Raw genomic sequence first — 47,565 nt, 5'->3', positions numbered from 1 at the left:
CCCCAAGGACGTGACCGGAGTCCGGTGGGTGGGGGAGGCGCGGGGCGGGGGCGGGTCAGCCGGCGGCGTCGGCCGGCTTGTGGGTATGGGGCGTGTGCGCGGTGCGCGCGGCCGGGGCCGGTGTCGTGGCGCCGATGGTGCCGGTGGAGTACGCGTACGTCCCCGCCAGCGTCGCGATGGCGTCCGAGTTCACGTCCAGCGCCCGGTCGTTGACGTTCCTGATCGTGTCACAGACGCTGTGGTAGCACGGGTCGAGCGGGATGCCGGCCGTCCCGCCGAAGATCGCCGCCTCCTCCTCGGTCTTGAGCACCTCGGCCCCGGTGAACAGCCCGCCCGACGGGATGCCCACCTCGATGAACGGCCCGTAGTCGGATCGGCCGGTGAAGGCCGTCGCCGTGAACGGCAGCCCGCGCCCGGCGAAGAACTTCTCGAAGTCCTCCTCGATCACGTCGGATCCGGCGGGCCCGGCGGTGCCGAACGCGTCGCCGTCACCGTCGTAGATCCCGAACGTGTAGTTGGGCGAGGCGATCATGTCGAAGTTGAGGTAGAGGGCGATCCTGGCCCGCTCCTCCTCCGTCAACGAGGTCACGTAGTGGTCGGAACCGAGCAGCCCGAACTCCTCGGCGCCCCAGAAGGCGAAGCGCATCTGGTTCTTCGGCCTGGTCTTGGCCATCTGCAGCGCGACCTCCAGGACCCCGGCGCTGCCCGAGCCGTTGTCGTTGATGCCGGGCCCCTCCTGGACGCTGTCCAGGTGGGCGCCGAGCATGACGACGTTGTCCGGGTCGCCCTTCCTGCTCTGCGCGATCACGTTGTACGTGGTCCTGGTCTCCACGATCGGGTCCCAGTTCATCTGCACCGTGGTGCCCGCCGTGGCGGCCAGCTCGTTGCCGACCTCGAAGCTGGTGAAGAAGGAGGGGATCGTCACGCCCGGCCCGTTGAGCACCGGGTTGAAGTCGATCTCGGTGCGGCCCTCCTGCCCCTCGTTGAACACGACGGCCCCGGATGCCCCGGCGGCGATGGCGTTGTCCACCTTGATGCGGAAGCTGCACGTGCCGCGCTGCATCAGCGCGACGTTGCCGGCGACGAATCCGGCGAAGTCGCTCGCCTCGCAGCCCGAGGACGAGGAGTTGGCGGCCGGCCCCGGCGGCAGCACCAGGTCCACCGGCTGTAGCGTGCCGCTGACGGCGCCCGCGGGGGAGTCCTGCATGGCGACGTAGTCGCTGAAGAATCCGTACGTGTACGTCTTCTGCTCCCCGCTGGTGCGCTTGAGTACGGGCGGGGTGACGTAGCCGTCGAAGGTGAACTCGAAGGGCTGGATCGTCACGTCGTACCCGGCGCCGCGCAGCTTGCGGGCCACGTAGTCGCGGGAGGCGTCGAAGCCGGGGGTCCCGGAGACGCGGGTGCCGCCGTTGGCGTTGGCGATGGCCTGCAAGGCGTACAGGTGCTTCTTGACGTTCTTGCCTGAGACGGCCTGCACCAGCTTGCGGACGGAATGGGCGCCCGAGTGCGCCTCGGCCGGGCCGGCGAGGGTGAGGGGGGCCAGGGCCACGGCCATGGCGGTGACGGTGCCGAGCACGCCTTTGCGTAAACGGGAACGCATGCTGCTCCTCGAAACGTGGAGGGTGAACCGGGTCAAAATTCGCACGTGCCCCGAAAGGTATTCATCGGTGGGGTGATAGGGAAGATTGACCACGTATCCGTTGCATCACGGACTTGGAACGTCACACACGAGGTGAGAGACCGCATGCCCATATCGCTCCCGTCCACCGGCACGATCGCCATCGGCGGCAAGACCGTGCACCGCCTCGGATACGGGGCCATGAGCCTCACGGGGCCCGGCGTCTGGGGGCCGCCCGGCGACCGCGACGGGGCCGTCCGGGTCCTGCGCAGGGTGGTCGAGCTGGGTGTGAACCTGATCGACACCGCCGATTCCTACGGCCCGTACGTCAACGAGGAGCTGATCCGCGAGGCCCTGCACCCGTACCCGGAGGGGTTGCTGGTCGCGACCAAGGCCGGGTTCGTGCGCACGGGGCCCGGCCAGTGGCATGCCGTGGGACGGCCCGAGTATCTGCGGCAGGAGGTCGAGATGAGCCTGCGCCGGCTCGGGGTGGACCGGCTGGACCTGCTGCAGCTGCACCGCGTCGATCCGCAGGTGCCGCTGGAGGACCAGGTCGGCGAGCTCAAGGCGCTGCGGGACGAGGGCAAGATCGACGCCATCGGTCTGTCAGAGGTGACCGTCGAGCAGTTGGAGCAGGCGCGGCGCGTCGTCGAGATCGCCAGCGTCCAGAACCGCTACAACCTCACCCTCAGGAACTCCGAGGACGTGCTGGACCACTGCGCGGCGCAGGGCATCGCGTTCATCCCCTACAGCCCCGTCGCCAAGGGCGCCCTGGCCGCGCCCGGCAGCCCGGTGGAGCACGTCGCCAAGGCCGTCGGGGCCACGCCTTCGCAGGTCAGCCTGGCCTGGCTGCTGGCCCGCTCCCCGGTCGTGGCGCCGATCCCCGGCACCTCCTCGATCGCCCACCTGGAGGAGAACCTGGCCGCCTCGACGGTGTCGCTGACGGCCGGGCAACTGAGCGAGCTGGGCTGAGGGGTGGGCCGGCCCCCAGGCGCGGAGGGCCGGCCCCGTCCGGGTCAGCCCAGGCCGGTCTTCATGGCCGTGAGCAGCTCGGCGTTGGTGGTGTCACCGCTGAGCTCCCAGAAGAACGCGCCGCCGAGGCCCTGGCTCTTCGAGTAGCTCATCTTGCCGCCGATCGTGGCCGGCGTGTCGTAGCTCCACCACTGGTTGCCGCAGTGAGCGTACGCGGTGCCCGCGACCGTGCCGGTGGCCGGGCAGCGCGTCTTGAGGACCTTGTAGTCCTCGATGCCCTGCTCGTACGTCCCCGGCGCTGCCCCCGTGGCCGTGCCGCCCGGCGCGGCCTGCGTGACCCCGGTCCAGCCGCGCCCGTAGAAGCCGATGCCGAGCAGCAGCTTGCTCGCCGGCACACCCTTGCTCTTGAGCTTCTGGATCGCGTTGTCGGAGTAGAAGCCGGCGATCGGGATGCCGCTGTAGTTGTTGAGCGGCGAGTGCGGGGCCGTCGGGCCCTGGGCCGCCCAGGCGCCGAAGTAGTCGTAGGTCATGACGTTGTACCAGTCCACGTACTGCGCCGCGCCGCCGTAGTCGGCCGCGTCGATCTTGCCGCCGTTGTTGCCGTCGGCGGTGATGGCGGCGGTCACCAGGTAGTTGGAGCCGAAGCGGGTGCGCAGGGCCGACATGACGTTCCTGAACGCGGCCGGCCCGCTGGTGTCGCAGGTCAGGCCGCAGGCGTTCGGGTATTCCCAGTCGATGTCGATGCCGTCGAAGACGTCCGCCCAGCGCGGGTCCTCGACCAGGTTGTAGCAGGAGTTGGCGAAGGCTGCCGGGTTCTGCGCGGCCTGGCCGAAGCCGCCGGACCAGGTCCAGCCGCCGAAGGAGAACAGCACCTTCAGGTGCGGGTGCTTCTTCTTGAGCTTGCGCAGCTGGTTGAAGCTGCCGCGCAGCGCGCCGGCGTCCCAGGTGTCGGCGACGCCGTCCACGCTCTCGCCCGCCTGGTAGAAGCGGTCGTAGTCGGCGTAGCTGTCGCCGATCGTGCACTGGCCGTTCTGGACGTTGCCGAAGGCGTAGTTGATGTGGGTCAGCTTGGCCGCGGAGCCGCTGGTGTCGATGTTCTTGACGTGGTATCCGCGCTGGTAGACGCCCCACTGCACGAAGTAGCCGAGCACCTTGTTCCCCCCGCCGCCGGTGCCGCCCGTGGTCGTGGCGCTGACGGAGTTGCTGTTGGCGGAGCGGTTGCCGGCGGCGTCGCGGGCGCGGACGGTGTAGGTGTAGCCGGTGTTGGCGGTCAGGCCGGTGTCGGTGTGGGTGGTGCCGGTGACGGTGGTGACGAGGGTGCCGCCGCGGTAGATCTCGTAGCCGGTGACGGCGACGTTGTCGGTGGAGGCGTTCCAGGCGAGCGTGACGCTGCTGTTGGTGACGCCGGTGGAGCGCAGGTTGCCGGGCACGCTCGGCGCGGCCGTGTCCGTGCCGCCGCCGCCCGTCGTGGTGGCGCTGACGGTGTTGCTGTTGGCGGAGCGGTTGCCGGCGGCGTCGCGGGCGCGGACGGTGTAGGTGTAGCCGGTGTTGGCGGTCAGGCCGGTGTCGGTGTGGGTGGTGCCGGTGACGGTGGTGACGAGGGTGCCGCCGCGGTAGATCTCGTAGCCGGTGACGGCGACGTTGTCGGTGGAGGCGTTCCAGGCGAGCGTGACGCTGCTGTTGGTGACGCCGGTGGAGCGCAGGTTGCCGGGCACGCTCGGCGCGGCCGTGTCCGTGCCGCCGCCGCCCGTGGTCTTCCACAGGGCCGGGACGTTCGAGGGCTCCCAGCCGGGCTGGGAGGTGTGGCTCTGGACGCATTCGTACTCGACGCCGTTGTACGTGACGCGCGTGCCCGCCGTGTACGCCGTCCACGGCGCCCAGTCGGCGAACGCGACCTGCGCCGCGGACACGGCCGAAGCCCCGGCCGGGGCGGCGACGACCGCGGTGAGGGGCAGCACTAAGGCCGCCAGTCCGGCGAGGACCTTGCTCAGGATGGTGTGTCTCATGATGCTCCGACATCCGGTTGGGGGGTGTACGGGGGGTGGGATGCCAGGAAACTATTAGGAAAGTTTCCTTTTAATTATGAGACGACGTTAACTCCGGGCTGCGGAAGGCGTCAATACGTAGCGGTCAGATCGTGAAATCGCGGCGCGGCGTACTCTCCCTCGCGGGCGAGGGCGTGGATAACGGTTGCGGAACGGACGCTGACGCGGGGTGCGGCCGTGGCGCAGCATTGAGGTGTGGCAGGAATTACCGCCCGGTGGCGGGCGGCTGAACGCCGGGGGCCGTACGTGGTCCGTGCGGTCGCGGAGTTGCGGTCCTGGCCGGCGCTGGTGGTGAGCGACACCCGGCGCGGCCCCGTCTTCGCCGTGCGCGGCACCGAGATCCTGCGGCTGACCGGCTCGGCCGAGGTGCAGGTGCGCCTGACCGCCCCCGCGATCGACCGGCTCGGGCCCTACCTGCGCGAATGCGACCAGGTGCAGGCCTGCCCCGACCGCGCCTGGGTGGCCGTGCAGGTGGACGCGGAGCCGGACCTGGAGCTGCTGTTCGCCCTCACGAGCGTGGCGATCAAGGCCCACGTGCCCGTGGAGGCGTGACCGTCCCCGCCTCGGGGGAGGCTGCAGGGTGGCGCTGTGGCGCTGTGGCAGCGAACCGGGGCTCGAAGGAGGGTCGGCGCATGGCCGTGTTGTTGCTGGGGACCTTCGACACCAAGGGCGGCGAGTACGCCTACGTCCGTGACCTGGTCACGGCGGCGGGCCAGGAGGTGGTGCTGCTCGACGCGGGCGTCATGGGCACCCCGTCCCTGACCCCCGACGTGACGGCGGCGGCCGTCGCCGAGGCGGGCGGGAGCGGTCTGGAGCAGCTGAGGAGCGCGGGCGACCGTGGCGCCGCGCTGCGGGTGATGGCGGGCGGGGCGGTGGCCGTCGCGCGGGACCTGTACGCGCGGGGGCGGCTGAGCGGCGTGCTGGCGCTGGGCGGCAGCGGCGGCTCCTCCATCGCGGCGGCCGTCATGGCGGCACTGCCCGTGGGGCTGCCCAAGCTGCTCGTCTCCACCATGGCCGGCGGTGACGTGTCGGCGTACGTCGGCCAGAGCGACGTGACGCTCATGTACAGCGTCGTCGACGTGGCCGGGATCAACTCGATCTCCCGCCAGATCCTCGGCAACGCGGCGGCCGCGATCGCCGCGATGTCGGCCGCGTACGACGCCCGTGCGGCCGCCGGCCACCCAGGCGGCGCGCGGCAGGACGACCGCCGCCCGGGCGAGGCGCGGCAGGACGACCGGCCGCTGGTGGCGGCCACGATGTTCGGCGTCACCACGCCCGCCGTGGACGCCGCCCGGGCCCGGCTCGAGGAATTGGGCTACGAGGTGCTCGTGTTCCACGCCACCGGGTCCGGCGGGCGGGCCATGGAGGCGCTCGTCGCGAGCGGCTACTTCGCCGGGGTGCTCGACCTCACCACCACCGAGTTGGCCGACGAGCTGGTCGGCGGCGTCCTGTCGGCCGGGCCGGACCGCCTGACCGCCGCCGGGGCCGCCGGCGTGCCGCAGGTCGTCAGCCTGGGCGCGGTGGACATGGTCAACTTCGGCCCGATGGACACCGTGCCCGAGCGGTTCAGGGACCGCCTGCTGCTGGTGCACAACCCCACCGTGACGCTGATGCGGACCACGCCGGCCGAGAACGCGGAGCTCGGCCGGACGATCGGCGCCAAGCTGGCCGCCGCCACCGGGCCGGTCGCGTTGTTCGTGCCGCGCGGCGGCGTCTCCGCCGTGGACGTCGAGGGCGGCCCCTTCCACGACCCGGCCGCCGACGCCGCCTGCTTCGAGGCCGTGCTGCGGGCCGTGGCGGGCAGCGACGTGCAGGTGGTGGAGAGCGAGGACGACATCAACCGGTCCCGGTTCGCGGTCGCGGCCGCCGACCGGCTGCACGAGCTGATCCAGAAGGGAAGAGCATGAACCGGGACGAGGCGCTCGGCAGGCTGCACGGCGAGCGGAAGGCCGGCCGGCTGATCATCGGGGCCGGCGCGGGCACGGGACTGTCCGCCAAGGCGGCCGAGGCCGGCGGCGTGGATCTGATCATCATCTACAACTCCGGCCGGTTCAGGATGGCCGGGCGCGGCTCGCTGGCGGGGCTGCTGCCGTACGGGGACGCCAACGCCATCGTGGTCGAGATGGCCGGCGAGGTGCTGCCGGTGGTCAAGGACACCCCCGTGCTGGCCGGGGTGTGCGGCACCGACCCGTTCCGGCTCATGCCGCAGTTCCTCGACCAGCTGAACGCGATGGGCTTCACCGGCGTCCAGAACTTCCCCACCGTCGGCCTCATCGACGGCGTCTTCCGGGCCAACCTGGAGGAGACCGGCATGGGTTTCGACCTGGAGGTCGAGATGATCAGGCTGGCGGCCGAGCGCGGCCTGCTCACCGCCCCCTACGTGTTCAACGCCGAGCAGGCCACGGCCATGGCGGAGGCGGGCGCCGACATCCTCGTGCCGCACATGGGCCTGACCACCAAGGGCAGCATCGGCGCCAAGACCGCGCTCACCCTCGACGAGTCGGCCGTACGCGTCCAGGAGATGCACGACGCCGCCGTGGCGGTGAACCCCGACGTCATCGTCCTGTGCCACGGCGGCCCCATCGCCGAGCCGGACGACGTCCGCCACATCCAGGAGCGCACCTCCGGCGTCGCGGGCTTCTTCGGCGCCTCCTCGATGGAACGCCTGCCCGCCGAGCGCGCCATCGCCGACCAGCTCCGCGCCTTCAAGAACCTGCCCGCGTAGGAGGGACCACGCCATGCACCGCGAACCGGACTCCGTACCCACGATGCTCTTCGACTGGGGCTCCATCAAATGGCACGTGACGCCCGGCAGCGTGCCCGGCGCCTCGTCCACGCTGGGCGAGGTCGTGATCAACCCGAACAAGGGGCACGACCGCCACCAGCATCCCTTCTCCGACGAGGTCCTCTACATCATCGAGGGAGAGGGACGCCAGACGGTCGGCGACGGGCCCGAGTTCGCGGTCAGGGCCGGTGACGCCGTGTGGATCCCCATGGGGACCATGCACTCGACGTTCAACACGGGGTGGCGGCCGATGCGGATCATCGCGACGTACACGCCGGGCGGGGCCGAGGAGGCGCTGCGCGACCTGCCGGACTTCGTCGAGCTGGCGCCCGGCGAGCACCCCACCTGGGAGGCCGTCAAGCAGGGCTGACCGGCGGCGCCCTTCGAGGTGCCGCCCCGCATCAGCATGCAGGGCACACCGTCATCGGGCACGGTCGTACTCCTCCGCCGTCATGTACGTGATGCCGAGCTCCGGCAGGCGCTCGCGCAACCCGTACCGGTCGAGGCCGAGCTCGCCCTTCTCGAACGCCTCGCGCGTGGCGGCCTCCTTGGCGGCCCGCGCGGCGGCCGCCTCGATACCGCGCTCCAGGTCCGCGCGCGGGCACACCAGCACCCCGTCGTCGTCGGCGATGACCGTGTCGCCCGGCCGGACCAGCTGGCCGCCGATCGTGACGGGTACGTTGACCGCGCCCGGGGTCGCCTTCACGGTGCCCTGCGCGCTGACGGCCGCGCTCCAGGCCGGGAAGCCCATCGCCCGCAGCTCCGCCACGTCGCGCACGCCCGCGTCGATCACCACCCCGCGCACCCCGCGGTGCCTCAGCGCGGTCGCGAACAGCTCCCCGAACATGCCGTCCGTGGACGGCGAGGTCGTGGCGACGACCAGGAGATCGCCCTCGCGGCACTGCTCGACCGCGACGTGGATCATCAGGTTGTCGCCCGGCCAGCACAGCACGGTGACCGCGTTCCCGCCCGTCCTCGCTCCCGGCCAGGCGGGACGCAGCCCGGGGCCCAGGTAGCCGGTGCGGCCGAGGGCCTCGTGCACGGTCGCCACGCCGTACGCGGCCAGGGCGTCGACCCGGCCGGGAGCCGAGCGCGGGATGTCGGTGACAACCACGTTCCTCATGCGAGCACGTCCGTCACCTGCGGGTACAGCCGCATGTACGCCTCGCCCATGGTGTCGTGCGCCAGCCCCAGGTTGGGGCCCGCGTTGCGTTTGAGCTGCACGCCGCGGCGCTTGGCCAGGTCGGTGTAGTAGTCCCACATGTGCTGCTGGGCCGGCAGGCACTCCATCGCCTTGCGCTTCCGGTCGAAGACCGGGGTGATGTCGAGCAGCAGGTCCGGCTTGAAGTCGCACTGCTCGGGCTGGTGCGGCTCGAAGAAGAACACGGGCGGGGCGCCGAGCGGCTCGCCGGGCGCGTCGTAGCCCGCGGCCTGCGCCAGCACGCGCGCCTGCAGCGCCATGCGGGCCGCCGCCGGGTGGTCGCCGTTGTACGGGTCGGCCAGCGGGTGGGTGAGCACCACGTCGGGCTCGGTGTCGCGGTAGACGCGTACCAGGCGATCCACCAGTTCCTGGCTCTCCACCAGGGGGTAGTCGCCGGCGTCGAAGAACTCGATCTCGGCGCCCAGGGCCGCGGCGGCGTTCTGCGCCTCCTCGCGGCGGATCGCCTTGATCTCTTCCAGCGTGCGGCCGGCGCGCCACGCCTTTGCGGACTCGCCGCGCTCGCCGAAGCTGAGGCAGACCACCTTGGCGTGCTCGCCGCGGGCGGCGGCGAGGGCTATCGCGCCGCCGGCGCGCCAGACGAAGTCGCCCGCGTGGGCACTGATCACCAGGAGGGTGCGGGGGAAGGTCTTTTCCGAAGTCACTTGCCGACGCTAAGAGCCGAACGGACGGATTGTCAACACTTTCATCGCCAATGTGGTGTTGTGGGCAAGTATCTGGCTGGCTGGCGGGAAGCTCCGACAATATTGTCAACCATGCGGCTTCTCTGAGGCGGGGAGCCCTGGTCGTGGAGGATGCTCATGGACGGACCCCAGGTGGCGTTGCTCGGTTACGGCGAGGTCGGCCACGTCCTCGCGGACGGCCTCGCACCATGCGTACGCCTACGCGTGTACGACCCGGCCTACCCATCGGGGAGCACGCCCTCCTGCGAGCTGGTTGCCCGCAACGCCGATGCGGTGCACGGGGCCGACGTCGTGATCGCCGTGACCACGGGGGCCGACAGCTTCGCCGCCTGCGCCGAGTCCCGGCCCCATCTCAAGCCCGGCGTCCTCTACGCCGACCTGTCCACGGGGGCGCCCGGCGACAAGCGGCGGATCGCGGAGCTGCTGGAGCCGGACGGGGTGGCGGTCGTGGACGGCGCGATCATGGCCCCGATCCCGCTGCGCGGCCTGGCCACGCCGGTGCTGGCCAGCGGGAAGCACGCGGACCGGTTCGCCGCCTTCGCCGGCGGCCACGGCATGGACGTCACCCCGATCGGCGGCTCGCCCGGGGACGCCGCCGCCCGGAAGTTGCTGCGCAGCGTGCTGGTGAAGGGCCTGAGCGCGCTGGTCATCGAGGCGCAGCGGGCGGCGCGGGCGGCGGGGCTGGGGGAGTGGTTCTGGGAGCACGCGCTGGAGACGGTGACGGAGGCCGACGAGGAGTTCGTGGTCCGGCTGCTGCGGGGGGCGGGGCAGCACGGGGTACGGCGGGTGCACGAGATGGAGGCGGCCACGCGGATGCTGGAGGAGCTGGGCGTACCCCGCACGATGACGGAGGCCACCACTGTCACCCTCGACCACGTGACCCGCACCGGCACCCCACCCATCCCCGGCCCGGCCACCCGCCCCACCACGTAACCGCCCCACCACGTAACCGCCCACCACGTAACCGCTCCGCCGCCCGCCGCACCCGCCGCGCTGCACCCGCCGCCCGCCGCACCCCCGCCGGCCTGCTTTCCGGACCGTCACCCTCCCGGGACCCTCGGCGTCCCGAGCCGACGGCGCGTGGGGCGGGTGTCGAGCAGGTGTGGCCGGGGGGTCGGACGGGGCGTCGGGCAGGCGTCGGACGAGGCGTGGGTCGGGGTGCCGGACGGGCGCCGGACGGGTGTGTCGGGCGGGTGCGTCCAGTGGGGCGGGGGTGCCGGGGCGATGGGGGCGTCAGTCGGGGCTGGCCTCCAGGGCCTTGGCGACGCTGCGGAGGTGCTGCTGCATGGCCGTCTGTGCCGCCTCCGGGTCGCGGGCCACGATGGCCGCCACGATCAGCTCGTGCTGCGGCAGCGACACCCCGGCCCGCCCCGGCTGCCGGGCCAGCCGGAACTTGTGCCGCACCACCTGCGCCCCCAGCCGCTCGATGATCGCCGCCGACGTACGGTGCCCGGCGATCGCGCGGATCCTGGCGTGCAGGGCGGCGTTCAGTTCCGAGTAGCGGTCCAGGTCCCCCGCCTCCACGGCCGTGCGCATGTCGGTGACGATCCCCCTCAGCTCCCCGGTCTGCTCGGGCGTGACCCGTTCCGCGGCCTTGGCGGCCGACAGGCCCTCGAGGACCATCCGCACCTCCGTGATCTCGACGGCTTCCGCCTTCGAGATCGCCCGGACCCGGGCCCCCTTGTTCCGGAGGATCTCGACGAGCCCCTCCCCGGCGAGCTCCTTGAACGTCTCGCGCACGGCGGCCCGCGGGGCGCCGAACTGCTCGCAGACGTCGGCCTCGACGAGCCGCTGGCTGGGCACGAAATCGCCGTCGAGTATGGCCGACCTGACCCGGTCGGTCAGCGTTTCCTCCCGCGGGGACCCTGGGGTCACGCGATCCTCCCGGCGCCGTGCATACATGTCTCGGTTGACAATATTATGGACAATCTCCGGAGCGCAGGCGCGCGCCCGAAAGCCGGGAGCCCGGCCCGCCGCAGGGTTTGATCATTTAGGCCCGATCTGTCGGTGCCCTCCGGTAAGTTCCCGGATCATTCGATCAGCCGGTCGTGCAGGCCCGGGCACCCCCGCCCGCGCCCGCGAACCGGCCGGGGCGGGAGGTTCTGAGGCCGTGGACGCGGACACAACCGCGTGGGAAGAGCGCAGCGTGCTCCGGGTGGTGTCACCTGTGGAGCCGCGCAAGCTGGCGAAGGTGCCCTTCGTCGAGCTGGCCGACGGCCGGCTGCAGGGCGTCGTGTCGAGCGGGTCCGACATCGAGCGGGTCTACGTCTCGTCGATCACCGCCGGCACTCATGCGCTGAGCTGCAGCACCAACAACAACCGGCCGTGCGGCGCGTTGCACGGCTACGCGTGCAAGCACATCAACCAGCTGGCCGACGAGGCGGTCGTGCAGTACGGGCTCGACCGGGTGGCCCGCTACCTGCGGGTCGAGGTCCCCGAGGGCGGCCAGTTGATGCAGCACGTCAACGGGCACGTCGAGCGCACCCCGGCGGCCGTCGTGTTCAGCCGGTTCCTGCGCCACCTGGCCTACCTGGAGGTGCCCGACAGCACCGCGCCGCTGGCCGAACTGCACTGGTTCCCGGCGATGGGGGCGGTGCGCTGATGCCCGACCGATCTGCTGGCAAGGTGGTCTGCTGATGCTCGACGTACAGCTGAGCGAGTTGCTCGGCGCGGCTCCCTCCGGGGCCGGCGAGGCGCTCGACCTGGTGGCGGGGTTCGACGGCGCGCTCACCCACGGGTTCGCCCGGATCGGGGAGGAGCCGGCCGCGGCGCTGGCCGCCCTGGCGGGCGCGCTGGCGGGCACCCCCGTCGGCGAGCGCGTGAGCGAGGCCGTGGAGAAGGTGAGCGCGGGGTCGGTCGGCGACGAGCATCTGGCGGCGCTGGCCGGGGCGCGGGCGGCGCTGTTCGGCGCGGTCCACGACGCGCTGCTCGGCCGCCTGGACGCGGCGCTGGGCCGCACGCGAGCGGCCTGGGAGCCCGCCGGCGACCCCGCCGGCGACAGGGCCGGCGACAGGGCCGGCGACAGGGCGGAGGTGGCGGACAACCTGCTCGCCGGGTGCCGGGTCTGGCTGCGCGAGCTGGCCATCGTCGGCTGGCGCGGCGTCGACCACGACCTGGTCTCCTCCGCCGACCAGACGATCGAGGCGCTGCTGGCCGTGCCCGAGCTGCGCGGGCTGGCGGTGCTGCTCGACGGGCTGGCGACCGAGCTGCGGGCCTCGTGCCCGGTCGCGACGATGGAGCGCGTGCCCGTCCGCAGGTGGGCCGACCTGTGGACGCGCGCCATGCTGCTGTCCCAGCGGGGTCCCTGGAGCGCCGGGGGCGAGCGGGTCTCGGGGCGGCTGCTGATCCTGGGCGCCGACGTCCACGAGCACGCCACCGCCGTACGCGTCCAGGTCCACGGCATCCTGGAGGCCGCCGGAGGCGCGCCCGCCCGGCTCGTACGCACGAGCGTGGCCGCCGCCAAGGTCGACACCATCGTCGGCCCGACCGTGTGGCGGCTGCTGGGCGGCCACCCCGTGCTGCTGGCCGCGCTGGCCGAGCACCGGGCCGTGGAGATCACGGACATGCCGCTGCTGTCCGGCGGCGACCTGGTGTGGCACGACGACCGGGCCCGCGCGGGCGAGGAGGCCGACCCGTTCGCCATCGCGCGCGTGCAGCTCGCCGAGGTGACGGCGCCGCCGGTGACGCCGCTCGACCGGCATCCCGTGCGCATCGCCGAGCCCGTCCTCGTCGAGGGCTACAAGACCGACGGCCGGGCGTTCGACCTGGGCGGTCACACGATCAGGCTCGACCTCGACCGGCTGCCGTCCGCGGGCCCGCTCACCCCCGAGCTGGTCAAGGCCTCCACGGCCTGCGTCGGGCTGGTGCGCTGGGACGCCGGGCAGTGGTCGCTCCAGCCGCTCGCTGTGCAGGCGACGGTCAAGAAGAAGCCGGTCACCGCGCACAACGGCGACTGGGCGATGGGCCCCACCGACCCCAAGGTGGTCAAGGCCGAGGCCAAGGCCGGCGACGTGGTCGCCGTGCTGCGCGAACGGGCGGGACGGCTGCTGCGGAAATGACCGAGACGACCGAAGTGTCACAGACCGCCGACCAGACCCGGCGTCAGGTGCTCTACTGGCGCCTGCTGTCCCGGCTGTTCGGTTCCGACGAGCAGCCCGCGCTGGAGACCTCCAGCCTCGGCATCGTCGGTGACCTCGGCCTGCCGCTCGCGCTGCTCGACCCGGGGGTGTCGGTGGACAACCTGGTGCAGCGCTTCCCCGAGCTGGCCGCCGAGTTCCAAGGCCTGATGGCCGAGACGGAGCACGAGGCGGGCGACGAGGTGCGTCGCGCCGCACTCGTCTCCAAGCTGCTGCTGAACGTGTTCTCGACGGGCTCGGGCAACGTCACCGCCGCCCAGCTGGAGAGCTGGAAGCAGGACGCGGCCTGGTTCGAGCGCGGCATGGGCTGCGAGGCCGGTGGGCTGCGCCACAGCCCAGGCGGTGAAGAGCTGGCCAAGGTGCTCGCCGGCCTGGAGGGCGACCTGGTCAAGCGCATGCGCCTGCGCGAGGTGCTCGCCGACCCGGCCCTGGCCAAGCAGCTCACGCCCAGCATGTCGCTCATCGAGCAGCTGCTGCGCGACAAGTCCAACCTGTCGGGCGTCGCGCTGGCCAACGCCAAGGCGCTGATCCGCCGATACGTGGACGAGGTCGCCGAGGTGCTGCGCACGCAGGTGGAGAAGACCAGCGCGGGCGTCATCGACCGGTCGGTGCCGCCGAAGCGGGTCTTCCGCAACCTCGACGTCGAGCGCACGATCTGGAAGAACCTCACCAACTGGAGCCCCGAGGACCAGCGGCTCTACGTCGACCGGCTCTACTACAAGCAGACGGCCCACCGCACCACCCCGGCCCGCCTGATCGTGGTCGTCGACCAGTCGGGCTCGATGGTGGACTCGATGGTCAACTGCACCATCCTGGCCTCGATCTTCGCCGGGCTGCCGAAGGTCGACGTGCACCTGATCGCCTACGACACCCGGGCCATCGACCTGACCCCGTGGGTGCAGGACCCGTTCGAGGTGCTGCTGCGTACCAAGCTCGGCGGCGGCAACGACGGGCCGGTGGCGATGGCCATGGCGCGCCCGAAGATCAGCGATCCGCGCAACACCGTGATGGTGTGGATCTCCGACTTCTACGAGTTCGACCGCTCCCAGCCGTTGTACGACGGCATCGAGGCCGTGCACCGCTCGGGCGTGAAGTTCATCCCCGTCGGCTCGGTCAACAGCTCGGGCGTCCAGAGCGTCGAGCCGTGGTTCCGCAAGAAATTCAAGGACCTGGGCACTCCGGTGATCTCGGGCCACATCCACAAGCTCGTGTTCGAGCTCAAGAACTTTCTCACCTAGGAGACCCGCGAATGAGTGACGATATGCTGCGCGCCCCCGCAGAGGTGAAGTACGCGGAGGAGCTCGACTGGCTGGAGTCGGTCGACGACGGCCCCAAGCCGTTCTCGTGGCGGCTCAGCCCCCGCATGATCAGGCTGTTCATCCTCGGCTCCGAGCGCTCCGACGGGCTCGACCGGGACATCCCGCAGAAGTGGTTCGGCGACCGCAGCTTCGTCGAGCGCGCCATCGTGACGCTGGCCTCCGACCGGGGCCTGCTGCTGATCGGCGACCCGGGCACCGGCAAGAGCTGGCTGGCCGAGCTGCTGGCGGCGGCCATCTGCCGCAACTCCACGCTCGTGGTCCAGGGCACCGCCGGCACCACCGAGGACCACATCAAATACTCGTGGAACGTCTCCATGGTCATCGCCAAGGGCCAGTCCCGCCAGTCGATGATCCCCTCGCCGATCATGACGGCGATGGAGCAGGGCGTGATCGGCCGCTTCGAGGAGCTGACCCGCTCGACGAGCGACGTGCAGGACGCGCTCATCTCGATCCTGTCGGAGAAGTACGTCTCCATCCCCGAGCTCGACGACGACAACATCGTCTTCGCCCAGCCCGGCTTCTCCATCATCGCCACCGCCAACAGCCGCGACCGGGGCGTCAACGACCTGTCGTCCGCGCTCAAGCGCCGCTTCAACTTCGTCCGCATCCCGGTCGTGACGAACAAGAAGAGCGAGGCGGAGATCGTCCGCTTCCGTACGGAGGAGCTGCTGCGCAGGCACCGGATCGAGCTGGACCTGCCGCCCACGCTGCTGGACATCCTGCTGCAGAGCTTCGCCGACCTGCGCTCGGCGGCGGCCTCGGCCACCAGCGACGACGAGAAGCTGGAGTCGGCGCTGTCCACCGCCGAGCAGATCGGCGTGCTGGAGGACGCCATCCTGCACAGCCACTTCTTCGGCGACCGGGTGCTGCGCGCGCAGACGCTGGCCGGGTCGCTGGTCGGCTCGCTGGCCCGGCGCAGCCCCGAGGACCTGGCGATCCTCAACAAGTACTGGCACGGCGTCGTCGAGCCGCGCAGCAAGAAGGACGGCGGGGAGTGGCCGGAGTTCCTCGAGGGCGGCCGCGAGGCCATCTCCACGCTCTCATGACCGGTCGGACGAGCCCCTTCGGCGAGCTCCGGGGGCAGCTCCTCGACGCCGCCGAGAAGTTCGCCGGCGGTCCCGTCGCCGTGTCCGAGATCCTGGCGGGCCTGGTCGACGACGTGGACCGGGCGCTGCGCGAGGAGCTGGAGATCTTCCCGGTCTGCCACCACTCGCCGGCCTCGGGGCTGGCGATGGTGCGCAGGCTGCGCGAGAAGCAGCCGAAGGTCATCTACCTGGAGCTGTGCGAGGACCTGCAGCCGCTGCTGACGGAGCTGCGCAACTGCCGGCTGCCGGTGGCGGTGCAGGCGTTCGCGACCGACATCGACGGCTTCCCGAAGGAGTGGGCGCCGCTCAGCGTGGTGGCGCCCATCACCGAGGCGTCGGCCGAATACCAGGCCATCTCCTACGCGCTGGAGACCCCGGGCGTCGAGCTGGTGCTGGTGGACCGCTCGACCGACCACGTCTTCCAGTGGGCGCCCAGGGAGGATCCGCAGGCCGCCCCCAAGGAGCAGGAGGAGACGGGCCTGCACGGTGACGCGGTCGGCGTCGAGATCGGCGACCTGCGTCCCCGCTTCGCCGAGTTGGAGGAGCACCTGCTGCACCACGGCAAGGTGCGCCACTGGTCGGAGTGGTGGGACCAGTACGTCGAGCAGCCCCTGTCCGGGGCCGACTACGACACCTACCGCCAGGTCATGGTGCTGATCGGCAGCCTGTTCCGCCGGCTCGGCCCCGGCGGCGACCGGCTGGCCGTGGACGAGGACCGCGAGCGTTACATGTGGACCAGGATGCGCGAGCACCTGGCCGCGTCCGGCGCCGACCCGGCCGACTGCCTCTACGTCTGCGGCGCCTTCCACGCCGCCAGCCGCGTCGAGCAGTTCGGCGTGCGGTCCACGACCACCTTCGAGATCAGCCCGCGCACCGGGACGAAATGGCTGTACGGCCTCATCCCGTCCAGCCACTCGGCCATCGAGGCGCAGTTCGGGCTGGCCTCCGGCTCGGTGTCCATCGCGGCGGCGACCTGGGCCAAGGCGCTGACGCGGAGCAGGCTGACCCCGTTCCAGCTGGCCGGGCAGAAGGGCGCCCGCAAGCGCGCGGCCAAGCTGCCCGCGCCGGTGGCGCCGGGCGAGGTGGCCGACAAGCTGACCGGGTTCCTGTCCAGGCCGCCCGCTCTCGACGCCCTCGACGAGGCCGAGCTGCTCGGCTGGTCCGTGGACATCGTGCGGCTGGCCCGCCGCAACGGCTACCTGGCCAGCACCGCCGACGCGATCGCGGTCTACGAGACCTCGATCCTGCTCGCCGGCATGCGCAACCGGGCCAGGCCCACCCCGTACGACTTCCAGGACGCGGCCGTCACCTGCATCGAGAAGGACGTCGTGCCGGGCCGGCGCGACGTGCGGCGGCTGTGCGAGATCCTGCTCGGCGGCGACCGCGCCGGCGAGGTGGGCTACGACGCGCTGCCGCCGCTGGCCAGGGACGTCTACGACCGGCTCGCGCCGCTCGGGCTCGACCTGGAGAAGCGGACGATCCAGCGGGCGCTGCTCGACCTCAACGCCGAGCCGGACCTGGTGCCCTGCTCAGACGTGCTGTGGATGCTGCGTTACCTGCTGCCCTCCGACGCGGTGCGGCCCATCATGGGCGAGCGCAGGCTGGGGGAGCGTTCGATCCAGGAGAGCTGGGACCTGTCGTTCGGCAAGCACCAGCGCTCCATCATCGAGCTCGGCTACGAGGGCGTCACCATCGAGCAGGTGCTGGAGCAGCGGCTGCGGCGCTCGGTGCGCGACCCCAAGGCCACCGCCGCCGTGGCGCTGGCGGCGGTGGAGGACGCCGTGCTGTTCCTGGGCAGCCGGCGCTTCACCGACGAGCTCGGGGCGCGGGCGGTGGAGCTGCTCGCCGCCGAGCGCACCGTGGACGACGCGCCGGAGGTGCTGCGCCGGATCCGGCGGCTGCTGGCGTACTACCGGGCCAACGAGCCCGAGCTGCCGGCCTGGTGCGAGGCGTTCGTGACGGCCGGTTACGCGCACTACTGCACGCTGCTGCCGACGTCCTTCGTGGACGACGACACCGGCGTGCGGCAGGTGGCGGCCATGCTGGGGTTCCTGTTCTCGATGGAGAGCCTGGCCCTGGCGCTGGGCTGCGACCGGGCCCAGCTCGAGATCGCGGTGCAGCAGTCGCATCCGGAGGCGCCGGCCAAGGTGGCGCTGCTGTGGGCGGCCCGCCACCAGCTCGGGCTGCTGCCGCTGGAGGAGCTGCGGGCGCGCTGCGACGAGCTGCTGGCCAACCCGCTGGTCATCCCGTCGTTCCCGCAGTACATCACCGGGTTCGTGCAGGCGATGGAGCCGGCTCCGGCGCTGTCCGGGTTCGTGGTGGAGGTGATCTCCAAGGCGTTCGGGCGGCTGCCGGACAACGTGCTGCTGCCGTGGCTGCCCAAGCTGATCACGACGCTGAAGGACGGGGCGGCAGAGCTGGTGCCGGTGCTCGTACGCGAGGCCGGGCGCACGTTCCCCGGCTCGCTGACGGCCGTGGACGCCTGGGTGCCGCCGTGGACCGCCCGCCCCAGGCCCGCTCCCGCCGCGTCCGCCCCGGTGGCGTCGGGGCCGGTGGCGGAGCTGCTCATGGGGCATCCGGCGGCCTGCGACGCGGTGGCGGAGCTGCTCGGCTGCGCGGGCGAGTGGCGCGCGCCCGGCAGCGGCGGCGGCCACCCTGAGGTGAGCGCCCTGCTCGCCGCCCACCCCGAACCGGCGCTGGCGGTGGCGGGCCTGCTGGCCTGAGCCCGCCTGCCGTCCCGCCTCCATGACTCTAGGCGGGGCGGCAGGTGGTTCCGGCCGGGGGCAGGCGAAGATCGCTCAGGTACGCGTTCGCGTGCTCGATCACGCAGGCGTTGCCCGTGAGATACAGGCCATGGCCGTGCCCGTCGAACCGGACCGTCCCCGACCCCGGCACCCTCCGCACGATGTCCGCCGTGTCCTCGTAGTCGGTCCACGTGCCCGCACCGAGGAACGGCGGCAGGCCGGAGGGCAGCGGGGCGGGCGGGTTCGTCACCGGGGTCGGCCAGCCGGTGCAGCCGAGCCGGTGCCACAGGCCCATCCCGGCCAGGTTCGGCGAGACCCGCTCGCCCATCGCCCGTACGGCCCGATAGTCGCGATAGTCACGGAAGCGCAGCCCGTCGGCGCACTGGGTGGCGTTCATGCCCACGAACGACGGCGGCTTCAGGCTCCCGATGCCCGCCTGCACGTACTTCGCGAACCCGGCCGCGTCCCCGCCCTCGGCCTGCCGGATGGCCTGCGCGAGCTGCCGCCAGCGCGGATACTCGGGCGCCGGCCCCGGCCCGACCACGTTGGGCATCGCGGCCACCTGCAGGTCGAACCCGCTGTACGTCACCGGCTCGCCCTTCACCGGAATCGGCGCCCGGTCGGCGGCTGCCACCAGCTTCCGCCAGCGCGCCTCCATGCCGGCCCCGCACGCGTCCCCGCCGGACCGGCACCAGTCCAGGAACCGCCCGAACTGCGCCTCGTACGTCCGGTACCGCACCCGGGCGTCCGTCATCGCGTCCCGGAGCTGGTTGACCGCCCCGTCCAGGTACATGGCCCTGATCCGCTCCGGGAACAGCCGGGCGTAGGCGACGGCCGGCACCCCGCCGTACGAGGTGGCCACGAAGCTCAGCCGCTCCTCCCCGAGTGCGGCCCGGATCGCGTCGATGTCGCGCGCCACGGAGGCCGAGTCGAGGCGGTCGAAGAAGCCCGGGTCGATTTTCCTGCACTCCTGCGCGCTCCGGCGCACCTGCGCTCCGAGCCGGGCGTACTCGCCCTGCGTGTCGGGCCGGCTGAGCCACGGGCCGGTGGCGAAGCACTTCTGCGGCAGCCGCCCGTACGTGGTGGCGTTGCGCGGTTCGAGGCTGACCACGTCGAACCGCTCGCGCAGCTTCGAGAAGCTGCCCCGGTAGTACGTGAGATCGTCGATCCCCGACCCGCCGGGGCCGCCGGGGATGCTGAACACGGTGCCCAGGCGCTGCCCGGTGGCAGGCAGCCGGGCGATGCGCAGCGTGATGGTGTGGCCGCCGGGCTCGGCCCAGTCCACGGGCACCTCGACGGACGAGCACTCCAGGTCCTTGGGCCGCTCGGCGCCCTGACACGCGTCCCAGTCCTCGCCGGTGGTCGGGGGAACGGTTGCGAGCGCGCCGAGCAGCGCGCCGATCGCCATGAGTTTCATGTCCCCCACGCTCGCCGCTCCGCGCGCCGATCTCGATCGCGGTACGGCCCGTCCTGGAGGTAGTGCCAGGACTACTTTCCACACGCGGAAAATGAAGGGCCAGGAAATAATCAGTGACATTTCTCTGACTATTTCCCGGAAATTCGGCCTCGACCGTCTATATCGCCTTCTGGGGTAATCCGGTGGGGTGCGGTGAATCGTAGTATCCAGTGCTGAGGCTTCCGCAGATGGTTCCGCAGATGGTTCCGCAGACGGTTCCGCAGATGGTGAAGAGGTGGGCATTGTCACGTCCGCGACCGGGACAGGACCTCGGGCGGATCGCCGGATACCGGCTCACCGGGTTTCTCGGGGAGGGCGGGCAGGGAGCGGTCTACCTGGGGCTCGACCCGTCCGGCGACCAGGTCGCGATCAAGGTGCTGCACGGCCGGATGTCGGAGGACGCCGAGGAGCGCCGCCGGTTCTTCCGGCAGGTGGAGCTGGCGCGCCGGGTCGCCCCCTTCTGCACGGCCCGGGTGCTCGACATGGGAATGTACGACGAGCGGCCGTACATCGTGAGCGAATACGTACGCGGCGATTCCCTCGAACGGGCCGTCAGGCAGGACGGGCCCCGCACCGGCGGCGGCCTGGAGCGGCTGGCGGTGGCGACCGCGACCGCACTGGCAGCCATCCACCGCGCCGGAGTCGTGCACCGCGACTTCAAACCGGGCAACGTCATCCTCGGGCCCGAGGGGCCGGTGGTGATCGACTTCGGCATCTCCCGCGCGCTCGACCACGCCGTCACCCAGACCGGAGCGGTCGGCACGCCCGGCTACATGGCGCCGGAGCAGGTCAGCATGGATTCGGTCGGCCCGGCGGCGGACGTGTTCAGCTGGGCCGCGACCATGGTGTTCGCGGCCACGGGGCGCCGCGCGTTCGCCGGCGACTCGGTGCCCGCCGTGCTGCGGGCCCTCCTGTACGAGGAGCCGGACGTGGCGGGGGTGCCGGAGTCGCTGCGGGGACTGGTGGTGGCCTGCCTGGACAAGAACCCGGCACACCGCCTCACGGCCGAAGACCTCGTCCGCACCCTGACCGGCCACCCCGCCCCCACCTCCCGCCTCCCCACCCCCGCGCCCTCGGCCCCCGCGCCCTCGGCCCCCGCGCCCTCGGCCCCCGCGCCCTCAGCCACCGCGACTCCAGCCACCGCGACTCCAGCCACCGCGACTCCAGCCACCGCGACTCCAGCCACCCCGACTCCAGCCACCGCGCCCGCTCCAGCCGCCGCGCCTGGAGCGGGCGCGGCGTCAGGGGCAGGGGCAGCTGTACCTGGAGCCACCGCTTCAGGCGTCGGCGCAACTGCGCTGGGAACCCCAGCCGGACCACCGGCGCCGCCGGAAGCCACAGCCACCGAGCCGGGGACGGTCGCGGTGGCGGCGGCAGACGCAGATGTGCCGGGTGCCTCAGGCCAAGCGCCGGGAGGAGGTGCGACTGCGCCCACGGTTCCAGGCCCAGCAGCGCCGGGCGCCTCGACCTCGGCGCCTACGGCGGATGCGGCGGTGGCGGGTGCCTCGGCCTCCGTGCCCACGGCGGGTGTGGCGGTGTCGGGCGCGTCAGCCTCCGTGCCTACGGCGGGTGTGGCGGTGTCGGGCGCGTCGGCCTCCGTTCCTAGGGCGGGAGCGGCGGTGGCGGGCGCGTCGGCCTCCGTGCCTACGGCGGGTGTGGTGGCGCCGGGTGCCTCGGCCGCTGTGCCGGGGTCGGTGGCGGCGGAGAGTGCGGTCTCCGCCGTGAGCCCGGCCGTGACCTCGCCCCTACCTCAGTCGCCCCCGCCGCCCCCGCCGTTCTGGCGTCGGGTGCCGCCTCAAGCGGTGCTGGCAGCTGGGGTCGCTGTTCTTGCCGTGATCGCCGTTCTCGTGGTGTCGATGTGGCCACGGACGACCGGTCCGAGCCCCGTTCTCGTCACCGGGCCGGCCACCGTGGCCGCCACCCCACCAGGTACGGAGATCGGCGACCCCCTGGCGGGGCACACCAACGACGTGCGGGCGGTGGCGGTGGGGACGGTCGACGGGGTGCCCGTCGCCCTGACCGGCTCGGACGACGAGAGCGCCCGCCTGTGGAACCTGCGTACCTCCCGGCAGCTCGCCTCCCCGCTGACCGGCCACACGGAGTGGGTGCGGTCGGTCGTGCTCGACCAGCTCGACGGCGCGCCGATCGCCGTCACCGCGAGCGACGACGACACCGCCCGCGTCTGGGACCTGCGAACCGGCCGGTCGCGCACCCTGGCCGGCCACACCGGTGACGTCAAGTCGGTGGCCACCGCTCGGATGGGCGGGCGGCACGTCGCCGTCACCGCCTCCGCCGACGGTACGGCCCGGGTATGGGATCTGCGTACGGGCAAGCAGTACGGCAAGCCGCTCACCGGCCACGACGGTGCCGTCTGGGCGGTGGCCGCCGGGCAGGTCGGGGGTGCGGCCATCGCCGTGACCGCCGGCGACGACAAGACCGTGCGGGTCTGGGACCTGGCCACCGGCAAGCAGCTCGGCGCGCCGATGACCGGGCACGCCGGATGGGTGCGGTCGGTCGCCATCGGGAACCTCGACGGGGTTCCCGTGGCGATCACCGGCAGCGAGGACATGACCGTGCGGGTCTGGGACCTGACCACCCGGAAGCCCCTCGGCGCACCGCTCACCGGGCACACGGCCCCGGTCTGGTCGGTGGCGATCAGCAACCTGGGGGAGGTGCCGGTGGCGGTGACGGGCAGCGAGGACAAGACGGCCCGGGTCTGGGACCTGCGCACCAGGAAGCAGCTCGGCACGCCGTTCACCGGGCACGACGATGCCGTCTGGTCGGTGGCGATCGGCCTGCTCGATGGCCGGCCGATCGCCGCCAGCGCCAGCCGCGACCAGACGGCCCGCACCTGGACCCTCGCCCGCTGAGCACCCCAGCCCTGGACCCGCCGAACACCCCGGCCCTGGACCCGCCGAACACCCCGGCCCTGGACCCGCCGAACACCCCCGGCCCTGGACCCGCTGAGCACGCCTGCCTTGGGCCAGCTCCGCCCGCTCCTGTCGCCGATCCGGTCCCCGCCCGTCCGGCGTCCCGCGCCCGGCGTCCCGCGTCACCAGGGTGCTGAGGTGCCGGAGTGCTGAGGTGCCGCGTCACCGCGTCACTGGGGCACCCGGGGCATCGGGGTGCTGGGGCGCGGAAGCACGGGTGCGGGGGTGCGGGGTGCCGGAAAACATCGTCAGCCGAGTACGCGGGTGGCCGCCGGGATGCGGCGCAGCAGGAACCGGTCCAGCAGCAGGACCACCACCATCGTGGCGCCCGCCAGCGGGAACAGCAGGCCGAGCAGCGCCATGATGGCGATCACCCCGTACGCCGTCCGCCGGTCCGTCGCACGGGCCGGAGCGCCGACGCGGCCGCGGGGGCGGCGCTTCCACCACATCCACGCCCCCGTGACCACCAGCGTGATCAGCGTCAGGCAGGCGCCGAGCATCACGATCAGGTTGGCCGTGCCGTAGCGGCGGCCCTCGTGCAGCGCGACGCCCTGCTCGACGGCCTTGGCCAGGACGCCGTACTCGGCCCAGCCGTAGGAGACCAGCACCCGGCCGCTGTACTGGTCGACGTGCAGGGTCTGCGCGGCCGACGGGTCGCGGCGCGGTTCGGCCACGATCGTGTAGACGCCCCGGGGACCGTCGGGCAGCAGCACCTTGAGGTCGCACTCGCCGGCCGGGCACGCCCTGATCGCGGGCCTGGCGGTGGCGAGGGCGGCCTCGACGGGCAGGGCGCCGGGCTGCAGCACGCCGTGGGTCCCGCCGTGCCCGGCGTGCCCGTCCTGCGAGGCGGGTACGGGCAGTCGCTCCGCCGCCCACGGCACCTTGGCGTCCGGGTTGGCGGACAGGTCGCCGGACAGGGGCGGGGTGGAGGTGTGCGGATAGTCGTCGGCGTTCGGGTAGGTCGACCCGGTACGGTCCTGGATGCGCTGCAGCCCGTCACCCCACACGCCCGACCACGGCAGACCGGACACGACCAGGAACACGACCACCGCGCCCCCGCCGACCCCGGCCAGGATGTGCAGCCGCCGCAGCCGCCCCCGCGCCGAGCGGGTCGCCCTCTTCCGGGTACGCCGGCCGCTCCACCACAGGTACGTGCCCGTGGCGACGAGGATCAGCGCCCAGCACGCGGCGATCTCCACCACCCGGTCGCCGACCGTGCCGGACATGAGCTCGCCGTGGATGGTCCGCACGACCCGCATGAACGTGGCACCGTCGTCGATCTGGCCGACCACGGCCGCCGTGCCCGGGTCCACGTACACGGAGATGCCCTGCGCCCAGGGGCCTGAGTCGGCGCCCTGGAGGATGACACGGGTGGTGCGGTCGGCGGACGTGGGCGGGATGACGGACATGACGGGCGAGCCGGGGAGCGTGCGCTGGGCGGCGGCGATCTGCTCCGACAGGGGGAGCGCCGTGGTGACGGGGCCGGCGAGGGTGCGGACGTCCTGGTAGCGCCACTCCTCGAAGGGCTCCTTGAAGAGGTAGATGGAGCCGGTGACGGCCAGGACGAGGAGAACGGGGGCGACGAACAGCCCGGCGTAGAAGTGCCAGCGCCAGACGGCCCGGTAACGCTGGGAGGCGGAAGAGGCGGTGGCAGCAGAGGGTGGCGGGATGGTTTCCGGCCGGGTCTCGACAGAGGTCATGGGGGCTCCGTTCCGAATGCGCGCACGCGTACGTGGACAGCGCGCGCCGCGATGCGAGCTGGGGGCGATGGCGTGGCGGTGCGGCGAAGGTCACGCGTTACGCCACGCGGATGCGCGAGGAGGATGAGGGAGCACGCGGACGCCCGGCGTCAGACGGCCGCACGTCACGTGATGAGGGCACGCGGACGCTTGGCATCAGACGGCCGTACGTCACGCGAGGTCGAGGTGTCGAGCCCCTAGCGCGGTGGTCCCCGGCGGCACAGAGCCCAGGCCAGCACCTGGGAGGTGAGGATGCCCGCGACCGGGCCGGCCGCCACCGGTCGTGGCCGGCGGGCGGGCACCGGGGGCAGGCTGTCGCGGGCGGCGGTCAGGAACACCCAAAGGTCGTGCAGCGAGCAGGCCAGCAGCCGCAGCAGCGCGGCCAGCGCGGTCTCGCCGCGGTCCAGCCACCAGGCCGACAGTGTCGCCACCAGCACGTGGGCCAGCAGCATCCCGGCCCCGGCAGACAACCCGCCGCCGCCATGGTGATCGGGCAGGGCGGCGGTGCCCATGCTCAGGCCTGTGCCGAGTCCCGTGCTGGGGCCCGTGGTGAAGAGCTGGTGCATGCCGTACTGGGCGGCGAAGGAGGCGGCGAGCAGCGTACCGGTGGATCTGCGGCGGCGGGCCAGGACGAACGCGCCCGCTCCCGTCACCACGGTCGCCGCGACCACCGTGCCCAGGTCGGCGATCGGCCCCCCGGCCAGCACGTGCATGCCCAGAGCGGCGAGCACGCAGACGACGGCGAACACCGCCGCACGCAGCCCGCGCAGGCCGGGCCGCCCGGCCTGCGCGGTGTCCCTGCTGCCGGTGCCGCTTCCTTTCTCGTCGGGGTTCATGCGCGATCACCGCTCACACCGACAGATACGGCGGGCGGGCGGCCGGAGTTCAAGGGATGTGACAGGGATTCAGGTATGGCCCGGGTTCCACGGTGTGCGGCTGGAGCTGAGCTGTAGGAGGTCCTTTACACGGGTTTGCGGTGGGCGGGCGTAATGTCCGGAGGGTGAGGTCCGGCCTGGCGCTGCTCGCGTCCGTATGCCTCCTGACGGGATGCGGCGGCGGAGCCGCACCCGTGCGCCCGACCTCACCGCCCCCACCCGCCAAACCGACCGCCGCGCCAAGCGCCGTGCCGACCGCCGTGCCGACCGCTACGGCGAGCGCTGCGCCGACCTCCACGGGGTCCGCGTCGGCGATCGCGGGGTCCGGGCTGGTGCGGTTGTTGCGCGGGGGCGGGCACGTGCTCTACCTGCGCCACACCGCGACCGAGAGCACCCAGGACGACCCCACCCCCGACCTGTCCGACCCCGCCACCCAGCGCCGACTTTCCGCCGAGGGCAGGGAGCAGGCGCGGGAGATCGGGCGGGCCGTGCGCCGCCTGGGCATCCCGATCGGGCAGGTGCTGGCCAGCCCCTACCGCCGTACCAGGGAGACCGCCGAGCTGGCGTTCGGGCGGGTGCGGGAGACGCGCGAGCTGATCAACGAGATCTACCCCGGCGCCGACGACGAGGAGCTGGCCCGCGCCCTGCGCGGTCTCCTGCGCCGGCCGCCGGACCCGGGCACCAACACCGTGCTGGTCTCGCACGGTTTCAACCTGAACCGCGCCACGGGCCTGACCTCGGCCGAAGGAGAGACGTTCGTCTTCTCGCCCGGCCGCGGGGAACCGGTGGCCACGATCGGGGTGGACGATTGGCGATCACTGAAGGAGTAGCCGTGACCCGCCTGGCAGCCGTACTCGCGATGCTGATCACGCTCGCCGCCTGCGCCGGTGAGCAGCCGTCAACGACCCGGCCCAGCCCGCAGCAGTCGGCGACGGCGCGGCCACAGCCGGCCGGGCCGGCCGTCGAGCGGTTCGACGTGCCGCAGGGCGCGGGACCGCACGACGTCGCCCCCGCGCAGGACGGCGGCGTCTGGTTCACCGCCCAGAACGCCGGCTACCTCGGCCTCCTCGACCCCGAAACCCGCGAGGTCACCAAGGTCCCGCTCGGCGACGGCTCCCGGCCGCACGGCGTCATCACGGGCCCCGGCGGGCACGCGTGGGTGACCGACAGCGGGCTCAACGCCATCGTCCGCGTGGACGCGGCCACCCTCCGGCCGCGCAACTACCCACTGCCCGGGGACCGCGCCGGCGCCGACCTGAACACGGCGGCGTTCGACCGGGCGGGCGTGCTCTGGTTCACCGGGCAGAGCGGCGTGTACGGGCGGCTGGCCCCCGACTCCGGCCGCATCGACGTGTACGACGCCCCCGGAGGACCGGGCCCGTACGGCATCACGGTCACGCCGGCCGGCGACGTCTACTACGCGTCCCTGGCGGGCGGCCACATCGCCAGGATCGACCGGGACACCGGCCGCGCCACGGTCCTGGAACCGCCGACCTCCGGGCAGGGCGCGCGCCGCGTCTGGTCCGACGACGAGGGCCGGATCTGGGTCAGCGAGTGGACCGGCGGCCGGCTGGCCCGCTACGACCCGGCCACCGACCGGTGGAAGGAGTGGCCGCTGCCGGGCGACGCCCCGCAGCCGTACGCCGTGTACGTGGACACCGGCGGCACCGTCTGGGTCAGCGACTTCGGCAGCGACCGGCTGCTCAGCTTCGACCCCGCCACGGAGCGGTTCACCCCCGCGAGCGGTGAGGCCGCGGGCGTGCGCCAGATCCACGGCAGGCCGGGCGAGGTGTGGGGCGCCGCCTCGGGACAGGACGCGCTCCTCCTCGTCCGGACGACCTGAGCCGGCGGGTCAGGTCAGGCCGAGCGGGCCGCCGCTGTAGACGATCCTCGGCGGCCTGCCCCCGAAGAGCCGGCTGACGGTGACGAACTTGTAGCCGCGCTTGGACAGGCTCTTCAGCACCTTCGGCATCGCCGTCACCGTCGTGGGGTGGATGTCGTGGAACAGGATGACGCTGCCCGGCCGCACTGACTTGATCGCCTTGCTGGCCACCTTGGCGCTGTCCCGGTGACGCCAGTCCAGGGTGTCCACGCTCCACAGCACCATCGGCCGCGTGGTCTGCAGGCGGACGGTCGCGTTGAGCGCGCCGTACGGCGGGCGGACGAGCTTCGGCCGGACGCCGGTGGCCGCCTTGATGGCCTGGTCGGTACGGGCGAACTGGGCGCGCACCCCGGCGACCGACAGCTTCGTCAGGTCGGGGTGGGACCAGGTGTGGCTGCCGATCTCGTGCCCGGCCGCGTACGTCCTGCGGACGACGGACGGGTTCGCGGCGACGTTCTGGCCGACGACGAAGAACGTGGCCCGGGCCCGGTGGGACGACAGGTGACGCAGGAGCGCGTCGGTGTACCGGCCGGGGCCGTCGTCGAAGGTGAGCGCCACGCACTTGGCGCGGCGGCAGTCGACCGGCTTGGCGGAGGCCGCGTGGATCGTGGTGATCAGCGGTTCGAGCGAGGCTGCCCGGGTCGCCTCGGTCCACATGTCGCGGGCGGCCGCGTGTGACGAGCTGAGCCACTGGGCCCGCGCGGCCGAGGATAAGATCCCCGGGGTCCCGCCGGTGCCGGCCTGGGCCGGGCCCGCGGTGGTGGTCCGTGCGGCTCCCGTGGTGCCGGCCTGGGCCGGGTCCGCGGTGGTGGCGAGGTGGCCCGCGCCACAGGTCGCCGTCAGCAGGACGGCCGTGGCGATCGCCCTCGCCGTCCCCCGTCTCGCCCCGGCCCGGGCAGGCCGCGGCGACATCGCGCCGATGTTCATCGATCCCCCTTGCGCACCGCCCCCGGTGCGTCACCCCTGAGCGACGACCCTGGCGACCGCCAGGACCGTTCCAACGGATTGGACTACCGTCGTTCGCCCCTGGTTCGCGGGAGACCGCTTTCCGGATGACGCGGCCGGCGGATCAGGAGCCGGCCGGGGGCAGCAGGGGCGGCCGACAAGGGGCTGGGGCAGCACGCGGGCGGCGACCGGGGACCGGTCAGGTGTGGCCGACCTCGCGTAGCCCCGCCAGGGCGGCCTCGGCGAACGCCGTGACCACCTCGCCGCCCTGCACCGGCGGCCACACCGCCGAGGTGGACCAGGTCAGCCGGGGCTCGTCGATCGGCCGCCAGACCAGCCCGGCCGGCAGCTCGTCGTAGGGCTCCTCGTTCAGGTGCGCGCCCAGACCGGACATGACCAGGCCGTGCACGAAGTGGGGGTTGCGGGCGTGCCGGATGGCGCTGGGCAGGAAGCCGTTGTCGCGGCACGCCTCCAGCATGTGGTCGTACAGGTGCGGTGCCATCTCGCGCGGGAAGATCACCAGGGGTGAGCCGTCGAGGGTGCGCAGGCGTACGACGTCCTGGCAGGCGGCCCGGTGGCCGACCGGCAGCACCACGCCCAGCCTGCGGTGCACGACCTGGCTCGACTCCAGCCCCACCGTGTCGCAGGGGTGCCTGACCAGGCCCGCGTCCAGCTCCTCCGCGCGCAGCTTGGCGAGCTGGCCGGCGGTGGTCAGCTCGTGCAGCTCCAGCAGCACGTCGGGGACGCGCTCGGTGAACCCGGTCACCAGCGTCCTGAGCGCCATCGGCGTGGTGTCCGGCGGCACGCCCGCGCGCAGCACCCCCGACGCGCCCGGCCGGATGCGGCGCATGGCCTCGCGGGCGGCGTCGGCGCGGTCGAGGACGCCCCGGGCGTGCTCCAGCAGCAGCGCACCGGCCTCGGTCAGCGTGACGCGGTGCGGGTTGCGGTCGAACAGCCGCACCCCCAGCTCCCGCTCCAGGTCGCGGATGCGCTGGGACAGCGGCGGCTGCGCCATGTGCAGCCGCTCCGCCGCCCGCCCGAAGTGCAGCTCCTCGGCCACGGCGACGAAATAGCGCAGGTGGCGTAGCTCCATCGGCCTCACCATATCGCTCTGGTATGGCCAGAGGTCGACATTGGTGTTGGCCACCGCCCGGTCCCACCTGGTTGTATCCCGGCAAGCCCGTTGACCTGCGAAGGGACGCTTGTGACTGTGCTGCTGGACCGCGATGGACCCGTCGCGGTGATCACCCTGAACCGGCCGGAGAAGCTGAACGCCTGGACCGCCGACATGCGGGAACGGCTGATCGAGCTGCTGCGCGAGGTGGGGGCCGACCCCCAGGTGGGCGCGGTCGTCCTCACGGGCGCCGGGCGGGCGTTCTGCGCCGGCCAGGACCTCGGCGAGACGGCCACGATCGACCCCGACGACCACGCGGCCTCCGACGCCTGGATCGACGGCTTCGACCGGCTCTACCGGGCGGTGCTCGACCTCGACAAGCCCGTCGTGGCCGCGGTGAACGGGGTGGCGGCCGGGTCCGGGTTCCAGTTCGCGCTGCTGGCGGACCTGCGCATCGGCCACGCCGGCGTCCGGATGGGCCAGCCGGAGGTGCTGTCCGGTATCCCGAGCATCACCGGCATCTGGGCCATGTGGCACGTCCTCGGCCGGGCTGGTCGCGGCGACGGGCAGCGCGATCGCGCCGGCTGGCTACATGGTGGTGATCGCCGTGGTGTCGCTGATCGTGGTGCTGACGTCGTTCAAGGAGACGCGCGGGCTGCGCCTGGACCGCGGGGTGGACGCGACGGCGCCGGCCGCGCGGGCTTGACAGCCGGCCGGGGCTGGTCTTCTCTCGACCCATCGGGGTCGGGAGGGGAGCCCTGGCATGCGTGTGATCCGTCGATCCGTCCTTGCCCTGATCACCGCCCTGATCGCCGCGGGCGCGCCGGTCGTCGTACCGGCCGGTCCGGCGCTCGCCGGGGCGCCCGCGGCGGGCGCGCCCGGCGCGGCGTCGCACTTCGGGATGGCCCGCAAGGACTGCGTGGGCACGGCCGCCGGCCGCGCCTCCAAGGTCTGGTACACCGTCGCCGGCGGCGTCCTGTCCGACGTGTACGAGCCCACGATCGACAACACCAACGTCGAGACCATGCAGTTCGTCGTGACCGACGGGAAGACGTTCACCGAGCTGCAGGCCCGTGACACCACCTACCAGGTGAGCACCGACCGCTCCGGCATGACCTGCACGATCACCTCGGCCAGCCGGACCGGCCGCTACCGCCTGACCACCACCTACGTCACCGACCCGGGCAGCGACGCCGTCGTCGTGCGCACCCGCCTCCAGCCCGCCGGCCTGCGGCTGTACGTGCGGCTCGACGCGAGCGTGAACGGCAACGGCGGCGGCGGGCAGCCCAACGGCGGCGCCGACAGCGGCGTGGTGGACGGCCCCACCGGCGCCCCCGTCGTCTGGGACGCCAACACCGAGACCTCCGCCCCGGCCCGCGACTACGCCGTCCCCACGTATCTGGCGCTGCGGGCCGAGCGGCGCCTGCCGCGGGCGAGCGTCGGGTACGCCGGCACGCCCGGCGACGGCATCGCCCAGCTCGACACCGCCCGCGAGCTCACCCCCTACACCGAGGCCCCGTCCGGCAACGTGGCCGCCACCGCCCGGCTGCCGATCGACGGCAGGGGAGAGGTGACGTTCGCGCTCGGCTTCGGGCGGAGCCGGGCCGCCGCGCTGCGCACCGCCGGCGAGGCCGCCGCCCGCCCGTTCGAGGGCACCCGGGCCCGGTACGAGGCCGGCTGGGCCGCCTACGACGCCGGGCTCCGCAGGCCGCCGAACGGGCTGGGCGACCTCTACCGGCTGTCGGCGAACGTGCTGAAGGCCAGCGAGGACAAGACGTTCCCCGGGGCGGTCGTGGCGTCCCTGGCCAGCCCGTGGGGGCAGGCGGTCGGGGCCGGGGAGCTGGCCGGCGGCAAGGCGGTCTTCTTCGGCTCCTACCGCGAGGTGTTCTCCCGCGACCTGTACGAGGCGTTCACCGGCTTCCTCGCCGCCGGCGACGTGGCCACCGCCCGCGCCACGGCCCGCTTTCTGCTGGAACGCCAGCAGCTGCCCGACGGCCGGCTGCCGCGCAACTCCCTGCTGAACGGGAAACTGGCCCCCGACTCGGGCGGCGACCAGCTCGACGAGACCGCGTACCCGCTGCTCATGGCCTACCAGGCGGGGCTGGCGGGCGACGCCGGGCTGTGGCCGCACGTGCGGGCGGCGGCCGACTTCGTGGTCTCGCACGGGCCCGCGTTCGGGGTGGAGCGGTGGGAGGAGCAGTCCGGATTCTCGCCGTCCACGATCGCGGCCCAGATCGCCGGGCTGGTCGCGGCCGGGGAGATCGCCGCCCGGCAGGGCGACCAGGACCGGGCCAGGATCTACCGGGCCACGGCCGACCACTTCGCCCGCTCGGTCAAGGCGTGGACGGTCACCACGACCGGCCCGTACGCGCCCCGCTACTTCCTGCGCCTGTCGCGCACCGGCGACCCGGACGCGGCGGTGTCGTACAACCTGGGCAACGGAGGTCCCACCGAGGACCAGCGGCGCGTGGTGGACGCGGGCTTCCTGGAGCTGACCCGGCTGGGCATCCTGCCGCCCGGCGACCCCGACGTGCTGGCCAGCCTGCCGGTCGTGGACCGCGTGCTCCGGCGCACCACCGCCCGCGGCCCCGGCTGGTACCGCTACGGCTCCGACACCCCCGGCACCGAGGACGGCTACGGCGACTGCCACGAGCCCGACCCCACCTCCTGCGCGCCGTCCGGCCGGCCGTGGCCCACCGGCAACACGGGCTCGGGCCACGTGTGGCCGGTCCTCGCCGGCGAGCGGGCCGAGCAGGCGCTGCAGAGCCGCGACCCCGGCACGGCCGCCGCGCTGCTGTCGGCCATGCGCGGGATGGCGTCGGGCACCGGCCTGATCCCCGAGCAGGCGTGGGAGAACCCGGACCTGGCCGCCTCCCCGTACGGCACCGACCCGGCCACCGCCTCCATCGGCTTCCGCGACGGCGGGCCCGCCGGCTCGGCGTCCCCGCTGACGTGGGCGCAGGCCCAGGTCGTCCGGCTCGTCCTGTCCCTCGGCTCCACCAGGCCCGTCGAGCAGCCCGACGTCGTACGGCGCCGCTACGCGACCATGCCGCAGGCCGCCCCGCTCACCGTCACCGGCCCGGCCGACGGCACCGCGGTCGCCGGCTCGTCGGTGGCCGTCGCGGGCACCACGGCCCCGGGAGCGCGGGTGGACCTCGCCGCCACGCCCATCGACACCGGTGCCCCCACCAAGGTCGTCTCGGTGCGCGCGGGCTCCGACGGCGCCTTCTCGGCCGTGGCCCCGGTCTCGTTCGGGGAGGTCGTGCTCACCGTCACGGCGACCGCCCCCGACGGCCGCACCGCGTACGCGCGGCGCACGGTCATCGGCGACATCGTGGGCGCCGCGACCGTGCTCGACGTCGCCGACCCGGACGGCGACGACGACGGCCCCGGCACCTACGCCTACCCGACGGCCGCCGACTTCCACGACGGGGCGTTCGACCTGCGCAGGTTCCAGGTCATCACGGACGCGAGCACCGTCTACCTGCGGGCCGAGCTGCGCGACCTCAGCCCCACCTTCGGCAACCAGATGGGCGCCCAGCTCCTCGACGTCTACGTGCGGGACCCGGCCGTGGCCACGACCTCGACGGAGGCGGCGTTCCCGCAGCGCAACCACCGGATCGCCGAGCAGGACGCCTGGTCGCAGCGGGTGGAGGCGCAGGGGTTCGCCGCGCCGGTGTGGGTGACCGCCGCGGGCACGGCCGTGGCGGGCGCGGCGGTCCGGGCGTCCGGGACCACGCGGACGATCACGATCGCCCTGCCCAGGACGGCCTTCGGCACGCCGGGGCCGGGGTGGCGCTTCGCCGTGGTGCTCACCGGCCAGGACGGGTTCAGCGCCGACCAGGCCAGGGGGTTCGCCGCGACGCCGCAGCCGTACCAGTTCGGGGTGTGCGCGCCCGGCGGCACCGGCCCGCTCTGCGCGGTGGACCCGGGCACGGTGCCGAAGGCGCTCGACGTGATCGTCCCGGCGGGGCAGTCGCAGGCGGACGTGCTGAACCCGCTCCTGGGCCCGGTGACCGTCCCCGCGGTCCCGGTCCCCTGACCCGGGACCGCGGGGACGGCGATCAGTCGCGGCTCCAGGAGCGCTGGAGCGCGTCGCGGATCCGGCGGCCGGCCGGGGGCGGGACGTCCCCGTTGGCCGCCGGCGTCAGCGCGGGCGGGGCAGGGGAGGCGGGCGGCACGAGCACGACCTGCTCCTCCTCGGTCACCGGCCGTTCGACCTCGGTGAACCCGCCTTCGGGCCCGCGGACGATCACGCCGGTCTCCACGCCGTGCTCGACCGTGTGCCGATCACGCTCCTGCAGCCCCAGGCAGATCCGCCGGGTGACCTCGTACGCCAGCACCGGCCCCACGACGAACGCCACGCGGAAGATCCACGTCGTCGCGTTCAGCGAGATGTCGAAGGTGGAGGCGATCACGTCGTTGCCCCCGGCCGCCCACAGCACCCCGTAGTACACGACGCCCGCGACCCCGAGCCCCGTCCGCTTCGGCGCGTTGCGCGGCCGGTCCAGCAGGTTGTGCACGGTGTTGTCACGGGTGACCCACCGCTCCACGAACGGGTAGAGCGCCAGGCCGGTGAACAGCAGCCCCGGCGCCGCCAGCGCGGGGATCAGCACGCTCATGGTCACGGTGTAGTCGAACACGGTGAACTCCCACGGCGGCATGAGCCGCAGCGCGCCCTCCAGGAACCCCATGTACCAGTCGGGCTGGGAACCGGCGCTGACCGTGCTGGGCACGTACGGCCCGTACAGCCAGATGGGGTTGATCTGGAACACCGTGGCCAGCAGCGCGACCACCCCGGTCACCCACAGCAGGAACGCCGTCGTCTTCGCCAGGAACGCGGGGTAGAAGGGGATCCCGCTCACCTGGCGGTTGCCGACCCCCTTCTCCCGGAACTGCGTGTGCGTCTGGTGCCACGTCAGCACCACCGCGTGCAGCGGGATCAGCAGGAGCAGCAGGCCGGGGATCAGCAGCACGTGGAGGCTGTAGAGCCGGGGGATGATGTCGCCGCCGGGGAACTCCCCGCCGAACAGGAACATCGCCACGTACGTCCCCACCAGCGGTATCGAGATCAGCACGCCGTGCAGGATGCGCAGCCCAGCCCCGGACAGCAGGTCGTCGGGCAGCGAGTAGCCGAACAGCCCGTTGAGCATCACCAGCCCGAACAGGGCCACGCCGATCAGCCAGTTCAGCTCGCGCGGCTTGCGGAAGGCGGCGGTGAAGAAGTTGCGCAGCAGGTGCACCACGATCCCGCCGAGGAAGATCAGGGTGCCCCAGTGGTGCATCTGCCGGATCAGCAGGCCGCCGCGCACCTCGAAGCTGATCTCGAGGGAGGACGCGTACGCCTCGCTCATCGTGACGCCGCGCAGCGGCACGTACGCGCCGTTGTAGACGACCTCCTGCATGCTCGGTTTGAAGAAGAACGTGAGGAAGACGCCCGTGATCAGGACGACCACGAACGCGTAGAGGGCGATCTCCCCCAACAGGAACGTCCAGTGGTTGGCGAACGCCTTGCGCATCGCCCTGTTCAGGAATCGGGCGCCGCCGACGCGATCGTCCAGCGCCCTGGCCAATGAGCCGACTTTCATCGTCACCCCGCACCCGGCTCGGTTGCATCGTCATGAGTACGACCGATTAGGGCGGCGAAATGTGACAGTTCCCGGGGTTATGTCGCTGCTTTCCTAGGCGAAGCGCTCCACGGTGACGGGGATGAGGCCCTGCTCGCGGACCGCCTGCCGGTGATGGTGCAGCAGGGCGCCGAGCGTGGTGACCGGGCCCGCGCCCAGCCGCGCGGTCACGTCCACGCACCAGGCGATGCCCGCGCCGATCCGGCGCAGCTCCCAGGTGAAGCCGTGGCCGCCGGAGCTGGCCGAGGCCTTGCCGACCACGCGCGGGTCGCCGGTGGGCTCCAGCCGCAGGGCCGTACGCGCGTTCGCCAGCCCGTCGGCGCCGAGCTCCCCGGCGAACAGGATGCGGTAGCGGCGCGCACCGGAGCCGTTGCCCAGGTTGAGCGGGGCCGTCGTGGGCAGGTGGCGGCGCTCCTGGAACAGGGTGCGCAGCCCGGCCTCCTCCGGCAGCTCGCCGCCTCCGAGGCGGGCGAAGGCGGCGCACGCCTCCTGCCTGCTCACCGGCGTCACCCGCCCGCGCAACGCGGTGTCGGCGCGGATGGCCCGGCTCAGCTCGGCCGAGGCGGACCAGGCTCCGGTGTCCGGTCTCCACTCGGCGCCGTCGATGCCGGCCGCCGTGTAGTCGTCGCACAGGACGAACTCCTCCACCAGGAGGCCTGCGGGCGATCGGTCGCCCGCTGTCGCGGAGATCAGGTAGTAGTCCACCGGGCCATGATTGTGGTCGGCCGAGCGCCGGATCAAGATCATTGACCCGCGCGGCGGCGGGTGTCGCGCGCGCCCGGCGCGCGATCCGGACGGCGGCTGGCGCGGGATCCAGACGGTCGGCACCTCCGCGGCGTCCGCGGGCCGGCAGACCAGGCGGAACGCCGCAGTTCGCCCGGGCCGAGGCGGACCTGGCCGAGGCCGGCCGCATCTGCGTCGAGCACGACCTGGGGTTCAGGCTGGCGTTCGTGCTGCAGAACCACGGCTGGATCAAGGCGGTGCGGGGGCACGCGCTGCCCGCGCTCCGGCTCTTCGAGGAGGCCGAGCAGCGGCTGCGCGACCGGCCGGCCGGTCGCGGGGGCGTCGTCGTGGTCGCCGGCCCCGACCGGGGCGGCACCGACCTGCCGGGGGCGTACGAGGAGGCAAAGGGCGTGGCCGCCCTCCACGGCGTCCCGCCGATGCTGGGACCCGGCGCCGGCGTGCGGGACGTCATGGCGGCGCTGGACGGTGCCGCGCTCGCGCACCTGGCGGCCCACGGGCGCGTCCATTCCACCAACCCGCTGTTCTCCTCGATCCTGCTGTCGGACGGCCCGCTGACGGCCTACGACCTGGAGACCCTGCCCCGCGCCCCCGAGCTGGTGGTCCTCGCGGCCTGTGACGTCGGCCGGTCCGCCGTGCTGGCCGGCGACGAGATCCTCGGGTTGTGCGCCACCCTGCTCGCCCAGGGGACCCGCCAGATCATCGTCCCGGTGATCTCCATTCCCGACATCGAGACGGCGCCCGTCATGATCGCCTTCCACCGCTTGCTGGCCGCCGGCAGGACGGCGGCGCAGGCACTGGCCGGCGCCCAGATGTCGGCCTCCGGCGGCCCGGCCGCGCAGGTCTCGGCCAGGTCCTTCGTCAGCCTGGGCGCCGACGGGGGCTCACGCCCGCGTGAGCGCCGTCCTTCGGTACCCCGCATGCGCATGGGCGAGGCCGATGCGGGCAGGAGTCCCGCCGAATCTCTGAAAACGGTCTAATGTGAATGATTGCCTACAAGTCAGGCGCGGGAGGCATCGGCGATGCGGAACGGCCGGACCAGCAAGATACTCGTGAGCACCCTCACGGCGGCGCTGCTCGTGACCGCCGGCTGCACCTCCTCGGGCGGCGGCGTCGGGGAGCCGGGCACGTCCCCGCAGGCCCAGGGCCCGGTGGCCAGGCTGTCGATCACGCCCGCCGACGGGACGAAGAAGGTGGCCCCGGACACCGGGATCAGCGTCAAGGCCACCGGCGGGCAGGTCACGAAGATGACCGTGGCCGACGCCAAGGGCCGTACGGTGAAGGGCTCCGTGGGCGCGGACGGGATGTGGCGGCCCCAGTGGCCGCTGCGGCCCTCGACCGCGTACACGGTCAGCGCGCAGGCCACCGGCACGGACGGCAAGCAGGTGACGGGGGAGTCCACGTTCACCACGCTCAAGCCGAAACGGGTGCTGGACAGCGGCATGTCGCCCCTGGACGGCGAGAAGGTCGGCGTGGGGATGCCCGTGCAACTGCTGCTCTCGCAGCCGGTGACGGCCAGGAAGGACCGGGCCGCGGTCGAGCGGTCGCTGGTGGTGCGGATGTCGCAGCCGGTCGAGGGCGCGTGGAGCTGGGTGAGCGACCGGGAGGTCCAGTTCAGGCCGCGTGAGTACTGGCCGGTCGGCCAGAAGGTGACGGTCGTGGCGCACCTGGCCGGCCTGCGGGCCGGGCCCGGCCTGTGGGGGACCAAGGACCGCAGCCTGACCTTCACCGTCGGGCCCGAGCACATCACCAAGGTCAGCGCCGAGACCCACCGGGCGGTCGTCCGGAAGGACGGCGAGGTCGTCAAGACCATCCCGGTCAGCCTGGGCAAGCCGGGCGACGACAGCTACTCCGGCGTCATGATCGCCCAGGAGAAGGCCGCGGACATCGTCATGGACTCGGCCACGATCGGCGAGCCCGGCGAATACCGCATCCGGACGAAGTGGAACGTCCGCATGACCTACAGCGGCACATTCTTCCACGCCGCCCCCTGGTCCACCGGCGCGCAGGGCAGCTCCAACGTCAGCCACGGCTGCGTGAACGCCAGCCCCGCCAACGCCCGCTGGTTCTACGAGTTCACCCAGCGCGGCGACATCATCGAGGTCACCGGCACCTCCAGGAAGCTGGAGTTCGGCAACGGGCCGACGCCGTGGGCGAAGTCATGGGAGGAGTGGCTGGCCGGCAGCGCACTGGGCGAACCGGTCAATGGATGACACCGGTCGGGCGCTTCGCGGGTACGGAGTGCGGGGCGCAGACTGGGAGGATGACACCGGCGTCGAAGGAAGGCGTTGTGATTGCGGGTGCCTGCTGACGGAACCGGCCGAGGGCTGTTCCGGCTCCCGGCCATGGCCCTGTGGCTGCTGGTCTGGCTGCTGAACGCGTACGAGTTCCTGGTGGCCTTCTAGGCGCTCGTCCCGGGCACGACCAGGCCCGATTCGTACGCGAAGACCACCAGCTGGGCTCTGTCGCGCGCCCCGAGCTTGATCATCGATCTGCTCACGTGGGTCTTGGCGGTGGCGCCGCTGATCACCAGGTGCGCGGCGATCTCGTCGTTCGACATGCCCTTGGCGACCAGGGCGACGATCTCCTGCTCGCGGGCGGTCAGCAGGTCCAGCCCGGGGGAGGCGACGGGGCGGGGCGGGGTGCTGACGTACTCCTCGATGAGGCGGCGCGTCACCGAGGGGGACAGCAGCGCGTCGCCGCGGGCGGCCACCCGCACCGACTGCAGCAGGTCGCCCGGCTCGATGTCCTTGAGCAGGAAGCCGCTGGCGCCGGCCCTGAGGGCGGCGAAGACGTACTCGTCGAGGGCGTAGTTGGTGAGGATCACCACGCGTACGGCGTCCAGGTCGCGGGAGGCGCCGATCCTGCGGGTGGCCTGGATGCCGTCCATCAGCGGCATGCGCACGTCGAGCAGCGCCACGTCCGGCAGCAGCCGCCGGGCCAGCTCGACGGCCTGCGCGCCGTCGCCCGCCTCGCCGACCACCGTGATGTCGTCGGTGAGCTCCAGCAGGGCCTTGAAGCCGGCCCGGATCAGCGGCTGGTCGTCGGCCAGCAGTACCCTGATCATGCGGCGACCCGGACGGGGAGCTCGGCGCGGACCGCGAAGCCGCCGCCCTCGCCGGGGCCCGCGGTGAGCGAGCCGCCGATGGCGACCGCGCGCTCGCGCATCCCGATCAGCCCCATCCCGGGGCTCATCCCGGGGCCGGAGACGGGGCCCGGCTCGCCGTCGTTCTCCACCCGCAGCACGACCATCGAGGGATCGTACTCGACGGCCACCGTGACGGCCGCCGCGCCCGCGTGCCGCAGCACGTTGGTCAGGGCCTCCTGCGCGATCCGGTAGGCCGCCCGGTCCACGGCCGGCGGCAGCGCGTACGGGTCGCCGGAGACCGTGTGCGCCACCCGCAGCCCCGCCCCCTCGGCCCTGGAGACCAGCCGGGGCAGCTCCGACAGCCCGGTCTCGACCTCCTCCGGGTGCCGCAGCACGCCCAGCGTGGAGCGTAGCTCGCGCATCGCCTCGTGCCCCGACTCCTTGATCGCCGCCAGCGCCTCCCTGACCCGTTCCGGATGCCGCTCCAGCAGCTCCATGGCCAGCGCGGCCTGCACGTTGACGACCGAGATGCTGTGGGTGAGCGAGTCGTGCAGCTCCTGCGCGATCCACAGCCGCTCCTCGCCCGCCCGGCGCAGCGCGGCCTCCTCCCGGGTGCGCTCGGCCTCCTCCGCCCGCTGCTCCACCGCCCGCAGGTACGCCCGGCGGGCCCTGATCACCTCGCCGGCCACCACCATTGCCACCAGCCAGCCGCTCAGCAGCGTCATCGAGTTTCCGGCGGCGGGATCCGCGGGCGACAGCGCCATCAGCCCGTACACCGCCCCGGCCAGCGCCACCGCCAGCCAGACCGCCGCCCTGCGGCGGCCGAGCACGGCGAGGGTGTAGATCGAGGCCAGCGCGGGCGCGGCGGCGAACACGCCCGGGTAGTGGGCCGCGTAGTAGACGACCCCGCAGGCGGCCGCGACGATGCCCGCGGCCAGCGGGGCGGTGCGCCGGAAGGCGAGCGACAGGGCCGCGACCGTGATCAGCGTCAGGCCCAGCGGGTCGAGCGGCCGCTCGAAGGGTCCGGTCCACGACAGGTTCGCGTACGTGCCCGGCACGATCGCCGTCAGGGCGCCCAGCGCGACGAGCGCGTCCATCCTCCGGGTGTTCATGCAGAACAAGGTAGGCGACGGCGTTCAGGCCGGGCGTCATCCCCCGGTCGTACGTTCCCGGCTCAGGACGTCCTGCGTACGACCCCGGGAGTACGCGGGGAGGCCCTCCCGCGTGGGATGTGACCAGGGGCTCCTCCTTGGAGCATGTCGGGCATGACCTCCTTGAACACCGCACCGCCGCCCGGCTGGATCGTCTGGTCGTTGCGGGTCCTGGCCACCGCGCACCTGACCGGGGTGCTGGCGCAGGCCGTGCTCGCCGGGCTGTTCGTCACCGGCGACGTGGACCTGCTGACCTGGCACCGGGACAACGCCGGCGTCACCCACAGCCTGCTCTACCTGCAGCTCGTGGCCGCCGTGCTGCTGTGGCGGCCGGGCCGGGGGCCGCTGTGGCCGGCGCTGGCCAGCCTGGGCATCGTGGCGGCGGAGACGGTGCAGGTGGTGCTGGGGCAGTCCCGGCTCGTCGCGCCGCACTTCCCGCTCGGCATGGCCGTCTTCGGCCTGTCCGCCGCCTTCACCGCCTGGGCCTGGCGCGCCTTCCGCACCCCCGCCGCCGCGGGCGCGGCATGAGCGCGGGCGTTTCCCGGCGGGCGTTTCTCGGGGTGCTGGGCGCGGCGGGGGTCGCCGCGGTCGCCGGTTGCGGTGGGCCGCACGAGAAGGCGGGGCAGCTTCTGGTGAGCCGGGCTCCCCTGCCCGAGCCCTTCACGGTCCCGCTGCCGATCCCCGAGGCCGCCCGGCCGGTACGTCCCGGGCACTACGAGGTGACGCAGCGGGTGGCCGCGGCGGAGATCCTGCCCGGCCTGCGCACGGAGGTGTGGGGTTACGGCGGCACCTTCCCCGGCCCCACGTTCGAGCTGCGGCGCGGCGTCCCCGTCACGGTCAGCGTGCGCAACGAGCTGCCCGTGCCCACCTCCACGCATCTGCACGGCGGCGTCACCCCGCCCGCCTCCGACGGCTACCCGACCGACCTGGTCGTGCCGGCCGGCCACGCCGCGCACCGCGGTCACCCGGGGGAGGTGCTGCACCAGGTGGTGAAGGACTACCGCTACCCGGTGGAGCAGCGGGCCGCCACGCTCTGGTACCACGATCACCGCATGGACTTCACCGCGCCGCAGGTGTGGCGGGGGCTGGCGGGGTTCGCGCTGGTCCGCGACGCGGAGGAGGACGCGCTGCCGCTGCCCGGGGGCGAGCGGGAGCTGCCGCTGCTGATCTGCGACCGGGCGTTCGAGGAGGACGGCTCCTTCCGCTACCCCCAGGCGTACGGCGGCGACCCGGCCGCCCACGGCGGCGGGACGGCCGCGCACGGGGCTGCCCACGGCGGCGGGACGACCGGGCCCAGCGGTGGGCCCAGCGGTGAGCACGGAGGTGGGCACGGAGGTGGGCACGGCGGTGGGCACGGCGGTGGGCCCAGCGATGGGCACGGCGGTGACTGGCAGGCGCTCGACGGCGGCTACATGGAGGGCGTCGAGGGGGACGTGATCCTGGTCAACGGCGCGCCCTGGCCGGTGGCCGAGGTGAGCGCCACCCGCTACCGGCTGCGGCTGCTGAACGCCTCCAACGCCCGCAGGTACCGCCTCCGGCTCACCCCCGGCGGCCGGTTCACCCAGATCGGCAGCGACGCCGGCCTGCTGGCCGCGCCCGTGGTCCACGACACGATCCCGATCTCCCCGGGCGAGCGCTACGACGTCGTCGTGGACTTCTCCGCGTACCCGGTGGGCACGGCGGTCACCCTGGTCAACACCCTGGCCGGCGGCCCGGCGGGAAACGTCATGCGCTTCGTCGTCACCCGCCGGGCCCCCGACGACAGCGCCGTCCCGGCCCGGCTGTCCCGCCCGCCGGACCGGCCGCGCGCCGTCACGACCCGCGCGTTCGACTTCCGCAGGACGGACGACGTCTGGACGGTCAACGGCCACCCCTACCGCCCCGGCGTCCCGCTGGCCCGCGCGCGCCTGGGCACCGCCGAGGTCTGGCGGCTGACCAGCGACTTCCACCACCCCGTGCACGTGCACCTGGCCCACTTCCAGGTGCTGGCCAGGAACGGCCGGCCACCCGCGGCGACGGACGCGGGCTGGAAGGACACGGTGGACGTGCGCCCGTACGAGGTCGTGGACGTGCTCCTGCGCTTCGACGGCTACCGTGGCCGGTACATGCTCCACTGCCACAACCTGGAACACGAGGACATGGCGATGATGGCGGACTTCGAGGTGATCTGATCGGCTCAGGACCCTCCCGATCAACCCCGGCAAACTACTAAGTTGATCCCGTAGGGGACAATTCATCGGATGACATTGTGCCCCTCGTCTGACGGAGCTTAGGAGCAGGCATGCAGATCGTACGGTTCACCAGCCCCCTGACCGGCGCCGACGCAGTGGGAGTCGACGACGGTGAGCAGGTGGTGGAGCTGTCCGGGGTCACCACCGTGGGCGAGCTGCTCCGGCTGTCCTCCGATGGGCTGCGCGAGCGATGCGCGGCGGCGGACGGCCCGCGGCACCCGTCCCGGTCCGTGAGCCGGCTCGCCCCGGTGGACGGGCGCATGGAGGTGTGGGCGGCCGGCGTCACCTACCGGCGCTCGCGCGAGGCCCGGGTGCTGGAGAGCGAGCGGGCCGCCGACGTGTACGAGCTGGTCTACGACGCCGAGCGGCCGGAGCTGTTCTTCAAGTCGGTCGCGTGGAAGGTCTCCGGTGACGGCGGCCGCATCGCGGTGCGCGAGGACTCGGAGATCGACGTGCCGGAGCCCGAGCTCGGCCTGGTGCTGAACGCGCACGGCGAGATCGTCGGCTACACCGTGGTGAACGACGTCAGCTCGCGCACCATCGAGGGCGTCAACCCGCTCTACCTGCCGCAGGCCAAGATCTACCTGGGCGGCTGCGCGGTGGGGCCGGCGATCAGGCCCGCGTGGGAGGTCGCCGACCCGTACGCGCTGGACATCTCGCTGAGCATCGCCAGGGCCGGGGAGACCGTGTGGGCGGGCAAGGCCAGCACCTCCCAGCTCAACCGGCGTCTGGACGACCTGGCCGGCTACCTGTTCCGGGCCGACGCCTTCCCGGACGGCGCGATCCTGGCCACCGGCACGTGCCTGGTCCCCGACCTGCCCTTCACGCTCCAGGACGGCGACACGGTGACCATCGGCATCGCCGAGATCGGCACGCTGGCCACCACCGTGGTCAGGGGCCTGGCGGCCATGCGGTGACCATGCGGTGATGGCGTGAACCTGCAGCAGCTCCGCTACGCCGTGGCGCTCGCCGAGGAGCTCAACTTCGGCCGCGCGGCGCTGCGCGAGGGTGTCCGGCAGCCGCCGTTCAGCCAGCAGATCGGCAAGCTGGAGGAGGAGCTGGGCGTGCAGCTGTTCGAGCGGACGACCAGGCACGTGCGGCTCACGCCGGCGGGGGAGGCGTTCGTCGCGGAGGCGCGTACGAGCCTGGCGCACGCCGAGCTGGCCGCCGAGGCGGCCAGGCGGGCGGGCCGGGGCGAGGCGGGGCGGCTGGCCATCGGGTTCGTCGGGTCGGCGACCAACCTGACGCTGCCGAGGGTGCTGCGGCGCTTCCGCGCCCGCTACCCCGCCGTACAGGTGGAGCTGCGCGAGCTGACCACCGCGCAGCAGGCCGAGGAGCTGCGGCAGGGCCTGCTCGACGTCGGCCTCCTGCACGCGCCGCTGGCCGGGGCCGCCGCCGAAGTGCTGTCCACCCGGACGGTGGCCCGCGAGCTGCTGCTCGCCGCCCTGCCCAGCGGCCATCCGCTGGCCGCCCGCACGCCGCTGCCGGCCTCGGCGCTGGCGGGGGAGCCGTTCGTGATGTTCCCCCGCCGGTACGGGCCCGGCCTGTACGACCAGATCACCGCCGTGGCCAGGGCGGCCGGGTTCGAGCCCCGGATCGTCCAGGAGGCCGTGCAGATGCAGACCATCGTGGGCCTGGTCGCGGCGGGGATCGGCGTGTCGATCGTGCCCGAGTCGGTGGCCCGGTTGCGGCGCGGTGACGTGGTGTTCCGGCCGCTGTCGCCGGAGACCAGGGTCGTCACGCTGGACGTGACCTGGCGCACCGGCGACCCGAACCCGCTCGTGCGGAACTTCTGCTCGCTGTTCCCCGCCTCACCAGGGTGACGGGGGCGGGGGCGCCACGACCGGCGGGCGGTCGTCGCAGGTGATGGTGTTCGGCAGCAGCCACGGCGCCAGCCAGCCCCCGTCGTTGCCGCCGCGATCGGCCAGCGAGAACTCCGAGCCGGTGGCGGGGAAGCCGAACGACCCGCAGTTGTTGACCCCGACCGCGCCGACGTTGCGCGCGTCGACGTTCTCGAACGTGGCCGACCCCTTCACCCGCGCGCTGACCACCGAGGTGCCGGTGCCGTCCACCCGGATGTCCTTGAAGTGCACGTTGTCGATCGAGTGGAGGTCCTTCACCGACCACTCGCTCACCAGCATGATCGCGTTGTAGGTGTTGTCCAGGAAGTGGTTGCCGGTCACCCTGATGTCGGCGGAGATGTCCCGCTCCAGCGCGTAGAACCAGATGGCGCCCAGGCCGATGTTCCAGTTCAGCTCGTAGGTGCCGGACCTGACCGTCGTGTTGCCGGTGATGTCCAGCCGCCCGGTGAACGGCTCGGCGCCGAAGCGGGAGCCCACCTGGAGCGCGCTGCCCTCCCTGATCGGGTCGGCGATCAGGTTGGCGGAGATCGTGTTGTCCCCGCCGCCGTAGACGGCGATGCCGTTGGCCAGCGTGGGCGTCTGCACGGTGTTGTGGTCGAACGTGTTGCCGGTGTTGGCGCTCTTCTCCGACCACATGGCCAGGGCGTCGTCGCCGGTGTTGCGGATGAAGTTGTTCGACACGACCGAGTTCGTGACACCGGTGTGGAAGTTGAGGGCGTCGGCGACCTGGTCGACGATGACGTTGTTCGTGATCCGCACGTTCGTCATCGGGCCGTCGAGCCAGATGCCGACCTTGGTGTGGCGGATGTGCAGGCCGTCGATGGTCGAGTCGCTCATCGCGCCGCCGATGCCGTTGACCTGGTCGGTGTCGATGCGCTCGCGCACGTCGCCCTCGATCGCGAAGTCCGACAGGTGCACGTCGCGGCTGCCGCCCTCGGCGGCGGGCCTGCCGTAGAAGCCGACGCCCGTGTGCACCGATCCGTCGGGAGCCGGGCTCGGGAGAGCGACCTCGCGGCCCTTGACGATCGTGTACCAGCTCCCGGCGCCGGTGATGGTCACGTCGTCCACGATGATGTGCCGGTTCACCTGGTACGTCCCCGGCGGGAGGTACACCTTCAGCCCCTTGCGCTTGGCGAACGCGACGGCCCTGTCGATCGCGTTCGCCGAGTCGCGCCGCCCGGTGGGGTCGGCGCCGAACGCCAGCACGTTGGCCGCCAGGAGCTCGACCTTCGGCGGGCCGACGAGCTCGGAGTCGAGCAGGTCGACGACCGTCCATTCGGCCCTGCTGCCGGCCGGGACCGTCAGGCGTACCCGGTCGCCCGCGCGGTAGGTGCGCCCGAGCAGCAGGCGCTGCTCGTCGTAGAAGTGGTTGGGCCGGAACGGCTTCGCGATCGCGGGCGGCGGCGTGGTGGCGCTCGGCACGCACGAGCACTCGGTGATCCACCAGTCGGGGTGCAGCAGGCCGGCGCCGGGGTCGTTGGAGAACGGGTACTGGTTGTACAGCCACGCGTACTGCGACGTCAGCGTCATCGTGGTGCGGGCCCTGCCGTTGACCGTGACGTCGAGCGGCGCCGTGATGCCGCCCCCGCCGGGCGCGTCGGGGATGCTGTAGCGCACGGTGATCGCGTTGGCCCGGGCCGGCAGCGTGAACTCCACGTGCTGCCCGGGCGCCAGCCGGACCGCCCTGCGCCCGGACGCCTCGGCGGGCAACGTGTACGCGCTGCGGTCGGGCCCGATCACCGTGCCGTTCGTCGTGGCGTTCTCCGCCTCCTGCTCGGCGAAGGCCACGTCGGCGCCCCGGCCCGCGACCAGTGCCGGATCCAGGGCCGCCCGGGTCACGACCGGGGCGGGCCCGGGGGAGTCTGCCCGGGCCGGGCCGGTGAGGCCGCAGGCCAGGGCGGCGGCGAGGAGCGCCGCGGTGAGGGTACGAGGCATCGCGGGCTCGATTCTCGCTGGTTCTTCCAGCGCTGGCTCTCTGGCGCTGGTTCTGGGGGTGAGGCGACATTAGGCCCCCCGCACACCGCTCCACAAGGCCCTGTGAACTAGTTTCAGTAATGCCTCAAATTCTTGCGGTAAACGTGTAAGCCGTTTGCGGTGCTTGCGGCGACGAGCGACAGTGGCAGCCCGCCGCACGGGTGCGTCTCGAACCCCGCCTCGCCCCGGAAGACCGACCCGCCGATCCACCTGGCCGTGTTGGAGGCCACCACCCGCCCGGCCGCACTGATCACGAACGCGGGCACCGGCACCTCGCGCAGCACCGGCACGATCTCCCCCTCGAACCGCCGCACGAACACGTCCGCCGCCGCCACCCCGGCGAACCCGCCCCCGGCCGTCACGGGCACCGACAGGGTCAGGCTGTACTCGTCGGTGCACAGGTAGTCGACGTACGGCCCGCAGATCGTCCGCTCGGCCCCTCCGGCCGGTCCCGTGTACCACTCCCAGTGTGTGTAGTCGTAGAAGGCGCTGCTGGCCGGGTCGAGGTCGCGCAGGAGCTGCACCGGCCGGCCGGACGGGTCGTCCTGCCACCACTCCAGCCACCACGGCGCGTCCGCCAGCAGGCCCGGGGCGGCGATGAACCCGATGCCGGCGACGAGCCCGCCGAGACGGCGGAACAACGCGGGCCGCAGCGTCGCCAGGTCCGCCCTGCCCAGGGGCCGTCCCGCGCGCCTCCGGTCGGCGATCAGGACCGCCGTGCGCTCCCGTACGTCGTCGAGCGCCGCGAAGACGCCCTCCACGGCCGCGCGCACGCACGCCACGGCCCGCCCCACCTCCCCATCCACGCCGTCGCGGGGATCCGGTGGGGCGGGGGTCGGGGGCTGGGGCATCGTGCACCTCCGTGCCTGGGGTCGGGCCCGCCACCACCCGCCGGCCGCCGATCCGCCCTGCGGTCAGGCGTCCGCCAGCCGCAGCCGCAGCTCGATCAGCCGTTCGATCGCGTCGAGCACATGCTGTTCGGCCAGGTCGCGGGCCTCGCCGGGGTCACCGCGGCGGATGGCCTCGGCGATGGCGCGATGCTGGGCCGTGGCCTCATGGTGCCCGCCCGGCTCGTCGTACGGAAGCCACAGCAACGGCCCGATGTCGGCCTGTAACCGGATCTCCTCCTGAGTGAGTCGTGCCGACTGCGAAGCCGCCGCGACCTCCACGTGGAAGCGCCCGTCCAGCCGCCGGAGCGCGGCCCCCGAGCCGGCCTGCGCCGAGGCCGTGGCCATGTCGTCCAGCGATCGCCACAGCGGCGCCACGTCCCCGGGCAGCGCCCGCCGGGCCGCCAGCCGCGCGGCGGCGCCGGCGATGGCCGCGTAGTGGTCGCCCAGGTCCCGC

The 47,565-nt window shown here is 73.0% G+C and carries 38 protein-coding genes and 1 pseudogene; 22 read left to right on the top strand and 17 right to left on the bottom strand.

Going from position 1 to position 47,565, the window contains the following annotated elements; all coding sequences use genetic code 11:
* Positions 1-55: 55 nt before the first annotated feature.
* Positions 56-1,600 (bottom strand): M28 family metallopeptidase, encoded by a 1,545-nt coding sequence (locus tag AB0J69_RS51230; RefSeq protein ID WP_364133914.1) that lies wholly within the window; start codon positions 1,598-1,600, stop codon positions 56-58.
* A 144-nt stretch (positions 1,601-1,744) separates the two neighbouring features.
* Here AB0J69_RS51230 and AB0J69_RS51225 point away from each other — a divergent pair, with 144 nt between their 5' ends.
* The gene (locus AB0J69_RS51225) at positions 1,745-2,590 is read left to right on the top strand and encodes an aldo/keto reductase (RefSeq protein ID WP_364133911.1); all 846 of its coding nucleotides are present in this window, start codon (positions 1,745-1,747) and stop codon (positions 2,588-2,590) included.
* Between the two features lie 44 nt (positions 2,591-2,634).
* Here AB0J69_RS51225 and AB0J69_RS51220 read toward each other — a convergent pair whose 3' ends face one another.
* Positions 2,635-4,596 (bottom strand): glycosyl hydrolase family 18 protein, encoded by a 1,962-nt coding sequence (locus tag AB0J69_RS51220; protein ID WP_364133908.1) that lies wholly within the window; start codon positions 4,594-4,596, stop codon positions 2,635-2,637.
* A 234-nt stretch (positions 4,597-4,830) separates the two neighbouring features.
* Between AB0J69_RS51220 and AB0J69_RS51215 the strand changes: the two genes are divergently transcribed.
* From AB0J69_RS51215 to AB0J69_RS51200, 4 genes are all read left to right on the top strand, one after another.
* Positions 4,831-5,187, top strand: a complete 357-nt coding sequence (locus tag AB0J69_RS51215; protein ID WP_364133905.1) for a luciferase family protein — start codon at positions 4,831-4,833, stop codon at positions 5,185-5,187.
* A gap of 80 nt (positions 5,188-5,267) precedes the next feature.
* Complete coding sequence (locus AB0J69_RS51210) at positions 5,268-6,542, top strand: Tm-1-like ATP-binding domain-containing protein (RefSeq protein ID WP_364133902.1); 1,275 nt, start codon at positions 5,268-5,270, stop codon at positions 6,540-6,542.
* On the top strand, positions 6,539-7,360 hold the full coding sequence (locus tag AB0J69_RS51205) for a phosphoenolpyruvate hydrolase family protein (protein ID WP_364133899.1): 822 nt from the start codon (positions 6,539-6,541) through the stop codon (positions 7,358-7,360). Before AB0J69_RS51210 ends, AB0J69_RS51205 begins: the two co-directional genes overlap by 4 nt.
* A gap of 13 nt (positions 7,361-7,373) precedes the next feature.
* Positions 7,374-7,790 carry a cupin domain-containing protein gene (locus AB0J69_RS51200; RefSeq protein ID WP_364133896.1) on the top strand — a complete coding sequence of 139 codons (417 nt, stop codon included), beginning with the start codon at positions 7,374-7,376 and terminating at the stop codon, positions 7,788-7,790.
* Positions 7,791-7,841: 51 nt separating this feature from the next.
* On the opposite strand, the gene AB0J69_RS51195 is transcribed toward AB0J69_RS51200, so the two are convergent.
* Positions 7,842-8,543 carry a 4-carboxy-4-hydroxy-2-oxoadipate aldolase/oxaloacetate decarboxylase gene (locus AB0J69_RS51195; RefSeq protein WP_364133893.1) on the bottom strand — a complete coding sequence of 234 codons (702 nt, stop codon included), beginning with the start codon at positions 8,541-8,543 and terminating at the stop codon, positions 7,842-7,844.
* Entirely contained in the window at positions 8,540-9,283 is a 744-nt protein-coding gene (locus AB0J69_RS51190) for a PIG-L deacetylase family protein (RefSeq protein WP_364133890.1), read from the bottom strand. The genes AB0J69_RS51195 and AB0J69_RS51190 overlap by 4 nt, the downstream gene beginning before the upstream one ends.
* 156 nt (positions 9,284-9,439) lie before the next feature.
* On the opposite strand from AB0J69_RS51190, the gene AB0J69_RS51185 reads away from it, so the two are divergent.
* Positions 9,440-10,255, top strand: a complete 816-nt coding sequence (locus tag AB0J69_RS51185; RefSeq protein ID WP_364133888.1) for a DUF1932 domain-containing protein — start codon at positions 9,440-9,442, stop codon at positions 10,253-10,255.
* Between the two features lie 300 nt (positions 10,256-10,555).
* Here AB0J69_RS51185 and AB0J69_RS51180 read toward each other — a convergent pair whose 3' ends face one another.
* Complete coding sequence (locus AB0J69_RS51180; RefSeq protein ID WP_364133886.1) at positions 10,556-11,197, bottom strand: GntR family transcriptional regulator; 642 nt, start codon at positions 11,195-11,197, stop codon at positions 10,556-10,558.
* Between the two features lie 235 nt (positions 11,198-11,432).
* On the opposite strand from AB0J69_RS51180, the gene AB0J69_RS51175 reads away from it, so the two are divergent.
* The 5 genes from AB0J69_RS51175 to AB0J69_RS51155 are packed head-to-tail and all read left to right on the top strand — an operon-like array spanning position 11,433 to position 18,585.
* A complete protein-coding gene (locus AB0J69_RS51175) occupies positions 11,433-11,924 on the top strand; it encodes a hypothetical protein (protein ID WP_364133884.1) in 492 nt (163 codons plus the stop codon).
* Between the two features lie 34 nt (positions 11,925-11,958).
* Complete coding sequence (locus AB0J69_RS51170) at positions 11,959-13,380, top strand: hypothetical protein (RefSeq protein ID WP_364133882.1); 1,422 nt, start codon at positions 11,959-11,961, stop codon at positions 13,378-13,380.
* The gene (locus AB0J69_RS51165) at positions 13,377-14,696 is read left to right on the top strand and encodes a VWA domain-containing protein (RefSeq protein WP_364133880.1); all 1,320 of its coding nucleotides are present in this window, start codon (positions 13,377-13,379) and stop codon (positions 14,694-14,696) included. The genes AB0J69_RS51170 and AB0J69_RS51165 overlap by 4 nt, the downstream gene beginning before the upstream one ends.
* An 11-nt stretch (positions 14,697-14,707) precedes the next feature.
* A complete protein-coding gene (locus tag AB0J69_RS51160; protein ID WP_364133878.1) occupies positions 14,708-15,823 on the top strand; it encodes an AAA family ATPase in 1,116 nt (371 codons plus the stop codon).
* The gene (locus AB0J69_RS51155; RefSeq protein WP_364133875.1) at positions 15,820-18,585 is read left to right on the top strand and encodes a DUF5682 family protein; all 2,766 of its coding nucleotides are present in this window, start codon (positions 15,820-15,822) and stop codon (positions 18,583-18,585) included. The genes AB0J69_RS51160 and AB0J69_RS51155 overlap by 4 nt, the downstream gene beginning before the upstream one ends.
* Positions 18,586-18,613: 28 nt before the next feature.
* Here AB0J69_RS51155 and AB0J69_RS51150 read toward each other — a convergent pair whose 3' ends face one another.
* Complete coding sequence (locus AB0J69_RS51150) at positions 18,614-20,023, bottom strand: alpha/beta fold hydrolase (RefSeq protein WP_364133872.1); 1,410 nt, start codon at positions 20,021-20,023, stop codon at positions 18,614-18,616.
* Between the two features lie 281 nt (positions 20,024-20,304).
* On the opposite strand from AB0J69_RS51150, the gene AB0J69_RS51145 reads away from it, so the two are divergent.
* Complete coding sequence (locus tag AB0J69_RS51145) at positions 20,305-22,932, top strand: protein kinase (RefSeq protein ID WP_364133869.1); 2,628 nt, start codon at positions 20,305-20,307, stop codon at positions 22,930-22,932.
* A gap of 308 nt (positions 22,933-23,240) precedes the next feature.
* On the opposite strand, the gene AB0J69_RS51140 is transcribed toward AB0J69_RS51145, so the two are convergent.
* Together AB0J69_RS51140 and AB0J69_RS51135 are read right to left on the bottom strand one after the other, a co-directional pair.
* A complete protein-coding gene (locus tag AB0J69_RS51140; RefSeq protein ID WP_364133867.1) occupies positions 23,241-24,692 on the bottom strand; it encodes a PepSY domain-containing protein in 1,452 nt (483 codons plus the stop codon).
* Between the two features lie 236 nt (positions 24,693-24,928).
* Positions 24,929-25,567, bottom strand: coding sequence for a hypothetical protein (locus AB0J69_RS51135; protein WP_364133863.1), 639 nt, complete (start codon positions 25,565-25,567; stop codon positions 24,929-24,931).
* Between the two features lie 233 nt (positions 25,568-25,800).
* Here AB0J69_RS51135 and AB0J69_RS51130 point away from each other — a divergent pair, with 233 nt between their 5' ends.
* Complete coding sequence (locus tag AB0J69_RS51130) at positions 25,801-26,436, top strand: histidine phosphatase family protein (protein WP_364133860.1); 636 nt, start codon at positions 25,801-25,803, stop codon at positions 26,434-26,436.
* Between the two features lie 2 nt (positions 26,437-26,438).
* Positions 26,439-27,449: a hypothetical protein gene (locus AB0J69_RS51125; protein WP_364133857.1), complete on the top strand. Its 1,011-nt coding sequence runs from the start codon at positions 26,439-26,441 to the stop codon at positions 27,447-27,449.
* 9 nt (positions 27,450-27,458) lie between these two features.
* Here AB0J69_RS51125 and AB0J69_RS51120 read toward each other — a convergent pair whose 3' ends face one another.
* Positions 27,459-28,415, bottom strand: coding sequence for a polysaccharide deacetylase family protein (locus AB0J69_RS51120; RefSeq protein ID WP_364133854.1), 957 nt, complete (start codon positions 28,413-28,415; stop codon positions 27,459-27,461).
* A 217-nt stretch (positions 28,416-28,632) separates the two neighbouring features.
* Positions 28,633-29,526 (bottom strand): LysR substrate-binding domain-containing protein, encoded by an 894-nt coding sequence (locus tag AB0J69_RS51115; protein ID WP_364133851.1) that lies wholly within the window; start codon positions 29,524-29,526, stop codon positions 28,633-28,635.
* Between the two features lie 195 nt (positions 29,527-29,721).
* Here AB0J69_RS51115 and AB0J69_RS51110 point away from each other — a divergent pair.
* Together AB0J69_RS51110 and AB0J69_RS51105 are read left to right on the top strand one after the other, a co-directional pair.
* Positions 29,722-30,042, top strand: a pseudogene (locus AB0J69_RS51110) (enoyl-CoA hydratase/isomerase family protein); the annotation flags it as partial.
* A gap of 268 nt (positions 30,043-30,310) precedes the next feature.
* Entirely contained in the window at positions 30,311-33,589 is a 3,279-nt protein-coding gene (locus tag AB0J69_RS51105) for a glucodextranase DOMON-like domain-containing protein (protein ID WP_364133849.1), read from the top strand.
* Between the two features lie 22 nt (positions 33,590-33,611).
* Here the strand turns inward: AB0J69_RS51105 and AB0J69_RS51100 are convergent, their stop codons facing one another.
* Together AB0J69_RS51100 and AB0J69_RS51095 are read right to left on the bottom strand one after the other, a co-directional pair.
* Positions 33,612-35,135, bottom strand: a complete 1,524-nt coding sequence (locus AB0J69_RS51100; protein WP_364133917.1) for a cytochrome b N-terminal domain-containing protein — start codon at positions 35,133-35,135, stop codon at positions 33,612-33,614.
* Positions 35,136-35,228: 93 nt separating this feature from the next.
* Positions 35,229-35,879, bottom strand: coding sequence for a hypothetical protein (locus AB0J69_RS51095; protein ID WP_364133846.1), 651 nt, complete (start codon positions 35,877-35,879; stop codon positions 35,229-35,231).
* Between the two features lie 245 nt (positions 35,880-36,124).
* On the opposite strand from AB0J69_RS51095, the gene AB0J69_RS51090 reads away from it, so the two are divergent.
* Together AB0J69_RS51090 and AB0J69_RS51085 are read left to right on the top strand one after the other, a co-directional pair.
* Positions 36,125-36,895, top strand: a complete 771-nt coding sequence (locus AB0J69_RS51090) for a CHAT domain-containing protein (RefSeq protein WP_364133843.1) — start codon at positions 36,125-36,127, stop codon at positions 36,893-36,895.
* Between the two features lie 72 nt (positions 36,896-36,967).
* The gene (locus AB0J69_RS51085; protein ID WP_364133840.1) at positions 36,968-38,128 is read left to right on the top strand and encodes an Ig-like domain-containing protein; all 1,161 of its coding nucleotides are present in this window, start codon (positions 36,968-36,970) and stop codon (positions 38,126-38,128) included.
* Between the two features lie 188 nt (positions 38,129-38,316).
* Here AB0J69_RS51085 and AB0J69_RS51080 read toward each other — a convergent pair whose 3' ends face one another.
* Both AB0J69_RS51080 and AB0J69_RS51075 read right to left on the bottom strand, forming a co-directional pair.
* A complete protein-coding gene (locus AB0J69_RS51080; protein WP_364133838.1) occupies positions 38,317-38,982 on the bottom strand; it encodes a response regulator transcription factor in 666 nt (221 codons plus the stop codon).
* Positions 38,979-40,115, bottom strand: coding sequence for a histidine kinase (locus tag AB0J69_RS51075; protein WP_364133835.1), 1,137 nt, complete (start codon positions 40,113-40,115; stop codon positions 38,979-38,981). Before AB0J69_RS51075 ends, AB0J69_RS51080 begins: the two co-directional genes overlap by 4 nt.
* Positions 40,116-40,268: 153 nt before the next feature.
* On the opposite strand from AB0J69_RS51075, the gene AB0J69_RS51070 reads away from it, so the two are divergent.
* From AB0J69_RS51070 to AB0J69_RS51055, 4 genes are all read left to right on the top strand, one after another.
* The gene (locus AB0J69_RS51070) at positions 40,269-40,682 is read left to right on the top strand and encodes a hypothetical protein (protein WP_364133832.1); all 414 of its coding nucleotides are present in this window, start codon (positions 40,269-40,271) and stop codon (positions 40,680-40,682) included.
* Entirely contained in the window at positions 40,679-42,325 is a 1,647-nt protein-coding gene (locus AB0J69_RS51065) for a multicopper oxidase domain-containing protein (RefSeq protein ID WP_364133830.1), read from the top strand. Before AB0J69_RS51070 ends, AB0J69_RS51065 begins: the two co-directional genes overlap by 4 nt.
* 110 nt (positions 42,326-42,435) lie before the next feature.
* Positions 42,436-43,302 (top strand): fumarylacetoacetate hydrolase family protein, encoded by an 867-nt coding sequence (locus tag AB0J69_RS51060; RefSeq protein WP_364133828.1) that lies wholly within the window; start codon positions 42,436-42,438, stop codon positions 43,300-43,302.
* 15 nt (positions 43,303-43,317) lie between these two features.
* The gene (locus tag AB0J69_RS51055) at positions 43,318-44,208 is read left to right on the top strand and encodes a LysR family transcriptional regulator (protein WP_364133825.1); all 891 of its coding nucleotides are present in this window, start codon (positions 43,318-43,320) and stop codon (positions 44,206-44,208) included.
* Here AB0J69_RS51055 and AB0J69_RS51050 read toward each other — a convergent pair.
* The 3 genes from AB0J69_RS51050 to AB0J69_RS51040 all read right to left on the bottom strand — a co-directional run.
* A complete protein-coding gene (locus AB0J69_RS51050) occupies positions 44,197-46,182 on the bottom strand; it encodes a glycosyl hydrolase family 28-related protein (protein WP_364133822.1) in 1,986 nt (661 codons plus the stop codon). The two genes, AB0J69_RS51055 and AB0J69_RS51050, sit on opposite strands and share 12 nt — an antisense overlap.
* Before the next feature lie 113 nt (positions 46,183-46,295).
* Positions 46,296-47,072 (bottom strand): hypothetical protein, encoded by a 777-nt coding sequence (locus tag AB0J69_RS51045; RefSeq protein ID WP_364133819.1) that lies wholly within the window; start codon positions 47,070-47,072, stop codon positions 46,296-46,298.
* A 63-nt stretch (positions 47,073-47,135) separates the two neighbouring features.
* Positions 47,136-47,565, bottom strand: a 430-nt coding sequence (locus AB0J69_RS51040) for an FCD domain-containing protein (protein WP_364133817.1), incomplete at its 5' end; no start/stop codon positions are given.

Origin of the sequence: Nonomuraea sp. NPDC049709 (assembly GCF_040674815.1) — a bacterium.
Taxonomy (GTDB): Bacteria; Actinomycetota; Actinomycetes; order Streptosporangiales; family Streptosporangiaceae; genus Nonomuraea.
The sequence above is the reverse complement of the archived record's forward strand: the minus strand, read 5'-3'. Positions and strand labels throughout refer to the sequence as shown.

What these genes read in the sequence shown, in the direction of transcription:
- AB0J69_RS51230 (WP_364133914.1), bottom strand. Translation starts at nt 1,600, where the DNA reads ATGCGTTCCCGTTTACGCAAAGGCGTGCTCGGCACCGTCACCGCCATG.
- AB0J69_RS51225 (WP_364133911.1), top strand. Translation starts at nt 1,745, where the DNA reads ATGCCCATATCGCTCCCGTCCACCGGCACGATCGCCATCGGCGGCAAG.
- AB0J69_RS51220 (WP_364133908.1), bottom strand. Translation starts at nt 4,596, where the DNA reads ATGAGACACACCATCCTGAGCAAGGTCCTCGCCGGACTGGCGGCCTTA.
- AB0J69_RS51210 (WP_364133902.1), top strand. Translation starts at nt 5,268, where the DNA reads ATGGCCGTGTTGTTGCTGGGGACCTTCGACACCAAGGGCGGCGAGTAC.
- AB0J69_RS51205 (WP_364133899.1), top strand. Translation starts at nt 6,539, where the DNA reads ATGAACCGGGACGAGGCGCTCGGCAGGCTGCACGGCGAGCGGAAGGCC.
- AB0J69_RS51200 (WP_364133896.1), top strand. Translation starts at nt 7,374, where the DNA reads ATGCACCGCGAACCGGACTCCGTACCCACGATGCTCTTCGACTGGGGC.
- AB0J69_RS51195 (WP_364133893.1), bottom strand. Translation starts at nt 8,543, where the DNA reads ATGAGGAACGTGGTTGTCACCGACATCCCGCGCTCGGCTCCCGGCCGG.
- AB0J69_RS51185 (WP_364133888.1), top strand. Translation starts at nt 9,440, where the DNA reads ATGGACGGACCCCAGGTGGCGTTGCTCGGTTACGGCGAGGTCGGCCAC.
- AB0J69_RS51170 (WP_364133882.1), top strand. Translation starts at nt 11,959, where the DNA reads ATGCTCGACGTACAGCTGAGCGAGTTGCTCGGCGCGGCTCCCTCCGGG.
- AB0J69_RS51165 (WP_364133880.1), top strand. Translation starts at nt 13,377, where the DNA reads ATGACCGAGACGACCGAAGTGTCACAGACCGCCGACCAGACCCGGCGT.
- AB0J69_RS51160 (WP_364133878.1), top strand. Translation starts at nt 14,708, where the DNA reads ATGAGTGACGATATGCTGCGCGCCCCCGCAGAGGTGAAGTACGCGGAG.
- AB0J69_RS51155 (WP_364133875.1), top strand. Translation starts at nt 15,820, where the DNA reads ATGACCGGTCGGACGAGCCCCTTCGGCGAGCTCCGGGGGCAGCTCCTC.
- AB0J69_RS51150 (WP_364133872.1), bottom strand. Translation starts at nt 20,023, where the DNA reads ATGAAACTCATGGCGATCGGCGCGCTGCTCGGCGCGCTCGCAACCGTT.
- AB0J69_RS51140 (WP_364133867.1), bottom strand. Translation starts at nt 24,692, where the DNA reads ATGACCTCTGTCGAGACCCGGCCGGAAACCATCCCGCCACCCTCTGCT.
- AB0J69_RS51135 (WP_364133863.1), bottom strand. Translation starts at nt 25,567, where the DNA reads ATGAACCCCGACGAGAAAGGAAGCGGCACCGGCAGCAGGGACACCGCG.
- AB0J69_RS51120 (WP_364133854.1), bottom strand. Translation starts at nt 28,415, where the DNA reads ATGAACATCGGCGCGATGTCGCCGCGGCCTGCCCGGGCCGGGGCGAGA.
- AB0J69_RS51115 (WP_364133851.1), bottom strand. Translation starts at nt 29,526, where the DNA reads ATGGAGCTACGCCACCTGCGCTATTTCGTCGCCGTGGCCGAGGAGCTG.
- AB0J69_RS51105 (WP_364133849.1), top strand. Translation starts at nt 30,311, where the DNA reads ATGCGTGTGATCCGTCGATCCGTCCTTGCCCTGATCACCGCCCTGATC.
- AB0J69_RS51100 (WP_364133917.1), bottom strand. Translation starts at nt 35,135, where the DNA reads ATGAAAGTCGGCTCATTGGCCAGGGCGCTGGACGATCGCGTCGGCGGC.
- AB0J69_RS51080 (WP_364133838.1), bottom strand. Translation starts at nt 38,982, where the DNA reads ATGATCAGGGTACTGCTGGCCGACGACCAGCCGCTGATCCGGGCCGGC.
- AB0J69_RS51075 (WP_364133835.1), bottom strand. Translation starts at nt 40,115, where the DNA reads ATGAACACCCGGAGGATGGACGCGCTCGTCGCGCTGGGCGCCCTGACG.
- AB0J69_RS51070 (WP_364133832.1), top strand. Translation starts at nt 40,269, where the DNA reads ATGACCTCCTTGAACACCGCACCGCCGCCCGGCTGGATCGTCTGGTCG.
- AB0J69_RS51065 (WP_364133830.1), top strand. Translation starts at nt 40,679, where the DNA reads ATGAGCGCGGGCGTTTCCCGGCGGGCGTTTCTCGGGGTGCTGGGCGCG.
- AB0J69_RS51060 (WP_364133828.1), top strand. Translation starts at nt 42,436, where the DNA reads ATGCAGATCGTACGGTTCACCAGCCCCCTGACCGGCGCCGACGCAGTG.
- AB0J69_RS51050 (WP_364133822.1), bottom strand. Translation starts at nt 46,182, where the DNA reads ATGCCTCGTACCCTCACCGCGGCGCTCCTCGCCGCCGCCCTGGCCTGC.
- AB0J69_RS51045 (WP_364133819.1), bottom strand. Translation starts at nt 47,072, where the DNA reads ATGCCCCAGCCCCCGACCCCCGCCCCACCGGATCCCCGCGACGGCGTG.